Origin of the sequence: Actinomadura opuntiae, assembly GCF_030283205.1 — a bacterium.
GTDB lineage: Bacteria > Actinomycetota > Actinomycetes > Streptosporangiales > Streptosporangiaceae > Spirillospora.
Genome location: NZ_JASNWF010000007.1, coordinates 223,648 through 281,318, shown reverse-complemented (window position 1 = coordinate 281,318; position 57,671 = coordinate 223,648). Strand labels below are relative to the sequence as shown.

45 protein-coding genes and 1 other RNA gene (2 of these 46 only partly in view) are annotated in these 57,671 nt (G+C 74.3%); 22 read left to right on the top strand and 24 right to left on the bottom strand.

The genetic code is table 11. From position 1 onward, the window contains the following. A protein-coding gene (locus QP089_RS17375; RefSeq protein ID WP_285912663.1) for an MFS transporter crosses the window boundary here: on the top strand, positions 1–1,129 show its 3' portion. 86 nt of this gene lie to the left of the window's left edge; 1,129 of the gene's 1,215 nt are visible here — the last part of the coding sequence; its start codon lies beyond the left edge, outside the window; the stop codon is at positions 1,127–1,129. A 9-nt stretch (positions 1,130–1,138) separates the two neighbouring features. Beyond that, entirely contained in the window at positions 1,139–2,449 is a 1,311-nt protein-coding gene (locus QP089_RS17370) for a D-arabinono-1,4-lactone oxidase (RefSeq protein WP_285912662.1), read from the top strand. A 29-nt stretch (positions 2,450–2,478) separates the two neighbouring features. On the opposite strand, the gene QP089_RS17365 is transcribed toward QP089_RS17370, so the two are convergent. Beyond that, on the bottom strand, positions 2,479–3,387 hold the full coding sequence (locus QP089_RS17365) for a hypothetical protein (protein WP_285912661.1): 909 nt from the start codon (positions 3,385–3,387) through the stop codon (positions 2,479–2,481). A 443-nt stretch (positions 3,388–3,830) separates the two neighbouring features. Here QP089_RS17365 and sepH point away from each other — a divergent pair, with 443 nt between their 5' ends. Continuing rightward, the gene (gene sepH / locus QP089_RS17360; RefSeq protein ID WP_285912660.1) at positions 3,831–5,663 is read left to right on the top strand and encodes a septation protein SepH; all 1,833 of its coding nucleotides are present in this window, start codon (positions 3,831–3,833) and stop codon (positions 5,661–5,663) included. Here sepH and QP089_RS17355 read toward each other — a convergent pair. Together QP089_RS17355 and QP089_RS17350 are read right to left on the bottom strand one after the other, a co-directional pair. Continuing rightward, the gene (locus QP089_RS17355; RefSeq protein ID WP_285912659.1) at positions 5,635–7,179 is read right to left on the bottom strand and encodes a PH domain-containing protein; all 1,545 of its coding nucleotides are present in this window, start codon (positions 7,177–7,179) and stop codon (positions 5,635–5,637) included. The two genes, sepH and QP089_RS17355, sit on opposite strands and share 29 nt — an antisense overlap. Beyond that, positions 7,176–7,736, bottom strand: coding sequence for a PH domain-containing protein (locus tag QP089_RS17350; RefSeq protein WP_285912658.1), 561 nt, complete (start codon positions 7,734–7,736; stop codon positions 7,176–7,178). The genes QP089_RS17355 and QP089_RS17350 overlap by 4 nt, the downstream gene beginning before the upstream one ends. A 107-nt stretch (positions 7,737–7,843) precedes the next feature. Between QP089_RS17350 and QP089_RS17345 the strand changes: the two genes are divergently transcribed. Together QP089_RS17345 and QP089_RS17340 are read left to right on the top strand one after the other, a co-directional pair. Next, on the top strand, positions 7,844–8,836 hold the full coding sequence (locus tag QP089_RS17345) for an ATP-binding cassette domain-containing protein (RefSeq protein ID WP_285912657.1): 993 nt from the start codon (positions 7,844–7,846) through the stop codon (positions 8,834–8,836). After that, the gene (locus tag QP089_RS17340) at positions 8,833–9,642 is read left to right on the top strand and encodes an ABC transporter permease (protein WP_285912656.1); all 810 of its coding nucleotides are present in this window, start codon (positions 8,833–8,835) and stop codon (positions 9,640–9,642) included. Before QP089_RS17345 ends, QP089_RS17340 begins: the two co-directional genes overlap by 4 nt. Here QP089_RS17340 and QP089_RS17335 read toward each other — a convergent pair. Further along, entirely contained in the window at positions 9,626–10,957 is a 1,332-nt protein-coding gene (locus QP089_RS17335) for an MFS transporter (RefSeq protein ID WP_285912655.1), read from the bottom strand. The two genes, QP089_RS17340 and QP089_RS17335, sit on opposite strands and share 17 nt — an antisense overlap. 110 nt (positions 10,958–11,067) lie before the next feature. Between QP089_RS17335 and QP089_RS17330 the strand changes: the two genes are divergently transcribed. Continuing rightward, positions 11,068–12,030, top strand: a complete 963-nt coding sequence (locus QP089_RS17330) for an Lrp/AsnC family transcriptional regulator (protein WP_285912654.1) — start codon at positions 11,068–11,070, stop codon at positions 12,028–12,030. Here the strand turns inward: QP089_RS17330 and QP089_RS17325 are convergent, their stop codons facing one another. Together QP089_RS17325 and QP089_RS17320 are read right to left on the bottom strand one after the other, a co-directional pair. Next, the gene (locus QP089_RS17325; RefSeq protein WP_285912653.1) at positions 12,031–15,294 is read right to left on the bottom strand and encodes an AfsR/SARP family transcriptional regulator; all 3,264 of its coding nucleotides are present in this window, start codon (positions 15,292–15,294) and stop codon (positions 12,031–12,033) included. It lies immediately after the preceding gene. A gap of 90 nt (positions 15,295–15,384) precedes the next feature. Next, positions 15,385–16,758: an NAD(P)/FAD-dependent oxidoreductase gene (locus tag QP089_RS17320; protein ID WP_285912652.1), complete on the bottom strand. Its 1,374-nt coding sequence runs from the start codon at positions 16,756–16,758 to the stop codon at positions 15,385–15,387. A 402-nt stretch (positions 16,759–17,160) separates the two neighbouring features. On the opposite strand from QP089_RS17320, the gene QP089_RS17315 reads away from it, so the two are divergent. The 3 genes from QP089_RS17315 (at position 17,161) to QP089_RS17305 (ending at position 22,341) form a co-directional block, all read left to right on the top strand. Continuing rightward, positions 17,161–17,748 carry a YbhB/YbcL family Raf kinase inhibitor-like protein gene (locus tag QP089_RS17315; RefSeq protein WP_285912651.1) on the top strand — a complete coding sequence of 196 codons (588 nt, stop codon included), beginning with the start codon at positions 17,161–17,163 and terminating at the stop codon, positions 17,746–17,748. A gap of 253 nt (positions 17,749–18,001) precedes the next feature. Continuing rightward, on the top strand, positions 18,002–19,951 hold the full coding sequence (locus QP089_RS17310; protein WP_285912650.1) for a hypothetical protein: 1,950 nt from the start codon (positions 18,002–18,004) through the stop codon (positions 19,949–19,951). Positions 19,952–20,106: 155 nt separating this feature from the next. After that, positions 20,107–22,341: a SulP family inorganic anion transporter gene (locus QP089_RS17305; RefSeq protein WP_285912649.1), complete on the top strand. Its 2,235-nt coding sequence runs from the start codon at positions 20,107–20,109 to the stop codon at positions 22,339–22,341. 42 nt (positions 22,342–22,383) lie between these two features. On the opposite strand, the gene QP089_RS17300 is transcribed toward QP089_RS17305, so the two are convergent. Then, a complete protein-coding gene (locus QP089_RS17300; RefSeq protein WP_285912648.1) occupies positions 22,384–22,668 on the bottom strand; it encodes a hypothetical protein in 285 nt (94 codons plus the stop codon). A 311-nt stretch (positions 22,669–22,979) separates the two neighbouring features. Between QP089_RS17300 and QP089_RS17295 the strand changes: the two genes are divergently transcribed. Then, on the top strand, positions 22,980–23,792 hold the full coding sequence (locus tag QP089_RS17295; protein WP_285912647.1) for a hypothetical protein: 813 nt from the start codon (positions 22,980–22,982) through the stop codon (positions 23,790–23,792). Between the two features lie 66 nt (positions 23,793–23,858). Here the strand turns inward: QP089_RS17295 and QP089_RS17290 are convergent, their stop codons facing one another. After that, complete coding sequence (locus QP089_RS17290) at positions 23,859–24,101, bottom strand: GntR family transcriptional regulator (protein ID WP_285912646.1); 243 nt, start codon at positions 24,099–24,101, stop codon at positions 23,859–23,861. Between the two features lie 105 nt (positions 24,102–24,206). On the opposite strand from QP089_RS17290, the gene QP089_RS17285 reads away from it, so the two are divergent. Continuing rightward, on the top strand, positions 24,207–24,497 hold the full coding sequence (locus QP089_RS17285; protein WP_285912645.1) for a hypothetical protein: 291 nt from the start codon (positions 24,207–24,209) through the stop codon (positions 24,495–24,497). Positions 24,498–24,605: 108 nt separating this feature from the next. On the opposite strand, the gene QP089_RS17280 is transcribed toward QP089_RS17285, so the two are convergent. Together QP089_RS17280 and QP089_RS17275 are read right to left on the bottom strand one after the other, a co-directional pair. Continuing rightward, complete coding sequence (locus tag QP089_RS17280; protein ID WP_285912644.1) at positions 24,606–25,001, bottom strand: VOC family protein; 396 nt, start codon at positions 24,999–25,001, stop codon at positions 24,606–24,608. 21 nt (positions 25,002–25,022) lie between these two features. Continuing rightward, the gene (locus QP089_RS17275) at positions 25,023–25,346 is read right to left on the bottom strand and encodes a cupin domain-containing protein (RefSeq protein WP_285912643.1); all 324 of its coding nucleotides are present in this window, start codon (positions 25,344–25,346) and stop codon (positions 25,023–25,025) included. A gap of 71 nt (positions 25,347–25,417) precedes the next feature. Here QP089_RS17275 and QP089_RS17270 point away from each other — a divergent pair, with 71 nt between their 5' ends. Next, positions 25,418–26,359 carry a GlxA family transcriptional regulator gene (locus tag QP089_RS17270; RefSeq protein WP_285912642.1) on the top strand — a complete coding sequence of 314 codons (942 nt, stop codon included), beginning with the start codon at positions 25,418–25,420 and terminating at the stop codon, positions 26,357–26,359. 124 nt (positions 26,360–26,483) lie between these two features. Beyond that, positions 26,484–28,409, top strand: a complete 1,926-nt coding sequence (locus tag QP089_RS17265; protein WP_285912641.1) for a WD40 repeat domain-containing serine/threonine protein kinase — start codon at positions 26,484–26,486, stop codon at positions 28,407–28,409. A 547-nt stretch (positions 28,410–28,956) separates the two neighbouring features. Here the strand turns inward: QP089_RS17265 and QP089_RS49125 are convergent. Continuing rightward, the gene (locus tag QP089_RS49125) at positions 28,957–29,583 is read right to left on the bottom strand and encodes a Pycsar system effector family protein (RefSeq protein WP_512699681.1); all 627 of its coding nucleotides are present in this window, start codon (positions 29,581–29,583) and stop codon (positions 28,957–28,959) included. 57 nt (positions 29,584–29,640) lie between these two features. On the opposite strand from QP089_RS49125, the gene QP089_RS17255 reads away from it, so the two are divergent. Beyond that, entirely contained in the window at positions 29,641–30,210 is a 570-nt protein-coding gene (locus QP089_RS17255) for a toll/interleukin-1 receptor domain-containing protein (protein WP_285912639.1), read from the top strand. Positions 30,211–30,591: 381 nt separating this feature from the next. Then, positions 30,592–31,035: a site-specific integrase gene (locus QP089_RS17250; protein WP_285912638.1), complete on the top strand. Its 444-nt coding sequence runs from the start codon at positions 30,592–30,594 to the stop codon at positions 31,033–31,035. A gap of 44 nt (positions 31,036–31,079) precedes the next feature. Here the strand turns inward: QP089_RS17250 and rnpB are convergent. The 4 genes from rnpB to QP089_RS17230 form a co-directional block, all read right to left on the bottom strand. Beyond that, positions 31,080–31,464: RNase P RNA component class A (gene rnpB / locus QP089_RS17245), an RNA gene on the bottom strand. A 31-nt stretch (positions 31,465–31,495) separates the two neighbouring features. After that, positions 31,496–32,587 carry a bifunctional RNase H/acid phosphatase gene (locus tag QP089_RS17240; protein WP_285912637.1) on the bottom strand — a complete coding sequence of 364 codons (1,092 nt, stop codon included), beginning with the start codon at positions 32,585–32,587 and terminating at the stop codon, positions 31,496–31,498. Continuing rightward, positions 32,584–33,327: a zinc ribbon domain-containing protein gene (locus QP089_RS17235; RefSeq protein ID WP_285912636.1), complete on the bottom strand. Its 744-nt coding sequence runs from the start codon at positions 33,325–33,327 to the stop codon at positions 32,584–32,586. Before QP089_RS17235 ends, QP089_RS17240 begins: the two co-directional genes overlap by 4 nt. Then, positions 33,324–34,145: a Nif3-like dinuclear metal center hexameric protein gene (locus QP089_RS17230; protein WP_285912635.1), complete on the bottom strand. Its 822-nt coding sequence runs from the start codon at positions 34,143–34,145 to the stop codon at positions 33,324–33,326. The genes QP089_RS17235 and QP089_RS17230 overlap by 4 nt, the downstream gene beginning before the upstream one ends. A 110-nt stretch (positions 34,146–34,255) precedes the next feature. Between QP089_RS17230 and QP089_RS17225 the strand changes: the two genes are divergently transcribed. From QP089_RS17225 to QP089_RS17215, 3 genes are read left to right on the top strand one after another with little or no spacing between them, the layout of a single operon-like run. Next, positions 34,256–34,840 carry a pyridoxamine 5'-phosphate oxidase family protein gene (locus QP089_RS17225; RefSeq protein ID WP_285912634.1) on the top strand — a complete coding sequence of 195 codons (585 nt, stop codon included), beginning with the start codon at positions 34,256–34,258 and terminating at the stop codon, positions 34,838–34,840. A gap of 54 nt (positions 34,841–34,894) precedes the next feature. Continuing rightward, complete coding sequence (locus QP089_RS17220) at positions 34,895–35,257, top strand: DUF6191 domain-containing protein (protein ID WP_285912633.1); 363 nt, start codon at positions 34,895–34,897, stop codon at positions 35,255–35,257. 52 nt (positions 35,258–35,309) lie between these two features. Continuing rightward, on the top strand, positions 35,310–35,708 hold the full coding sequence (locus QP089_RS17215; protein ID WP_285912632.1) for a hypothetical protein: 399 nt from the start codon (positions 35,310–35,312) through the stop codon (positions 35,706–35,708). A 16-nt stretch (positions 35,709–35,724) separates the two neighbouring features. Here QP089_RS17215 and QP089_RS17210 read toward each other — a convergent pair whose 3' ends face one another. The 7 genes from QP089_RS17210 to QP089_RS17180 all read right to left on the bottom strand — a co-directional run bounded on the left by QP089_RS17210 (position 35,725) and on the right by QP089_RS17180 (position 52,497). After that, complete coding sequence (locus tag QP089_RS17210) at positions 35,725–36,636, bottom strand: hypothetical protein (protein WP_285912631.1); 912 nt, start codon at positions 36,634–36,636, stop codon at positions 35,725–35,727. Further along, positions 36,633–37,841, bottom strand: a complete 1,209-nt coding sequence (locus tag QP089_RS17205) for a glycosyltransferase (RefSeq protein ID WP_285912630.1) — start codon at positions 37,839–37,841, stop codon at positions 36,633–36,635. The genes QP089_RS17210 and QP089_RS17205 overlap by 4 nt, the downstream gene beginning before the upstream one ends. 11 nt (positions 37,842–37,852) lie before the next feature. Next, entirely contained in the window at positions 37,853–38,677 is an 825-nt protein-coding gene (locus QP089_RS17200) for an alpha/beta fold hydrolase (protein WP_285912629.1), read from the bottom strand. After that, positions 38,670–38,951 carry an acyl carrier protein gene (locus tag QP089_RS17195; protein ID WP_285912628.1) on the bottom strand — a complete coding sequence of 94 codons (282 nt, stop codon included), beginning with the start codon at positions 38,949–38,951 and terminating at the stop codon, positions 38,670–38,672. The genes QP089_RS17200 and QP089_RS17195 overlap by 8 nt, the downstream gene beginning before the upstream one ends. Next, complete coding sequence (locus tag QP089_RS17190; RefSeq protein ID WP_285912627.1) at positions 38,948–43,216, bottom strand: beta-ketoacyl synthase N-terminal-like domain-containing protein; 4,269 nt, start codon at positions 43,214–43,216, stop codon at positions 38,948–38,950. The genes QP089_RS17195 and QP089_RS17190 overlap by 4 nt, the downstream gene beginning before the upstream one ends. Beyond that, positions 43,213–51,240, bottom strand: a complete 8,028-nt coding sequence (locus QP089_RS17185; RefSeq protein ID WP_285912626.1) for a type I polyketide synthase — start codon at positions 51,238–51,240, stop codon at positions 43,213–43,215. The genes QP089_RS17190 and QP089_RS17185 overlap by 4 nt, the downstream gene beginning before the upstream one ends. A gap of 237 nt (positions 51,241–51,477) precedes the next feature. Then, complete coding sequence (locus QP089_RS17180; protein WP_285912625.1) at positions 51,478–52,497, bottom strand: alpha/beta fold hydrolase; 1,020 nt, start codon at positions 52,495–52,497, stop codon at positions 51,478–51,480. 327 nt (positions 52,498–52,824) lie between these two features. Between QP089_RS17180 and QP089_RS17175 the strand changes: the two genes are divergently transcribed. From QP089_RS17175 to QP089_RS17165, 3 genes are read left to right on the top strand one after another with little or no spacing between them, the layout of a single operon-like run. After that, positions 52,825–54,735: a RelA/SpoT family protein gene (locus QP089_RS17175; protein WP_285912624.1), complete on the top strand. Its 1,911-nt coding sequence runs from the start codon at positions 52,825–52,827 to the stop codon at positions 54,733–54,735. Positions 54,736–54,769: 34 nt separating this feature from the next. Further along, a complete protein-coding gene (locus QP089_RS17170) occupies positions 54,770–55,222 on the top strand; it encodes a universal stress protein (protein ID WP_285912623.1) in 453 nt (150 codons plus the stop codon). Between the two features lie 58 nt (positions 55,223–55,280). Beyond that, positions 55,281–56,150, top strand: coding sequence for a hypothetical protein (locus QP089_RS17165; protein ID WP_285912622.1), 870 nt, complete (start codon positions 55,281–55,283; stop codon positions 56,148–56,150). On the opposite strand, the gene QP089_RS17160 is transcribed toward QP089_RS17165, so the two are convergent. Continuing rightward, positions 56,131–56,763 (bottom strand): hypothetical protein, encoded by a 633-nt coding sequence (locus QP089_RS17160; RefSeq protein ID WP_285912621.1) that lies wholly within the window; start codon positions 56,761–56,763, stop codon positions 56,131–56,133. The genes QP089_RS17165 and QP089_RS17160 overlap by 20 nt on opposite strands. Positions 56,764–56,928: 165 nt before the next feature. Here QP089_RS17160 and QP089_RS17155 point away from each other — a divergent pair, with 165 nt between their 5' ends. Next, complete coding sequence (locus tag QP089_RS17155; protein WP_285912620.1) at positions 56,929–57,291, top strand: DUF2203 domain-containing protein; 363 nt, start codon at positions 56,929–56,931, stop codon at positions 57,289–57,291. 55 nt (positions 57,292–57,346) lie between these two features. Here QP089_RS17155 and glnII read toward each other — a convergent pair whose 3' ends face one another. After that, positions 57,347–57,671, bottom strand: partial view of a glutamine synthetase GlnII gene (gene glnII, locus QP089_RS17150; protein WP_285912619.1) — the 3' end only. It continues 689 nt past the right edge of the window; only the last 325 of its 1,014 coding nucleotides appear in the window; its start codon lies beyond the right edge, outside the window; its stop codon occupies positions 57,347–57,349.

Below are 57,671 nucleotides of genomic sequence, written 5' to 3'. Positions count from 1 at the left end.
GTCCATGGTGGGGATCGGCATCGTCCTTCTCGTGTCCGCGGTTACCGGATCGTACGGTATCGCCGGATCCGTGACGGCGACCCTCTCCCTCTCCTACGCGGTCGGCGCCCCGCTCAGCGCCCGGTACGCCGACCGGTACGGGCAGCGCCGCGTTCTGGTGCCGCTGGTGGCGGCCAACACCGCGAGCTTCGCCGTGCTGATCGTCTTCGCGCTCGCCGGGCTGCCGGTGTGGACGCTGTTCCCCGCCGCCGCGGCCGCCGGGCTGACGCAGGTGTCGCTGGGCGCGTGGGTGCGGGCCCGCTGGTCGCACGTGCTGCGCGACTCCCCCGCCCGGCTGCACACCGCGTTCTCGTTCGAGTCGGTCGTGGACGAGGGGATCTTCGTCACCGGGCCGCTGGTCGTGACGGCGCTGGCCACCGGCGTGCACCCGGCGGCGGGCCTGGGCGCCGCCGCGGCCTGCACGCTGGCCGGCTGCCTGGCGCTGGCCGCGCAGCACGGCACCGAACCGCCGCCGCGCCCGCGCGCGCCCGGAATGCGCGGCGGGGTGTTCCGCAACCCCGGCGTCGTGGTGATCACGCCGGTGTTCCTGGCGCTCGGCATGGTGTTCGGCGCGATCGACGTCAGCGGCGTCGCCTTCGCCCAGGACCAGGGGCACAAGGGGCTCGCCGGGCTGCTGCTCGGCTGCTACGCGCTCGGCAGCGGCACCGCGGCGCTCTGGTACGGGGCGCGGCACTGGCGGCGCCCGCTCGCCCGCCGCTTCCTCGCCGGGCTCGGCCTGCTGACGGCCGGGCTCGTCCCGCCCCTCCTGGTCGGGAACCTGTGGCTGATGATGCCCGTGGTGTTCTTCTCCGGGCTGGCGATCTCGCCGACGATCATCCCCGGCTACGGGCTGGTGGAGCGGCTCGTCCCGCCGCACCAGCTGACCGAGGGGCTGGCGCTGGTCTCGACCTCCGTCGGGGTGGGGGTGGCGGCCGGGGCGTCGGTGTCGGGACGGGTCGTGGACGCGTCCGGCGCGCACGCGGCGTTCCTGGTCCCGCTGGGGTCGGCGGTGGCGGCCGCGCTGGTCGGGCTGGCCGGGTCGCGCGCCCTCAGTAAACGTGAACTTTCCTCACAATCGATTGCCGAGTAGAGTCGGCGCATGTCACCCGTGACCCACCAGAAGTGGCAGAACTGGGCGGGAAACCAGCAGGCCGCCCCGCATCGCGTCGCGACCCCCGGCAGCACCGCCGAGGTGGCCGCGGCGGTCCGGTCCGCGGCGTCCGACGGGCTCACCGTCCGGATGACCGGCACCGGCCACTCCTTCACCGGCGCCGCCGTCGCCGAGGGCGTGCTGCTGCGCCCGGACGCGCTCACCGCCGTCCGCTCCGTCGACACCGCCACCGGGCTGGCCACCGTCGAGGCCGGGCTGCCGCTGCACGCGTTCAACCGCGTCCTCGCCGAGCACGGGCTGGCCCTGGCCAACATGGGCGACATCCAGGAGCAGACCGTCGCCGGCGCCCTGCAGACCGCCACGCACGGCACCGGACGCGACGCCGCCGGCCTGGCCTCCCAGGTCGCCGCGCTCGAACTCGTCCTCGCCGACGGGTCCACCGTCACCTGCTCGCGCGACGAGCGGCCCGAGCTGTTCGACGCCGCCCGCGCCGGCCTCGGCGCCCTCGGCGTCGTCACCGCCATCACCTGGAAGACCGTCCCGATCTTCCTCCTGCGCGCGCAGGAGGAGCCGATGAGGTGGGACCAGGTCCTCGCCCGCGTCGACGAGTTCGACGCCGCCAACGAGCACTTCGAGTTCTACTGGTTCCCGCACACCGAGGGCTGCCTCACCAAGCGCAACAACCGCGCCGACGGCCCGGCCGAGCCGCTGCCGAGGTTCAGGCACTGGCTGGACGACGAGTTCCTGTCCAACACCGTCTTCGGCGCCGTCAACCGGCTCACCCACCTCGCCCCGGCCACCACGCCCTTCGTCAACGGCATCTCCGCCAAGGCGCTCGGCGCCCGCACCTACACCGACACCTCCTACAAGGTGTTCACCAGCCCGCGCACCGTCCGCTTCAAGGAGCAGGAGTACGCGATCCCGCGCGAGGAACTCGTCCCCGCGCTGCGCGAACTGCGCTCCCTGTTCGCCCGCAAGGACTGGCGGATCAGCTTCCCCATCGAGGTGCGGCTGCTCCCCGAGGAGGACGCCTGGCTGTCGATGGCCCACGGCCGCCGCAGCGCGTTCATCGCCGTCCACGTCTACTACAAGGACCGGCACCAGGAGTACTTCCGCGGCGTCGAGGACCTCCTGACCGCCCTCGACGGCCGCCCGCACTGGGGCAAGCTCCACACCCGCGACGCCACCTACCTGGAGAAGGTCTACCCCCGCTTCGGCGACTTCCAGAAGCTGCGCGACGACCTCGACCCCGACCGCCGCTTCGCCAACCCCTACACCCGCCAGGTCTTCGGAGATTGATGCACCGCTGACCGTTCTGCCGTGCGCGGTCAGGGGGTGGTGCGGGCGTTGGGGTCGGCGTCGTTCTGGTCGTTCTGCCGGCCACCGCCGGTCCCGCCGTCCGAGGACTTCGTCGGCTGCGGGTTGGTCGGCGCGGTCGGCGTGCCGGGCGCCGAGGACGTCGGCGCGGTCGGCGCGGTGGACTGGCCGGTCGGCGCGGTCGGCGGCGCCGTGGTGGGCGTGCCGGTCGACGACGTCCCGCCGGACGGGCTGGTGCTCGGCGTGGCGCTGGGCCCGGTGGAGTGCCCGGTCGGGGACGGCGACTTCGGCGTCTCGTCCGAGCCGCCGCCGTCGCCGGTCAGCGCCTTGCTGATGGTGGTGCCGTTGCCCGTGTGCTTGCCGATGGGCGCGCCGGTGGTCGCCTCGTAGAGGGTGATGCCGCCGATCACGATCGCGAAGATCGCCGCGGACGACACCACGAGCTTCACCCAGTGCTGCTTGACCCAGTCGACGGTGGCGTCCAGCGCGGAGCGGCGGACGACCTCCCGCACGGCGTCCGGGCCGGCCGCCGCGGCGAGCGTGTCCGCGACCGTCTCGGCCGGGGTGCGGTCCAGGCGGGTGGCGTTCGGGTCCCCGCCGCCGGGCATGCGCAGGTCGAGCCGCGTCGCGTTCGGATCGCCGCCGGGCCACACCACGGTCCGCGTCGGGTCGGCGCTCATCGCCTCGACCGCGGCCCGCTCCGCCACGTCCCGCCGGTTCACCGCCGTCTGGAGATGCGTCAGGTCCTTGATCTGGCTGCGGCCCTGATCGAGGTAGTGCTTGACGACGGCCGAACCGGCCGTCGACATCACGCTCATCAGTGCCGCGCCGATGATCGTCCCGTAGACCCCCAGGTAGGACGCCCCGACGGCGGCGGCCAGCGTCGCCACCCCACTGGCGATCAGCTGCGTCGTGCTCACATCCGGCAGCTTGCGCTGCATCGACCCTTTCACCCCTGTTCCCTAGCCCGGATCCCCCGGCAACGAAACTATTCGGAAGATCCGAGTGTTCCTGCCACGGACGTGACGCTCCTAACCCCGCAGGAGTGGAGCGCTGCGCCGGGCGTCAGGCAGAGTGTGGAAAAGGATGCACAAGAATCCGGCAGGGCGGCCACGCTCGTGCCTCCGCACCGGCAAGCTAGGTCAGGTGCCCTCTTCGGCCTCGTGAAGAGGGCTTCGAGAGCGGCGATGTTCGGACATGCCGGGTACGGTGCTGGCAGCAGGTGTGTCCGGAAGAGAGACTCGGGAACCCGGGGGAAGGGCACGCATGCGCCCTCGGCGGGCAACGGGCGACCGGCCGGTGAGACCGCGGCCGGACCGGCCGGCGCCCTCCGTGCCGTCAGGACAGGGCAGGAAGGACACGCATGCAGGAGCTGCGCCTCGTCGCGGTCAGCGAGGACGGTACGTACCTCGTCCTGGCCACCGCGGGCCGAGGCACCCGGTTCACCCTGCCCGTCGACGACCGGCTCCGCGCCGCGATCCGTGGGCACTTCTCCCGCCTCGGCCAGTTCGAGATCGAAGTGGAGAGTCCCTTGCGTCCCAAGGAGATCCAGGCCCGCATCCGGTCCGGCGAGACGGCGGAGGAGATCGCCGAGTCGGCGGGGATCCCCGTCGAACGGATCCGCTGGTTCGAGGGTCCGGTCCTCCAGGAACGCGAGTACATGGCGCAGCAGGCGCAGCGCGTCGCGGTCCGCCGGCCCGGCGAGACCACCCTCGGCCCGCCGCTCGGCGAGACCGTCGAGGAGCGGCTCGGCCGCGGCGGCGTCGACCTCGAGGAGGTCGAGTGGGACTCCTGGAAGTGCGAGGACTCCACCTGGCGCGTCCGGCTGTCGTTCTTCGACAACGGCCGCCCGCACGCCGCCGAGTGGTCGTTCGACCCGCGCCGCCGGCACGTCTCGCCGCTCGACGAGATCGCCGCGCGGCTCACCGCCGTCGAGTGGGACGACGAGGCGCTGTCGGACACCGTCACCCCGCTCGTCCCGCGCCGTCCCGCGATGAAGGTCGTGCCGAGCGAGCGCGAGGTGTCCGCGCGCGGCCTGCCCGCCGAGCCGGAGCAGCCCGCCGCGCCCGGCCCGCTGCGGCCGGCCGAGCCGCCGCAGTACATCGTCGAGCGGGGCCGCATGGTCGACCCGCGTCCCGCGTTCCGCGACCTGCCGAACGAGGGCGCTCCGCTTCGTGAGGCGTCCCGTCCGCTGTCCTCGGACGGCCCCCGCCTGCGTGAGGCCCCCGCCCGTCCGGCCGACCCACGGCCGCGCGAGGACGACGAGGCCCGCGCGCCGCGGCCCCGCCAGGAGCCGGCCCAGCGTCCCGCCGACCCGGAGCCGCGCGAAGACGCCGAGCCCCGCGCTGACGCGCGTGCGCAGGACGACCGTCCGCAGGGCGCGGGCGAGGAGGTGCAGCCGCACGAGAGCTTGGCGGCGGAGAGCCGTGCGCCTGAGGAGGCGGCGGCCGAAGACGTGCGTCCCGCGGAGGACGCGGCCGACGGTAAGGACGAGGAGCCTCAGGAAGCGGCTCCGGCCGAAGAGGACACCCCGCGTCCTGCCGTGAGCGAGGACGAGCAGCAGGACGTCGAGGAGAGCCCGAGCGCCGACACACCCGACGACGAGCCCTCTCGGGAAGAGCCTCAGCACGCCGCCGAGGACGAGCGCCCGGTCGACGAGGCTCAGCAGGAAGAGGACGCACAGGCGTCCGGCGAAGAAGCCGCCGAGAGCGAGTCGCAGCAGCCCGAGGCCGCCGAGGAGCCGGCGGCCGAGGCGGCTCCGTCCCGCGACGAGCCGGACGAGAGCGCCCGCACCGACGCCCCGGCGGCGGAGCAGCCCGAAGAGCCTCCCGCCGACCAGGCGGACGACGAGGCTCCCGAGGACGACCGGGAGAGCGAGACGCGTCGACCGGACGCGGCGGCCGCGGCGGCCGCGCAGGCGCCGGAGGAGAAGGCCGCGCGGCCTGACCCGGCTCCGGCCCCGCAGCATCCGGCGCGGCGGGAGCCGCCGCGCCCGCCGGCGAAGAAGAAGCCGGCCCGGCCCACCATGCCCGCCGCCGCTCAGGACAAGCCGGTCACCGCTCCCCCGGCCCCGGCCGCCCCGGCGGCGGAGACGCCGGAGCGGCGTCCCGCGCGGCCCCGGCGCAAGTCCAAGGGCAAGCGCGCCTCCGTGCCGTCCTGGGACGAGATCATGTTCGGCGCCCGCCGCCCCGAGTAGGACCCGGCCGGCGCCTCGGCCGGCGCCGCGCGGTAGGCGGCGCCGGCTGTTCGATGAACGGGGCGAGCCATTCCGGGGTGATGGCGGCGGCGAAGGCCACGGCGTCCGGCTCGGCCATGTCCGTCGCGGAGTAGCCGCCGTCGCCCGCGCCGGTCGCGACGAACAGGGTGGCGAGGCCGAGGCGGCGCTGGAACAGGGTGCGGCGGACGCGCCAGCCGATGACGGCGCCGTGCTCGACGACGACCTGCCGGCGGCGCAGCGACCCGGAGCGGACGGTCAGGCGCTCCCCGTCGGTGCCGTGCCCGAGCTGGCGGTAGCGGTCGAGGCCGAGCGGGACGGCGAGCACGGCCAGCACGGCGCAGGCGTAGGCCACCCACGGCTGGCCTGCCAGGACGGCGAGCGCGGCGACCCCGGCGGGCGGCGCCACGGCGCGGGCCACGCGGCGGCCGCGCGCCGCGCGGGGATGGGCGACCAGCGGGCCGGGGACCGGGCCGAGGACCCGCGACGCGAGGTCCTCGGCGGCGGACCGCGGCGCGGCGGGCAGCAGCCGGCCGCGGTGCGCGGCGTCGCCGAGGCCGGTGATGAGGGCGCCGAGGCGGACGATGCCGGCGCGCCGCTCGAGCGGGTTGTCCGACAGCTCGACGCCGCGCAGCCGGCGCCGTTCCAGTGACACGGCGCGGCGGGTGAGCAGGCCGCGTTCGACGAGGATCGACCCGTCCCGCTGGTGCACGGTGAAGTCCCAGTTGAACAGCGCGAAGACGATCACCGACATGACCGGCATGGCCAGCACCAGCAGGGCGAGCAGCACCAGGGCGAGGACGGGGCCCGTCCCGGCGACGTCGTGCCCGACGCTCTCGACGCGCTGCCGGGTGATGAGGCCGAGGTCGTCGCCGACGTTGTAGAGGGTGCCGAGCACGCTGCCCGCCAGGGCGAACGGGGTGAGCACGTAGGCGCCGCTGAGCGGGGCGTACAGGTACCAGCGGGGCGGCAGGCGGGCCAGGACGCGGCGGGGCGGGAGCCGCTCGGCGGCCGGCCGGGCGAGCAGCACCCGGCGCAGCCGGTCGGCCTCCCGGCTGGACACGGCGTTGAGGGTGCCCTCGCCGCCCTCGGCGCCGGCGTCGATGTGCACGACCGCGAGGCCGAGCAGCCGGTGCGGCAGGGACGTGCTGACGTCGACGCCGCGGATCCGGTCGCGCGGGATGCTCTTGACGGACCGTCCGAGCAGGGCGCGGCGCAGTTCGATCCGGTCGTCGTGCAGGACGTAGCTGAAGGTGGCCCAGCCGGTGACGTGGAAGACCAGCCCGAACGCCAGCCCGGCGAGGGTGAAGTAGAACGCGATGGACATGCCGCCGACCAGCAGCCCGGTGGCACCAGCGGCGAGCAGGGCGGTCAGCTCCCGGACGGCGCCGACGACGAAGGTGAGCGGGTGCAGGCGCCGGCGGTGCGGCGCGGCGGCGGCGGGGTGCGGCGGGGGCCCGGCGGCGGCGGACCCCCCGGTCCCGGGGCGGACGCTCACGTCGCGTCGTCGCGCAGGTCGTGCGCGCGGTGCGCGAGCTGCTCGGCCAGCCGGGTCGCCACGTCCGCGGGCAGGCCGGACACCTCGGACGAGCCGGTGTGCGAGGCGGTGTTGACCTTGATGGTGGCCAGGCCGAGCAGCCGTTCGATCCAGCCCTGCTCGGTGTCGACGGTCTGGATCCGGCTGACCGGCACCAGCAGCCATTCGCGGCTGAACCAGCCGGTGCTGGTGTAGACGACGTCGGCGCTGACCTCCCAGCGGTGCACCCGGTACCGCCAGACCGGGGCGGCGGTGACCATGAGGAGCCCGGCCGTCCCGACGATGTAGGGCAGCCAGCCGACGCGGCCGGCCAGCCAGCCGGGCATGCCGCTCCAGCCGGCGTCGCCGAGCCAGGCGGCGACGCCGAGCGCGAGCCCGAACGCCAGGCCCCACAGCAGGAGGTACTCGATGGCCCAGTGCGCGATGGCGCGCGGCGAGACCCGGTGCGCGGGCGGCCGCAGGCGCGGCGGGTGCGACCCCCCGCCGTCCTCGCGGTGACCGCGCCGCACCGACGTCACACCGCGAGTTTAGAACGTCCGGAGAAAACAGCGCGGTACCAGCGTTCTGTCAGTAGCGGCTGGCAGAGTGAGCCGGACGTGCGGCAGACCGAGTCCTAGGAGATCACATGTCCCACGCGATCCAGGCCGAGGGCCTGGTGAAGCGGTTCGGTGAGACCAGGGCGCTGGCCGGCGTCTCGCTCACCGCCGAGCCCGGCACGGTGCTGGGCATGCTCGGCCCGAACGGCGCCGGGAAGACGACGGCGACGCGGATCCTGGCCACGCTGATCGAGCCGACGGAGGGCAGCGCCCGGGTCGGCGGGTTCGACGTGGTGCGCGACGCGCACAAGGTCCGGCAGCTGATCGGCCTGACCGGCCAGTACGCCGGGGTCGACGAGATGCTCACCGGCACCGAGAACCTGGTCCTGATCGGGCGGCTGCTCGGGATGCCGCGGCGGGCGTCGCGGGCGCGGGCGGCCGAGCTGCTGGAGCGGTTCCAGCTCACCGAGGCCGCCGAGCGCGCCGCCAAGACCTACTCGGGCGGGATGCGCCGCCGGCTCGACCTGGCGGCGAGCCTGGTCGGCCGGCCGCAGATCCTGTTCCTGGACGAGCCGACCACGGGCCTCGACCCGCGCAGCCGCAACGGCCTGTGGGACATCGTCCGCGGGCTGACCGGCGACGGCGTCACCGTGCTGCTGACCACGCAGTACCTGGAGGAGGCCGACCAGCTGGCCGACGACATCGTGGTGATCGACCGCGGCCAGGTGATCGCGCACGGCACGTCCGACATGCTGAAGGCGCAGGTCGGCGGGCAGGTGCTGGAGCTGCGGCCGATCCGGCAGGGCGACGGCGGCGCCGCCGCGCGGATCGTCGCCGACCTCACCGGGACCGAGCCGGAGATCCGGGACGGGCTGGTGTCCGCGCCGATCACCGATCCGGCGCTGATGCCCGCGGTCGTCCGGCGGCTCGACGACGCCGGGGTGGCGGTCGGCGAGCTGTCGCTGCGCAAGTCCAGCCTGGACGAGGTGTTCTTCGCCCTCACCGGCCACCACACCGACGACATCGACGCGGAGGCCGGCGAACTGGAGCAGGCCGCCGACAAGGAAGGGGCGTCGGCATGACGACCGCCACCCTCGCGCCGCAGGACCTGGCCAAGCGGGTGTCGCCGGGCGTCGCCGTCCGCAACACGCTGACGCTGGCCTGGCGCAACCTGGTCCAGATCAAGCACAACCCGATGGAGCTGCTGGACCTGTCCATCCAGCCCATCATGTTCGTGCTGCTGTTCGCGTACGTGTTCGGGCCGGCGATGGCCGGCAGCGTGCACGCCTACCTGCCGATCGTCATCCCCGGGATCATCGCGCAGAACGCGCTGTTCGCCGGGATGAGCACCGGTTTCGGGCTGAACACCGACATCACCAAGGGGGTGTTCGACCGGTTCCGCAGCCTGCCGATCTCGCGGTCGGCGCCGCTCGCGGGCCGCATCATCGCCGACACCGTCAAGCAGGCGTGGTCGATGCTGATCCTGCTGGGGGTCGGGTTCGCGATCGGGTTCCGCGTGCACACCGGCGTCCTGTCGGTGCTCCTGGCGTTCCTGCTGCTCCTGACGTTCGCGCTGCTGTTCTCCTGGACGTCGGTGTACATCGCGATGAAGGTGAACGAGCCGGAGAAGGTGCAGATCTTCGGGTTCGTGGTGATCTTCCCGCTGAGCTTCCTGAGCACGGCGTTCATCCCGACGACCAAGGGCATCCCCGGCTGGCTGGCGTTCTGCATGGACAACAGCCCGGTGACGCAGCTGGTGGCGTCCATGCGGGGGCTGCTGGTCGGCGGCCCGGTCCTGGAGCACGCGTGGGTCGCGCTCGCCTGGGGCGTCGGCATCTCGCTCGTCTTCGCCCCGCTCTCCCTGCGCGCCTTCAAGAAGCGCGCTTGAGGGCGGTGAAGGCGAGGGCGGCGGCTGCCAGACCGGTGATGGCGGCGGCGAGGTAGACGTGGTCGAGGCCCTTGGCGGTGTCGTGAGGGGCGTTCTGGAACAGGACGCCCAGGGCGGCGACGCCGAGGGTCTGGCCGAGCTGGCGGAAGGTGGTCATCGCGCCGGCGGCCGTCCCGCGCCGCTGCGGCGGCGCGGCCGTCATGACGGCGGTGCCCATCGCGGGGATCATCAGGCCGACGCCCGCGCCGGTCACGACCAGCCCGAGTGTGATCGACGACGCGCCGGAGCCGGCGTCCAGGTGCGCCTGCAGCGCGCAGCCGATGCCGCTGAGCAGCAGCCCGCCGCCGACGGCGGTGCGCGGCGGGACGCGGCGCCCGCTCAGCATGGAGACCGCGAAGGTCGTCAGGGCCATCGGCATCAGCGCGAGGCCGGCGCGGACGGGGCCGAGGCCGACCGACGACTGGAGCCAGATCGAGGTGTAGATCAGGCAGGCGAACGCGGCCGACGAGGCGAGCACGCAGACCATGACGGCGGCGAACGCGGGCTCGCGGAACAGCCGCAGGTCGAGCAGCGGATCGCGGCGGCGCAGTTCGAGGGCGATGAACCCCGCGAGCGCGGCGAGCGCGGCGGCCAGCCCGGCGAGCACCGGGGCCGCGTCCCAGCCGTCGGTGCCGGCCCGGGTCAGCGCGGCGGTGAGGGCGCCCGCGCAGATCGCGAACAGTGCCATGCCGGGCGGGTCGAGCCTGACGGATCGTCCGGCCCGTTCGCCGCGTCCGATCGCCTTCACGGTGAGCGCGATGGTGGCCAGGGCGACCGGCAGGTTCACCAGGAAGATCGCGCGCCAGCCGAGCCAGGCGGTCAGGGCGCCGCCGAGCATCGGCCCGGCCGCGCCGCCGAGGCCGCTGACGGCGCCCCACACGCCCATCGCCGTCCCCATCGCGGGCCCCTGGTAGACGGCGCCGATCAGGGAGAACGCGGTGACGGCCATGGCGGCGCCGCCGATCCCCTGGACGGCGCGGGCGGCGATGAGGGCGGGCGCGTCCGGGGCGAGCGCGCAGCCCGCCGACGCCGCCGCGAAGATCGCAAGCCCGGCGAGGTAGGCGGCGCGGTGGCCGTAGCGGTCGGCGAGCGATCCGGCCGGGAGCATCAGCACGGCGAGGACGAGGGTGTAGACGTTGGCGACCCATTGCAGGCCGGGCAGGGTGGTGTGCAGGCCGCCGGCGACGCTGGGCAGCGCCACCGCGACGATCGTGGTGTCGACGATGAACATGAACGAGCCCAGGCAGACCGCCACGAGCGGTGACCATCGGCGCATCGGGGACTCTCCTTTCTCTGGAAGGCCCCCACAGCGTCGGCGCCGCGCACGCATACCCGCCAAGCACGGCCGTGATTCCGCCGGAATCCGTCAACTAGTAGGGTGCAGCGATGGATGACGTCACGCTGGACGAGGTCGATCACGGGCTCGTGCACGCGCTGCGGATCGACGGGCGGGCCCCGTTCAGCCGCATCGGCGAGGTGCTCGGCGTCTCGGAGAACACCGTCGCGCGCCGGTACCGGCGGCTCCGCTCGTCCGGCGTGCTGCGGGTGGTGGGCGCGGTGAACGGGCGCAGGCTCGGGTACACCTCGTGGACGATCCGGCTGCGCTGCACGCCGGACGCCGCCGGTGCCATCGCCGGGGCGCTCGCGGCGCGCGACGACACCTCGTTCGTCTACCTGCTGTCCGGCGGCACCGAGATCTCGTGCAACGCGCAGACGCGGTCGGCCGACGAGCGGGACGCGCTGCTGCTGGAGAAGCTGCCGCGCACCCGGCGCGTGATCGGCGTGTCGGCGCACCTGCTGCTCCGCAGCTTCGCGCTGCCCGCCACGTGGCTCGGCCCCGCGGTGCTGTCGCCCGAGCAGGCCGACCGGCTCCGGCCGCGTCCGGTACCCGGCGGGACGCAGCCGGTCGAGGTCGGCGCGGCCGACCGGGCCCTGCTCGCCGCCCTCGCACTGGACGGCCGCGCCGGTTACACCGACCTCGCCAGGGCGACGGGCTGGTCGGACTCCACGGTCAAGCGGCGCGCCGAGGCCCTGCGCGGCGCGGGCGTCCTGCAGTACCAGGTCGACATCGAACCGGCGCGGCTCGGCTTCCACGCCGAGGCGCGGCTGTGGATGTCGGTGCGCCCGTCCGCGCTGCAGGACGTCGCGACCGCGATGGCCGCGCATCCGGAGGTGTCGTTCGTCGCGCTGACCACCGGGCCGACGAACCTCGTCGCCGTCGTGAACTGCCGCGACACCGAGGACCTCGCGCGCTACCTCACCGAACGCGTCGCCGCCCTGGACGGCATCGTCACGATGGAGACCGCGCCGGTGATCCGGACCGTGAAACGGGCCGGCCCGCCGCTGTGATCACGAGGCGGCGCTCCCGGCCCCGGGCGGCCGCGTCATCGTCGACGCGGGCGGGTGTTCCAGGCCGAACTCGGCGACGACGTCGTCCAGGGTGCGGGCCAGCCCGCGCTCGTGGGCCGCGGTGAAGGCCGCCTCGCCGAGGTCGGCGCGGACGGCGGCCTCGATGGCCAGCACGTCCGGCTGCGACAGGTCGCGGGCGCCGCGCAGCCCGTCGGCGGTACCGAGCAGCACGGCCGCGCGTTCCGGGTCGCCGAGCAGGCGCGACCGCTCCGCCAGGCCCGCCAGCACGTACGCCAGGATCGGGTAGTCGCGGGCCTGCGCGGCGCCGCGCACCGCCTCGTCCAGCCGCGCGGACGCCTCGTCCATCGCGCCCATCGCCATGTCGAGCTGGGCGCGCGAGCACAGCACCATCGCGCGGAACTGCGGCGGGCCGGGGATGCCCCGGGTCAGCTCGTCGGCGCGCGACAGCCGGCGCAGCGCCTTCGCCGTGTCGCCGGAGCGGCGGGCGAACTCGCCGAGCTGGTAGTGCACCGCGGCCACCTCCTCCGGCCGCCGGGCCGCCTCGACGCCCTCGGCCGCCGCGAGCAGCAGCGCCTCCCCGCGGGCGCGCTCGCCGATCAGGTCCAGCGCGTTGGCCAGCTTCATGTGGACGTGGACCAGCGCCGCCGTCCCGCCGCCCAGCTCGGCGTTCAGCCGCAGCGACTCCTCGTAGAGCGCCGCGGAGCGGCGGTGGTCGCCGTCCCGGCCGGCGATCTCGGCCTGCGCGGCCAGCGTGAACGACAGCCCCCACCGGTCCCCCGCCTCGCGGAACGCGGCCAGCGCCCGGTCGCAGTCGTCCTGCACGCGGCCCGTCCAGCCGAAATTGTGGGCGACCTGGCCGCGGATGAAGTACGCCAGGCCGCGCACCCACGGGTCGGGGTCGTCCAGCAGCCCGTCGACGCCGACCGCCGTCGTGTCGTCCCAGCCCACCGTGTACATCTCGAAGCTGGTGAGCATCAGGCGCAGCGCCGGGTGCACGGCGGCGGGGTCGCGGCCGGCGCACAGGTCACGGGCGCGGGTCAGCCAGCCGAGCACGCGGTCGCCGTCGAGCTGGTTGTCCAGGGACGCCATGGCCCCGAGCGCGAGGGCGAGCGCGGTCGTCTCGTCGTCCGGGACGTCCGGGAGCGCGAGGATCTCCTCCAGGTGGTCGGCGCCGTCGCGCAGCTCGCCCTGCAGGAACCAGTACCAGCCGAGCGCCGCGCAGAACCGCAGGGCCGTCGCCGCGTCCCCGGCGGAGATCGTCCAGCGCAGTGCGGCGGAGATGTTGTCGTGCTCTGCGGTGAGCCGGTGCAGCCAGTCCAGCTGCTCGGACCGGTACAGGTGCGGTTCCGCCTCCTCGGCCACGGCGACGAAGCAGTCGGCGTGCGCCTGCCGGACGGCCCGCTCCTCGCCCGCCTCGGCCAGCCGCTCGGTCCCGTACGCGCGGATCGTCTCCAGCATCCGGTAGCGCGGCCCGCCGTCCGCGCCGGTCACCGTCACCAGGGACTTGTCGACCAGCGCGGTCAGGACGTCCAGGACGTCGGCGCGATCGAGGCCCGGCCCGGCGCACACCCGCTCCGCGGTCTCCAGCGTCGCGCCGCCGGGGAAGACGGCCAGCCGGCGGCACAGCATGCGTTCGGGGTCCTCCAGCAGGTCCCAGCTCCACTCCACGACGGCCCGCAGCGTCCGGTGCCGGGGCAGGGCGGTGCGGCTGCCCGCGCTGAGCAGCCGGAACCGGTCGTCCAGGCGGGTCGCGACCTGCTCGGGCGTCATCGCCCGCATCCGGGCTGCGGCCAGCTCGATCGCCAGCGGCATGCCGTCCAGCGCCCGGCAGATCCGGACGATCCAGGCGACGTTGGCGCCGGTCACCGCGAATCCGGGCGAGACGGCGGCGGCGCGGTCGGCCAGCAGCCGGACGGCGGGCCGGGCCAGCGCCTTCTCCGGGGCGGCCGACGGCGGCGGCGCCTCCAGCGGCCCGACGGTCCAGAGCGTCTCGCCGGTGATGCCGAGCGGTTCGCGGCTGGTCGCCAGGATCCGGACGCCGGGGCACGCGGCCAGCACCCGGTCGGCCAGCCGGGCGGCGGCGTCCAGCAGGTGCTCGCAGTTGTCCAGGACGAGCAGCAGCCGCTTGCCCGCCAGCGCGGTGACGAGCCGGTCCAGGGGGTCGGCGGCGGGCGGGGCGGCGCGTCGGCCGGGCATCGGCAGGGCCGCCTCGCGCAGCCCGAGCGCGGCGAGGACGGCGGCGGGCACCTCTCCCGGATCGGTGACCGGCGCCAACTCGGCCGCCCACACTCCGTCCGGCGCGGCGCCGGAGGCGTCGAGGCGGCGTGCGGCCTCCACCGACAGGCGGGTCTTGCCGGCGCCGCCCGGGCCGGTGAGGGTGACCAGGCGGGCGTCCGCCAGCAGCGCGCCGACCCGGTCCAGGTCGGCGTCGCGCCCGATGAAGCTGGTCAGCGGCGCGCTCAGGTTGCCTTTCGAGGGACGCGGCGAAGCGGGGACGGCGTCCGGACGGGCGGAGGCCAAGGCCGGGTCGCGGCGCAGCACCGCGAGGTGGACGGCCGCCAGCTCGGGCGACGGGTCGACGCCGAGCCCGTCGGCGAGGGCGCGCTTGGCCTCCTCGTACCGGGTGAGCGCCTCGGCGTGATGGCCGGCGGCGTACAGAGCGCGCATCAGCAGGGCCGTGGCGGGTTCGCGGAGCGGGTCCTCGGCGGCGAGGGCGCGCAGTTCGGGGATCACCTCGGCGTGCCGGCCGAGCGCGAGGTCGGCGTCGATGCGCTCCTCCAGCGCGGCGCGGCGCAGCGCGTCCAGCCGCGCGGCGGGCGCGTCCGCGAACCGCAGCCCGGCGGCGTCGGCGAGGGCGGGCCCGCGCCACAGCGCGAGCGCCTCGCGCAGGGCCGCCGACCGGTCGGCGGGGTCGGAGGCGCGCCGCGCGGCGGCGACCCGCGCCTCGAAGTCGTGGGCGTCGACGCACGCGCGCGGCAGGACGAGCCGGTAGGCGCCCGACCGCGACTCGACCGCGTCCCGGCCGATGGCGGCGCGCAGCCGCGATACCAGGGACTGCAGCGCGTTCGGCGCGCCGCGCGGCACGCCGTCCTCCCAGAGCGCGTCGATGATCCGCTCGGCGGGCAGGAGCGCGCCGGGGTCGAGGGCGAGCAGGGTCAGCAGGGCCCGAAGCCGCGCTCCCCCGACCTCGACGGGGCCGCCGTCCGCGCGCGCCTCCAGGGGCCCCAGGATCCCGATCCGCACACCGGCGATTGTCCCCCACCGCCGGACATGCCGGCGCCCCGGCGGTCACGGGGACCGCCGGGGCGCCGGCTGCCGGGCGAGGGGCGCGGGTCAGGCCGCGGGCTCGCTCGACCTGGCCTTCGGCTTGGCGTCGTCCAGGGCCGCGAGCTCGAAGTCGGCGCGCGGCTGCTCGACGCTGGCCAGCGAGACGGTCTCGCGCTTGAGGAACAGCGCGAGCGTCCAGTCGGCGATGACCCGGATCTTGCGGTTGAAGGTCGGGACCATCGCGCCGTGGTAGCTGCGGTGGAAGATCCACGCGGGCCAGCCCTTGAGCTTGAAGCCCATCGGGTTCGCCACGCCCTTGTGCAGGCCGAGCCCGGCGACGGCGCCGAGGTTGCCGTGCACGTACGGCTTGAGCGACTTGCCGCGCAGCGACCGGACGATGTTGTCGGCCAGCACCTTGGACTGCCGGACCGCGTGCTGGGCGTTCGGCGGGCAGAACATGCCGTCCTGGGTGAGGTCGGGGATCGCGGCGTTGTCGCCGGCGGTGAACGCCCGCACCAGGCCCTCGATGGTGAGGTACTCGGTGCCCTTGACCCGGCCCCGCTCGTCCACCGGCAGGTCGCCGTGCCGGACCACCGGGGACGGCTTGACGCCCGCGTTCCACACCAGCGTGCCGGCCTGGAAGCTGCTGCCGTCCGACAGCTCGATCTGGCCGTCCACGGCGGACTGCAGGAAGGTCTTCATCTTCACGTCGATGCCGCGGCCGCGCAGCTGCTCGGCGGTCCACTTGCCCATGTCGGGGCCGACCTCGGGCAGGATGCGGTCGGCGGCCTCGACGAGGACGAACCGCAGGTCCTGCGGGGTGACCTTGCGCATGTACCTGGTGGCGTCGCGGCTCATGTCCTCGAGCTCGGCGACCGCCTCGACGCCGGCGAACCCGCCGCCGACGAACACGAACGTCAGCGCCTTGCGGCGCAGGTCCACGTCGTCGGTCGACTCGGCGATCTCCAGCTGCTCCAGCACGTGGTTGCGCAGGTGGATCGCCTCGCCGACGGTCTTGAGGCTGATGCCGTTCTCGGCCAGGCCCGGGATGGGCAGCAGCCGCGGCACCGCGCCGGCGGCCATGACCAGGTAGTCGTAGGAGATCCGCTCCGGCGGGCCGGCCAGCGGCTGCACGATCGCCCAGCCCTCGCCGTGGTTGAGCTCGGTGACCCGCGCCTTGCGGACGGTGCAGCGGGGCAGCACCCGGCGGAGCGGGACGACGACGTGCCGGGGGGAGATGTTCCCGGCGGCGGCCTCGGGGAGGAACGGCTGGTACGTCATGTACGAGTTCGGGTCAACGACGGTGACCTTGACCTCGCCCCGCTTGAGCTCCTTCTTGAGCTTCTTCTGCAGGCGCAGGGCGGTGTACATGCCCACATAGCCGCCACCCACGATGAGGATGTGGGGAGCGCCAGGGGTCTCCTCGGCGGTCCTGGCCATTGCGGCCTCCTATGTCACGGTCGGCTTGTGAAGACATTCACAAACTAGCCGATGAAGTCACGCTGACACCAACCCGGAACCAGGAAAGAACCCGAAAACTTCCCGTAACGGCAAAGTGGAGCGTTACCGGGCATGTGAAACTCGCCACTCCTTCCCAAATTTTCGGATGGAACGGGGCAAAGCACGCATGACGCAACTCACACCGGCGTCCCGCGGGCGCCGACCCGTCCCCGACCTGGGAACGCCACCCGCGCGGGGGGTGGAAAGGCCCGTTCCACACCCGGGGAGCCCCTAAGGTTGGGGCGGACGAGGAAGGGGGCGCCACCGGCGCGGAGCGCGCGGGGCCCGGATGACGGCAGTCCGGCGGCGCGCGGCGTACGATCTCGCCCGGGAGCGTAACGAATGAAGAGCAGAGACCGGCGTCCGATCCCGGCCGCGGCGGGCGTCCTCGCGCTCACCATGGCGCTGGGCGGCTGCGGGCTGATCGGCCAGCCCCAGAACAAGAGCGCCGAGCTGTCGGAGTGGTTCACCGTGACCAGCCCCGTCTTCCGCGATGGGCGCGACTTGCCCACGCGGTACGGCTGCGGGACGTACCCTGGCGGAGAGGGCAAGACCCCGCCGCTGCATTGGTCGGGGGCGCCCGCCGGGACCAGGTCGTTCGCGATCGTGATGGACGACCCGGACGCCCCGGAGGGCGCCTACGTGCACTGGGTGATCGCGGGGATCGACGGCACGACCAACGAGCTCGTCGAGGGCGCCGAGATCCAGGGCGCCGTCGAGGGGCTCACCACCGGCAAGAAGGCGGGATACGCGCCCCCGTGCCCGCCCAAGGGAGAACGGCATCGGTACCGGTTCACCATCTACGCGCTGGACAGTCCGGCGCCGTTCCGCCAGGGCGCCAAGCTCCGCGACTCGCTGGGCGCCATCGCCGAGCACACGGTGGGCCGCGGCCGGATCACCGGGAACTTCGGCGGCAAGCAGGCGCGTTGACCGTGGGGCCTCAGGGCACGGGGTCGGCGCGAACCCCCTTCGGGGGCTGAGCTGACAGGGGTGTGCGGGTGGCCCGGACGGGCCGGCCGGTACGCGTCGGGTGAGGGTAAATGTTCGCGAAGGGTGTGACAACGGTCATAGCGGTCGGACAGAATCGGACCTACTCCGAGGATGACCGACCGCCGGCGACGAACGGGCCCGACCCGCGGACCGCGCCGGCGACTCTCGCCGGGCCAAGGCATTGGGTGGTGGCATGACTTCTTACATCGTGGTCTTCGGCCTCATTGTGGTCGTGGTCCTGGTGGTCGTCCTCGTGGCGCTCGGGCTGCGGGCCAGCCGGGCGGGGCGCGACGACGACGACTGGATGGACGACGAGCCGCAGCAGCAGCAGCCGCGCGGCCGCCGCGGCGCACCGCCGCCGCCCGACGACATGGGCGGGCACGACGACGGCTACGGCCCCGGCTACGACCAGGGCTACGGCAGCGCCGCCCCCGACCCCGGCTACGACCGGCGCGTCGCGGGCGGGCCGCTCGCCGCGCCCGCCGGCGCCTCCCCTCCGTCCCCGCCGCCGCCCGCTCCCGGCGGCCCGGCGTCGGACGAGATGGAGGACGACGACTACTGGGCCACCATCACCTTCGACAAGCCCAAGTTCCCCTGGCAGCACGCCCAGGAGGCGGGCGGTCCCGACCCGTCGGCCGACCCGCTGAACGCCCAGCACGCCCCCCAGCAGGCCGCCGCGCAGTCGACCCAGCACATCCAGCCGCCCGAGCAGCAGTCCCCGGTCGAGCACCCCGGCCTCACCCAGCCGGTCTCGCTGGGCGCCGACGGCACGGTCCTCAACGGGCTGGGCGGCCCGGCCGGCACCGGCCCGCAGCAGGCTCCCGCGCCGGGCGGCGGCTACCAGGGCGGCGGCGCGCCGTACGGGTCCGAGCCCTACGCCGCCGACCCCGCCTCCACGTCGCTCGACCCGATCCCGGCCGACCTCGGCGGGCTCGGCGGTCCGTCCGGCACCGGCCCGCAGTCGCCCTACGGCGTTCCCGGCTCGCCCGACCAGCAGGTCTACGGCGGGCAGGAGCCGGCCTACGGCGCGGCCGACCAGTACGACCCGTCCTACGGCGGCGGGCAGGACCAGTTCGGCGGGCACGGCGAGCAGCCGCACTACGGCGGGCAGGACCAGTCCGGCTACGGCGACCAGCCGCAGTACGGCGTCCCCGAGCAGCCGCAGTACGGCTCGCACGAGCCGTCCTACGGCGGCGACTTCGGGTCCGACCCGCTGGGCTCGCGCCCCGCGGGCGGCGGCCGGCCGGACGGCTTCGACCTGCCGCTCGGCGCCTCCGCCCCGGCCCCGCCGCCGGCGCAGCCGCCCGCGTCCGACCCGCTGGGCCTGCCGCTCGGCCGCACCGACGAGCCCGCGCGCGGGTTCGGCGAGTCCACCGGCGGCCTGCCCGGCGCGTCCGAGGCGATGCCGCCCGCCCCGGCCGCTCCCCCGGCGCACGGCGCCCCCGGCGGGCCCGGCTCCGGCGGCTCGGGGTCCGACACCGACAACCACAAGCTGCCGACCGTGGACGAGCTGCTCCAGCGCATCCAGACCGACCGGCAGCGCTCCGCGGGCTCGGCGCCCGACTCCGGCGGCTCGTACGGCGGGCTGAACGACCCGCTGGGCGACCCGCTCGGCACCGGCTCGTTCGGCTCCGGATCGGGCGGCACCACCGGTTCCGGCGGCACCGGCTCGGGCACGGGCCCGTGGCCCCCGCCGAGCTCCGGCGGCCCGTCCGGCTCGGGCGCGCCGGGCGGCGGATACGACAGCGGATATGACAGCGGGTACGGCTCGTCCGGTGCGGGTGCCGGTTCCGGCACCGGCGGGTACGGGCAGGGCTCGCACACCGACGGGTACCCGACGGCGCCCGCGTACGGCGACGCGTCCCGCTACGACGACCCGCTCGGCGGGTCCCGCGAGCCGTACGGCTCCGGCGGTCAGGGCTCCGGTGGGCAGGGCGCCGGCGCCTACGGCGACTTCAGCGGCAGCAGCTACAACGGCGACCCGCTCGCCGCGCCGCACGACCCCGGCGCCGCCCAGGCGTACGGCTCGGGCTACCCCGGGTCGCCGCAGCAGGGCGACTACCAGCAGGGCGGGCGGCCGAGCGACACCAACCCGTACGGCACCCGGCAGCAGCCGGACGACTGGGAGAACTACCGCCGCTGACGCGGCGGCGCTCCGACGCGCCACCAGGCGAGGGCCACCGGATCTCCGGTGGCCCTCGCCTTTTCCGGCGCCTGCGCGGGGCCGCGTCCGGGGCGGGAACCGGAGAATCTGGTTGTATACGTTGAGTGACTTCAAAGCCACTCAACGTATCCGCATTGCGGCGGGACGTGCTCGCGTCCTTCGTCGTGTTCCTGGTCGCGATCCCGCTGTCGCTGGGCATCGCGGTCGCCTCGGGCGCACCGGTCGCCGCCGGGCTGATCGCCGCCGTCGCCGGCGGCGTCGTCGCCGGGCTCGTCGGCGGGTCGCCCATGCAGGTCAGCGGGCCCGCCGCCGGGCTGACGGTGCTGGTCGCCGAGCTCGTCCAGGCCTACGGCTGGCGGGCCACCTGCACGATCACCCTGCTCGCCGGGCTGGTGCAGGTCGCGCTCGGGCTGAGCCGGGTGGCGCGCGTCGTGCTGGCCGTGTCTCCGGCCGTCGTGCACGGCATGCTCGCCGGCGTCGGCGCGGTGATCGTGCTCAGCCAGGTGCACGTCGTGCTGGGCGGCGGCCCGCAGGAGTCCGCCGTGGCCAACCTGCGGGAGCTGCCCGCGCAGCTGATGCACCCGGCGCCGCACTCCGCCCTCGTCGCCGCGCTGACCGTGCTGGTGCTGCTCGGCTGGTCCCGGCTGCCGCGCGGCGGCCGGTTGCGCATGGTCCCCGCCCCGCTGCCCGCGATCGCCGGCGCCACCGCGGCCGCGTGGGCGTTCGGCTGGAACGCCGACCGGGTGGACCTGCCGGAGACCCTGCTGCACGGCTGGGGCGCCCCCGAGCTGCCGGACGGGTCGCCGCACGGGGTGGCGGGCGCCGTCGTCTCGCTCGCCGTGGTGGCCGCCGTCGCGTCGCTGCTGTGCAGCGTGGCGGTCGACCGCGTCCGCCCCGCCGGGGTCGCCCCCACCGACCTCGACCGCGAGCTGGCCGCCCAGGGCGCGGCGAACGCGGTGTCCGGGCTGCTCGGCGGCCTGCCGGTCGCCGGTGTGATCGTCCGCAGCACGGCCAACCTGGAGGCCGGCGCCCGGACCCGGCTGTCCACGGTGCTGCACGGGGTGTGGGTGCTGGTGCTCGCGGTGTCCTGCGGGCCCGTCATCGAGCGGGTGCCGCTGTCGGCGCTGTCGGCGCTGCTGGTGGTGCTCGGCGTCCGGCTGGTGGACCCGGCGCGGATCCGCGACCTGCGCCACCACCGCGAGGCGCCCGCCTACTTCGCCACGTTCGCCGGCGTCGTCCTCCTCGGCCTCGGCGAGGGCGTGCTGCTGGGCATCGCGGTGACGGCGGTGCTGGCGCTGCGGCGGCTGACCCGGCTGGCCGTCCGCACCGAGCGGCTCGTCCCGCTGCCGGGCGACGGGCCCGCTCCGCAGCGCTGGCACGTGGTCGTGGAGGGGACACTGACCTTCCTCGGGGTGCCGAAGGTGACGCGCGCGCTGCGGGCCGTCCCGGCCGGGGCGGGCGTCGACCTCGACCTGAACGTCGACTTCATGGACCATGCCGCCTTCGACGCCGTCCACCAGTGGCGGCTGGCGCACGAGCGCCAGGGAGGCAGGGTCGACATCGACGAGGTTCACGAGGGTTGGTATGAAAGGGGGGTGACAGGTGATTTGTCTTCGCCGCGTAAGTCGTCCCCTCCAGCGCGCTGGTGGGCTCCCTGGGCGAATCGGCAGCGACGCTCCGCGGGCGCCGCCGAGCCGCCGTCCCCGACCTCCGTCCTGCTCGACGGCGTCCGCGAGTACCACGACAGCACCGCCGGGCTCGTCCGGCCGATCATGGCCGAGCTGGCGATGGAGCAGAAGCCGGAGCTGCTGTTCATCACCTGCGTCGACTCGCGCGTCGTGCCCAACATCATCACCGCCAGCGGTCCCGGCGACCTGTTCATCAACCGCAACGTCGGCAACTTCGTCCCGCCGCACGGCTCGGCCGTCCCGGACGACTCGGTGATGGCGACGGTGGAGTACGCGACCAACGTGCTGGGCATCCGCACGATCGCGGTCTGCGGGCACTCCAACTGCGGCGCGATGGCCGCGGTCATGGCGGGCGGCGAGGAGGTCGCGCACCTGGAGGGGCTGTCGCGCTGGCTCGGGCTCGGCGCGCCGACCCTGGAGCGGTTCCGCGCCGAGGGCGACCACGGCGACGACCCGCTGGCCCGGCTCAGCCAGGTCAACGTGATGCAGCAGCTCGACAACCTGCTCACCTACCCCTGGCTCCGGGAGCGCGCCGACGCCGGCGAGCTGGAGCTCGTCGGGCTCTACTTCGACCTCAAGTCCGCGACCGTCAAGGTCCTCGACCGTGCCGCCGGGACGTTCGCCACGATCCCCAACCACGTTCCGGCCTCGGCCTACCGGGGCACCGGCGACCGCCCCTGACACCGGAGGGTCTCCGGGGCACGGCCCCGGAGACCCCCTCTCTCACCGTCCGACGAGCTGCTCGCCGCGCGCCCGGCCGTCCTCCTCCGGACGGTCCCCGCCGAGCACCGGGCCGGCCCCCCGCGGCCTCGGGTCGCGCAGGTCGCCTTCCTGCCGGTAGTCGCGGACGTAGACTCCGGTCACCTTTCGCGCGGCGCGCGCGCCGCGGCCCGTCGGAGGCGTGAACAGCGTGTCGCGCCGGCTGGCCCGCGCGAAGTTCCAGAGGTAGACCAGGGCGGCCAGCGCCCCGGCGAGCACGAGGGCCACGAACACGATGATGATGGACATCAACGCTCCTCTCCACGGGGCAGCCACCGTGCCCCGCCGCCACCGCCGACCGGCGATCAGCTCTACCTGTGACGTTAGGCGCGTCCTTTGCTGCTCTTTGTGTCGTGTGACCCGTAGCCGCCGAGATCCACGCCACTCCCCCCGGCTGCGAGGTTCACTGCACGTCTCACCCGCGCCGCCGCCGAGGGCGCCTCGCCTGCCCGGGCGGGGCCTGCGGGGGCCGATCGACCTCCGGCGAAACCGGCGTTGACCTGGGCTTTCGGCAACACCCGACCGGTTTCGGCCGGAGTGCCGCGGGGAGCCCGGCAATTATGAACAAAACCACCATTTCGACCACAGCGGGCGCCTTCGTCCTCGCGGCCGGCGCCCTGCTCCCCGTCTCCGCCGCCCACGCGACCACGGTCCCGAGGCCCGGCGCCCCGGCCACCACGGACCCGGGCGGCGGCAACCCCGGCGAGCCGGGCGGCGAGACTCCGGGCGGCGGCGGCACCGACGGCCCGGACACGGGAGCCCCTGACAGCGGCAACCCGACCGACGGCGGCAGCCCCACCGACAGCGGCAGCCCCACGATGCCCGGCAGCGAGAGCCCGACCACCCCGGGCGGCACGCCGCCGGCACCGGGCGGCGGCGCGCCCGCCAACCCCAAGGCCACGACCGTCACCGTCACGGAGAAGGAGTACTCGCTGAAGCTCTCCCAGACCACCTTCAAGCCGGGCCCGTACATCTTCATCGCCAAGAACACCGGCAGCATGGAGCACGCCCTGGCCATCTCCGGTCCGGGCATCACCAATGCGAAGGTGACCCCGGGGATCTCGCCCGGCCAGCAGACCAAGCTGAACCTCAGCCTGCAGCCGGGCACCTACCAGCTCTGGTGCCCGATCGACGACCACCGCTCGCTCGGCATGGAGACCAAGATCACCGTGCCCGGCTCCGGCGGCGTCGTCCCGCCCGGCGGCCCCGCGCCGTCCGGCAGCCCGACCCAGAGCCCGACCGGCGGCTCCAGCGTCAGCCCGCCCGAGTCGCCGACGACCAGCCCGCCCGAGAGCCCGACCGCTCCGCCCGAAAGCCCGACCGGAGCGCCCACGGGCACCCCGACCGGCAGCGGCGCCCCCGGCGGCTACTGACGCCGGACGTCCGCCCGCGGCGTGTTGCCCTTATCGGTCCCCGCATAAGGGCAACACCCGCTCCCCCTATTCGTCCTCGGCCGGCTTCACGAACGTCCCGCGCTGCGGAACCGTGTAGACGAGCCCCTGCTCCCGCAGATACGCGACCGCGCGCCGCGCCGTCTCGCGGGCCACTCCGTACTCCTGCACGAGGTCGGACTCCGACGGGATGCGCCGACGCGGCTGCAGATCGCCGGACTCGATGCGCTCGGCGATGATCGCGGCTATCTGCCGGTAGACGGGTGTGTCGCCATCATGATCGATCGTCACACCCTCGACGCTAGATGAGCCCCTACGAAGCGCTTCATAGAGGTACGTATGCAGACGTCTAGACTAGCCTAGACAAGAGTAGACGAGTGACGGTACCGTCACGCCATGCACACTCCCCTGGCACGGGCGCAGGCCGGGCTCGGCGCGCTGCTGCACCGTCTCGACCTGTACGACCTGGACGTCCGGCTGAAGATCGACGGCCTCCTGGTGTCCAACCCGTTCGCGGACGGCTGCTGCGACGAGAACCCGGAACCGTCCGACACCATTACCTGCCGTCCCCGTCCGGACGACGAGGGCCGCTTCTGGTTCGCCCACTCCTGGGGCGAATGGATCGCCGAGGTCGACCACGTGGCCGACGCGGCCCTCCTCATCGCCACCAGGCTCCGCGCCCGTTGACGGGATCGCCCCCTAGGGTGTCGCCATGACCGCGGACGCGACGCAGCGGCAGGGCATGTTCTGAGACGTCCAGGCCGGACGCGTCCCTCCCCTGACGTCCGTGCGCGGTCATCCGGCGGGGCCGAGGAGGTCCCAGCGGTTTCCGGCGATATCGCGGAACACGGCGACCCGCCCGTAGGGCTCGGCGCGAGGTTCGGTGACGAACTCGACCCCGGCCGCCGTCATGCGCTCGTAGGCGGCGTCGAAGTCGTCCACGCGCAGGAAGAACCCCACGCGTCCGGCCGATTGGGCGCCGATGGCGGCGGTCTGCCGTTCGCCGTCCGCGCGGGCGAGCAGGATGCCGGTCTCGGCGCCCGGCGGCCGGACGACGACCCACCGTTTGGGACGGCCGTCGTTGGTGCGGGAGGGCGAGTCCTCGACGAGGTCGAACCCGAGCGCCTCGGTGAAGTACCGGATAGCCCGGTCGTAGTCGTCCACGATGATGGTGATCAGGTCGAGTCGCACCCTCGCGAGCCTAGGGCGCGGCTATCCCTCCGGGTAGAAGAGGAACAGCGTGCAGCCCGTGGTCGTCTGCGGGACGTGCGACGAGCCCGCGGGCGCGTGGATGAACGAGCCCGCCGGGTAGTCGCGCTCGCCGTCGTTGAAGACGCCGGAGACCACGAAGACCTCCTCGGGCCCCGGATCGTGGACGTCGACGCCCTCCCAGCGGGTGTTCGCGTCCATTTCCAGCACGTAGGCCGCCGCGCCGCCGTCGCCGCGCCACAGCGGCCGCAGCCGGATGCCCGGGAACACCTCGCGGACCGGGGCGTCCTTGACGGAAGACCACTCATATCCCAGATCTGTCGTCATGGCACCACCCTGGCGGCCGCACCGCCGCTCCGCCGAGTGTCTGGAAAGACATCGTGCGGTACTTTCACGCCATGCATCGTGTGGTCGCGCTCGTCCGCCCGCCGCAGTCGACCTTCGAGCTCGGCTGCGCGGCGCAGGTGTTCGGGGTCGAGCGGCGCGGGCTCCCGACCAGGTACGCCTTCTCCGTGTGCACCGAGCGCCCCGGTCCGGTCGCCACCCTCGCGGGCTACGACATGCTCGTCACCGAAGGCCTGGCGGCACTCGACGAGGCGCACACCGTGATCGTCCCCGGCTGGCTGCCCACCGAGGAACCGCCCTCCCCCGCCGTCGTCCAAGCCCTGCGCCGCGCGCACTCCCGTGGAACCCGCCTGGTCAGCATCTGCTCGGGTGCCTTCGCGCTCGCGCACGCGGGCCTCCTCGACGACCGCCGGGCGACGACGCACTGGGCGCAGGCCGACGAGTTCGCCGAGCGCTTCCCGCACGTCCACCTGGACCCGGACGTGCTCTACGTGGACCACGGCGACGTCGCCACGAGCGCGGGCGCCGGAGCCGGCTTCGACCTCTGCCTGCACCTCGTCCGCAAAGACCAGGGCGCCCGCTACGCCGCCCACATTGCCCGCACCATGGTCATGCCGCCCCACCGCGAGGGCGGCCAACTGCAGTACACGCCACTCCGCCCCGCCCACATCGACGACACCCTCGCCCCGCTCCTCGAATGGGTCACCGCCCACCTCGACGAACCCCTGACGCTCGAGACCATGGCCTCCCACGCGGGCGTCTCCTCCCGGACCCTCACCCGCCGCTTCACCGACCAGCTCGGCATCAGCCCGGGCCAGTGGCTCCTGTCCCAGCGGATCGCCGCGGCCCAGGACCTCCTGGAGACCTCCGACCTCCCCCTGGACGCCATCGCCCGCCGCGTGGGCCTCTCGTCCGCCACCAACCTCCGCCGCCGCTTCCTCAATGCCCTGTCCACCACCCCGGGCGCCTACCGCCGCACCTTCCGCCCGTCCTGAAAGCTCAATTCGACGGCGGCGTCGGGCACGTGCCGTGATTCCCGGCCGCGTTGCCGGGGCCGGGGCCGCCTGAGAGAATCACTCAGGCGTACAGCGGTGTCTGTCAGACAGGGAGCGTTGCCGAATGGACCCTCTGCAGCACGGCGATCCGCGGCGGGTCGGGTCGTACCGGCTGCTCGGGCGGCTCGGCGGCGGCGGGATGGGGCAGGTGTTCACCGGCCGCTCGCCCGGCGGCCGGCTGGTCGCGGTCAAGATCGTCCGCCCGGAGCTGGCGGGCGCCCCGGACTTTCGCCGCCGCTTCGCCCAGGAGGTCGCCGCGGCCCGCAGGGTCGGCGGCTTCTACACCGCCCAGGTGGTCGACGCCGACCCGGACGCCGACCCGCCGTGGCTGGTCACGGCCTACGTCCCCGGCCCGTCGCTGCACCAGGCCGTCAGCGCGCACGGCCCGCTGCCCGTGGACGCGCTGAGCGTGCTCGGGGCGGGGCTGGCGGAGGGGCTGGCCGCGATCCACGGCGCGGGCCTGGTGCACCGCGACCTCAAGCCGGGCAACATCATCCTCTCGGCCGACGGCCCCCGGGTCATCGACTTCGGCATCGCCCGCGCCGTGGACGCCGCCCACACGACGACGGCCGTGCTCGGAACTCCCGGGTTCATGTCGCCCGAGCAGGCGCGCGGCCTCCACGTGGGGCCGCCCAGCGACGTGTTCGCGCTGGGCTCGGTGCTCACGTACGCCGCGACCGGGAGGAGCCCCTTCAACACGGGCCCGGTGGACGCGATCGTCTACCGGATCGTCCACGACGAGCCGGACCTCACCGGCCTGCCCGCCGACCTCGCCGACCTGGTCGCCGCCTGCCTGGCGAAGGATCCGGAGCTGCGGCCCGGCCTCGCCGAGATCCTGGACCGGCTGGCCGCCCCGCCGGAAACCGCGCAAACCTGGCTCCCGGCCCCCGTGACGGAGATGATCACCGCGTTCGATCTCCGGCCCCCGGAGCCCACCGGGGACAGGGGGCGTCCGAACCGCCGGACGTTCCTCCTTGCCGGGCTCGGCGTCGTCGCCGCCGGAGCCGTCCCGGCCGCCTGGCTGCTGCGCCCGTCGGACGCCTCCGAGCCGCCGGTGACGCTCCCGCACAAGCACGGGAAAGTGCGGTCCGTCGCGTTCAGCCCGGACGGCGCCCTGCTCGCCGGCGTCGGCAACGACGGCACGGTGAGCCTGTGGAACGTGGCCTCCAGGACGCCCGCGCGGGTCTTCACGCACCGGGTCGTCAACCCGTTCGGCAAGCCGCAGTCGGAGGAGTTCGCGACCACCCTGTCCACGGTCTTCAGCCCGGACGGCCGCACCTTGGTGACCGGCAACGGCGACGGGACCGTCAGCCTCCGCAACATCACGACCGGAGCCCTCACCGAACTGCCCTACATCGACCCCGCCGTATGGATCAGGTCTCTCAGCGCCGTGGCGATCGACCCGAAGGGCCGGACGGTGGCGAGCACGTTCGACTCCCCGACCGTCAGGCTGTGGGACGCGGCGGGCGGAAAACACCGTGCGAACCTTTCCACCGGCAAGGAGTACTGGGTCTCGGCACTGGCGTTCAGCCCGTCCGGTGATGTTCTGGCGACCGCCAGCGGCAACGCCGCTTCCGGCAACACCAATACCGACGGACTACTGCAAGTGTGGGACACGTCCACACGCACCAGAATCGCCACCCTCGCCCAGACGAACTCCGACGAGCATTCCCTGGCCTACGGTCCCGGCGGCAGGACACTGGCGAACCTCTGCACAGATGGGACGCTCACACTCTGGGACGTCGCGTCCCGCACCCCCGCAACCGCCCTCACCGGACCAGGCTCCGGCGCGACCTGCATCGCAACCGGCGGAAAAAACCTCCTGGCAGCCGGAACCAAGACCGGCACCGTCACGCTGTGGGACCTCTCCACCCGCAAGAAGATCTCCGCACTCCACACCGACGACGAGATCACCTGCGTCGCCCTCAGCCCCGACGGAAGAACCATCGCAGCCGGAGGCACCCACCTAACCCTCTGGCCAAACCCCTAACAACCACCACCGCCAACCCAGAAGCGGACCGCCGCCAGAGGCCCGGCATGCCGCTCCTGGTCAGGGGGAGGGCGGACGAGTCGGCCTGTAAGCCGGGTTCTCCGCAGGTACCTGGCGTCACCTGCGCAGACACAGCCAACCCCGCGACCACCAGGTGCTTCCGCACTCGTTGGCTCTCATCGTTTCGCGCATGATCACATGCTCATGTGCCCGGAATGTGCCCGGCTCCAAGATGTTCACCTGAGTGCTCAGCACAGCGCTTGACCGGCCACTGCCGGTATATGGCACCCGGTGCGAGGACGCTGGCCGATCCGCCGTCAAGAGGTTGTTGACGTCAGCACGCACCGGCACGCCCGTCCAGGCGATAGCGTCCGGCGCGCCCCAGGCCGAGCTTGGACTCGAACCAGCGGCCCCACGATCTCGATCAATCCCGCACGGTCTCCCGCCCAGCTCATAATGTCCGCACATGCCCGGACTCGTCCTTGCCGGTTCACCCCAGGTGGCTCCCCACCTGGCTCCAAGCCAGGTTCTTTACGGATGGTTGGTTTTACCAGAACCTATAGGCGATAGCAGTCGCAGTAAGCAGAAAGAAAAAGGGCAAAGAGAGGCGAAAGAATTGAATTCCCGTTCTGAGATACTTGTGCCTTCTTCCGTGTTGCAGTATTGCTGTCCAGAGTTCAGCGCTAGCGTAGGCCAGGATATTCGATTTACTGGAAGCTTCGATCTTCTCCGTGAACTCTCGGTTGCTAGATACTTCTTTGAGAGTATCGCCCCAGTTGAAGAGAAATCTACTTGGTATTCTCTGCGGCACGATATTTCGAGTCGTTTTCCAGCTTGCAATCGCCGCAACGCAATTCCAGATTGAGGCAAGGATGAGGGTTAATGTTATGACGAGAACACAAAAGAATACTATCGCTGGTGGTGACGTATCGCTATGTTTCGTACCGCTCTGACTCTGTGCGAAGAAGTTCAGCAGAAGCGTTGTTCCCGCAAGAAGAAGTGTATTCGTGCTCACCAAAAGAGACGCACGCGAGGCGGTTGAGGTGCGCAGGCGGTCATAGCGGTCTATATTCCATTGAATAAGTTGGATCCGACCTTGTAGATCAAATTCTTTATGGTTGTCATTTCTAGTGCCCTCTTCTGGAGAGGGAGATTGACTGGACCGACGAAACATAGAACACACTCCAGGAAGTCAATGATTCCATCAGCTTGCTGAGCTATACTTGTTCTCATGGCCGCCATCTTCATCAACTACCGTAGCGGTGATGACGCATACGCTGCCGCCCTCTTGGATATTTTGTTGTCAAATAGTTATGGGGCAAATGAAGTCTTCCGCGCAAGTCGCTCAATAGAGCCTGGTGATGACTATGCCAAGGCTATTATTTCAGCAATAGAAGAATGTGATGTTTTCCTTGCAATTATTGGGGCTCGCTGGCATGAGACAATCGCAAAATCAACATATAAGCAAGATGAACGGCCAGGTGATTGGGTCGTGCATGAGATATCCTGCGCCCTGAAGGCAGGCGTGAAAGTCGTTCCAGTTCTACTCGCCGGAGCGCAGCGGCCGAATGAAAGTCATCTTCCTGACTCAATAAAGGAAGTAGCACAGTATCAATATCTTAGATTTGATTATCGCAACATAGAGAATGACTTCCTCAATATCATCGCAAAACTTGCCGGAGTCATTGAACGGGGTACACGAGATCAGACAGTTGATTCCGGTTCATTGCGACTAAATATAGGAGCTATATTGGGGATATTTCAAGATCTTAGTGAGCGCATAAACAAGCTCGAGAAATGATATCGCTTATGCGTATCTAATTAGCTGCTTCGGCGCTCAATGGACGGTTCCGGACTTGTGTGGGGGCGGGGCCTCGTAGCCTGGTGCGGCGGACGGGCGGCACTTGCCTACCCGCGATGGCCCGTCGCGAGGCCCCGCGCGGGGTCCCCGGTCCCCGCGCAAGTCGGGAAACGGCCAGCGGCACCTGGCGTGGCCAGCGCAACCCGTGATGCAGGGTGCCTCTCTTCGAGCGGCCCCGTGCCTTCTGCGCTATTCCTGCCGACCGGCGTCGGCCTGGTCCCGTAGCCGGCGCACTAGCAGAGGCGAAGGGCCAGGCGTCGAGTCGGCGGCGCGAGCGGCCCAGTTCTCGGGCCGCCTTGATCGTGTCGACTTCCCCACGGAATGATCATCGTTGATCAACAGGTCGTAGTGGTTGATCGGCGGCCTGTCCTGGCCGCGCCCAAGACTGCGGCATCCGTGCGTGACGTACCCATGCCTGACTTCGTCCTCGATGCGGTGATCAAGCAAGCGGATCTGCTGGAGCTCGAACCCGGCGATGTTCTGTGCCGGACGGCGCGAGGCACCTTGCTGCGGCGGGACTACTTCAACAAGAGGACCTGGAAGCCCGCCATCGCAGCGGCCGGGTTGCCGGACGACACTACGTTTCATGATCTACGGGATACCTCCGCCAGCACGGCGCTTGCTGAGAGTGTGCCGATCTCGGAGGTGTCGCGGTGGCTTGCGCGTAAGGCAATCGCCACGACTGTGCATCTCGTGCTGGGGGCCAGCGGCCGGGCGCGTAGTGCATTGGGTCGGGCGTTCAAGGCGGTGCTCGATGTGCCCTGAGCGATCTTGGATCTTCTAGCGCCCCTGGTCGGGGGGCTAGAAGACGGACGAGTCGGCCTGTAAGCCGGGTTCTGTGCCCGCCCCGGAGGGGCGGGTGACGGCCATCCATCTCGGACCGCCGTTGCCGGCGGCCTCCAGCGGTCTACCCGCAGGCTCGGGCGGGCCGCCCTCGGGCACCTGCGCGGGGCCGAAGCCCCTTCTTGACCTTGCTCCGGGTGGGGTTTACCGAGCCGCCCACGTCACCGTGGGCGCTGGTGAGCTCTTACCTCACCGTTTCACCCTTACCACCGGCGGACCGGTGGCGGTCTGCTTTCTGTGGCACTGTCCCGCGGGTCACCCCGGGTCGGCGTTACCGACCACCCTGCCCTGTGGAGCCCGGACTTTCCTCGACGGGGACCAGGTCCCCGACGCGGCCGTCCGGCCGGCTCGTCCGCCGTAGTCAAGAACTGTAGCGGGTCCCTCAGTGTTCCAGGTGATGGGCGTCGTTGAAGGTGCGCAGGCTGGCGGGGCCGTCGGCGTACCAGTCGATCGTGGTGAGGGACGCGACGTCCAGGTGCATCCGGTACAGCGACTTCATCGGGGCGCCGAGGGCGTCCTTGACCAGCAGCTTGATCGGCGTGACGTGCGAGACGACCAGGACCGTCTGCTGCCGGTTGCGGACCTTCAGCTTGTCCAGGGCGGTGCGGACGCGCCGGGACACCTGCGCGAAGCTCTCGCCGCCGGGCGGCGCGGCCTCCGGGTCGGCGAGCCACGCCTTCATCTCGGCGGGCCAGCCCTTGCCGGCCTCGGCGAAGGTGAGGCCCTCCCAGTCGCCGAAGGCGGTCTCGCGGAAGCCGTCCTCGACCCGGACGTCCAGGCCGGTGACGGCGGCGATCTCGGCGGCGGTGTCGCGGCAGCGCGACAGCGGCGAGCTGACGATCGCGTCGAGGCCGCGGTCCTTGAGGGCGAGGGCGGCGGCGCGGGCCTGGGCGAGGCCGGCGTCGGTGAGGGGGACGTCGCTCGTCCCGGCGAAGCGCTTCTCGACGGACAGGGGCGTCTCGCCGTGGCGGAGCAGGACCGTCCGCGTGGGGGTGGACGAGACGGGCGGCGGGCCCGGCGCCTCCTCCCGCGGGGGCTCCTCGACCGTGCGGGACCACTCCTCGCCACGGGCGGCGGCGTCCATCGCCTCGTTGGCGAGACGGTCGGCGTGCGCGTTGCGGTTGCGCGGGATCCAGCCGTAGGAGACCGAGCCGAGGCCCTCGGCGACCTCCCGGGCGCGCAGGGCCAGCGGGATCATGTCCGGGTGCTTGATCTTCCAGCGGCCGGACATCTGCTCCACGACGAGCTTGGAGTCCATCCGCACCTCGACCCGCGCGGACGGGTCGATCCCCGCCGCGGCCGTCAGCCCGGCGATCAGGCCCCGGTACTCGGCGACGTTGTTGGTGGCCATGCCGATCGACTCGGCGACCTCCGCCAGCACCTCGCCGGTCAGCGCGTCGCGGACGAGGGCGCCGTACCCCGCCGGGCCCGGGTTGCCCCGGGACCCGCCGTCCGCTTCGACGATCAGTTTCACAGGCCCGACTCGGGGGTGCGGACGAGGATGCGCCGGCACTCCTCGCAGCGGATCACCTCGTCCTCGGCGGCGGCCCGGATCCGGTTCAGGTCGACGGTGTTGAGCGCCAGGTGGCAGCCCTGGCAGGCGCCGCGGAACAGCTTGGCCGCGCCGACGCCGCCGAACTGGCCGCGCAGCTTCTCGTAGAGGCCGAGCAGGTCGTCGGGGACGTCCTTGGCGACGGCGGTGCGGGCGGTGCCGGTCGTGCCGCTCTCCTCGTCGATCTCCTTGAGCGCGGCGTCGCGGCGCGCGACGAGGGCGGCGAGCTCCTCCTGCGCGGCGGTCTGGTCGGCGCGCAGCGCGGCGACGCGGCCGTCGGCCACCTCGATCCGCTCCATGATCTCCAGCACGACCTCCTCGAGGTCGGACTGGCGGCGCTGCAGCGACTCGATCTCGGCCTGCAGCCCGCTGAGGTCCTTGGCGGAGGTGACCTGGCCGGAGTCGAGCCGCTTCTGGTCGCGCTCGGCGCGGCTGCGGACCTGGTCGACGTCCTGCTCGGCCTTCTTCTGCTCCCGCGCCAGGTCGCCCGTCTCGGTCTCGGCCGCCACGATCGCGTCGCGCAGCTCGGTGAGCCGGGCCTCCAGCCGCTCGATCTCGGCGAGCTCGGGCAGCGTGCGGCGGCGGTGCGCGAGCCGGTCCAGCGAGCTGTCCAGGTCCTGCAGGTCGATCAGGCGAAGCTGGGCTTGCGGTGCGGCTTTCACTGTTCTCCTTCTGCGTGCAGGCTCCACGCGTCGGTGACGAGCGTGGACACCCGTGTCTCCAACGTGCCCGCTTCGGGTGCGGCGGCGGCCAGGCGCCGTGCGGCGTCGGCCAGCCAGGGCCATTCGGTCGCCCAGTGCGCGGCGTCCACCAGCGCCGGGCCGCCGTGCTCGGCGAACTCCGAGGCGGGATGGTGCCGCAGGTCGGCGGTGAGGTAGGCGTCGACGCCCGCGGCGCGGACGGTGTCGAGGAGGGAGTCGCCGGCGCCGCCGCAGACCGCGACGGTGCGGACGGCGCGGTCCGGGTCGCCCGCGGCCCGCAGCCCCTGCGCGGTGGACGGCAGCCCCGCCGCGGCCCGCCGGGTGAACTCCCGCAGCGTGACCGGCGCGTCCAGCTCCCCGATGCGGCCGAGGCCGCGGCGCGGATCGTCGGCGGCGGGGACGATCGGGCGCAGCTCCCCGGTGAGCCCGACGGCCCGCGCCAGCGCGTCCGAGACCCCCGGATCGGCGACGTCGGCGTTGGTGTGCGCGGTGTGCAGCGCGACGCCGCCCGCGATCATCCGGTGGATCAGCCGGCCCTTCGGCGTGGTCGCGGCGACCGAGTGCACCCCGCGCAGCAGCAGCGGATGGTGGCACACCACCAGGTCGGCGCCCCACTCCAGCGCCTCGTCGATCACCGCGGCGACCGGGTCGACCGCCAGCAGCACCCGCCCGACCTCCTGGCCGGGGTCGCCGCAGACCAGGCCGACCGCGTCCCAGGCCTCCGCCCACGACGGCGGATAGAGCTCGTCGAGAGCCGTGATGACATGGGATAGGCGCACGTCCCGCAGGCTACCGCGCCGAGCCGCTCCCAACGAGCCACCGAGCGTCACCGGCACGCTCCGCGGTCTGAAACGATGGGCCGGGGAACGTCCGCAGAAGGGAGAGCGCCATGTCGGCTTCCGGGTTCGCCTCGGCACCGGAGTCCGCGTCCGGATTCGCCCTGGCATCGGAGCCCCGCCCCGGGTTCGTCCCGGCGCCGGAGCCTGCCGCAGACCGTCCGCACATGCCCGGCTACGGGATCAGGGGGGCCGCCGAGGGAAGCGGCCTGCTGCCGTGGTCGTGGGCCGTGGAGCGGCTCCGCGCCGCCCGCAACTTCTGGCTGTGCACCGTCCGGCCCGACGGCAGACCGCACGCGATGCCGGTGTGGGGCGCCTGGTCCGGCGAGGCGCTGATGTTCAGCAGCAGCGTCCCGTCCCGCAAGATGGTGAACCTGCGGGCCAACCCGCAGGTCGTGGTCGCGACCGAGGAGGCCGAGAACCCGGTGGTGCTGGAGGGGCGCGCGGAGGTCGTCACCGAGCCGCGCGACCTGCAGCGCTTCATCGACCTGGTCAACTCCAAGTACGCGACCCGCTATCGTGTCGACTTCCTGGACCCGGAGGTGAACGCGACCGTCGCGGTGCGGCCACAGAAGGCGTTCGGGCTGCGTCAGGGGGACTTCACCGGTTCTCCCACCCGGTGGTCGTTCGAGGGCTGATCAGGCCGGACGTCCGCCGGGATCAATCTGGAGGCTCATCGCGTTGGAGTCTGTGTGAAGTCACCGTTTCGCCGCCGCAAGCGCGTCAAGGGGCGCCCGATGGGCAACCGTCCCGAGCAGACCGGTCACGAGCCCGTCGACTGGCCCACCGAGGGCACCGGCCGGTCGACGCTGATGGGCGCCATCCGCGGCGACGGCGAGACCGGCGCCGGCTTCGGCGGCGGCATGTTCGAGGACCTCGCCTCGGCGTTCGAGGGCTCCAAGAAGGTCAAGCAGGAGGAGCAGCAGCGGCAGAAGGTGCTGCGCCAGGACGACCACGAGCAGGCCGGGGACGGCTCCGCCCGCGACGACCTGGACTCCGGCAAGATCCGGATCCGCCGCAACGGGCCGATCACCCCGCCGCCCGCCACCGAGTGATATGTCCGGTTTGGGTCGAACATAGGTTCGAATTCCGGGTTATCGTGGAGCCGTGAGCACCTACGTCCCGCCCGGCTGGCCCTCGCAGGTGCACCCACCGGGCACCGACCGCTTCGAGGACACCGCTCTGAGCTGGCTGCTGGAGCTCGTCCCGCCCGAGTACCGCCGCTACGGCGTCCTGCGCCGCTACCCGATCGCGCTCGCGCGGATGGCGCGGCACCACGTCAACGCGTCCGTCGACGCCGCCCGCGAGGGCTTCCGCACGGCCCGCGTCGACCTCGCCGCCCTCGTCCCGCCGCACGGCGTGGAGGCCGTCCTCGAGGCGTACCGCCGCGAGGGCGGCCGCCTCGTCTCCCTGCTCCAGGCGATCGAACTGGTCGAGACCGCCCTGCGCGCCCAGGCCGAACCCGACGACCCCGCCCACCGCCGCCCCTTCACCCCCAAGCTCTGAACCCCCCGCCCGGGCACTAGAAGTGCGCGGGGTCGGGGGTCGTGGCGGGGGCGGGGAGGGCGGTCAGGAGGCGGGGTGGGCGGGGCAGGACGGGGGTCAGGGTCGTGGTGAGGGCCGTGCGGATGTGCGGGACGGACGCGGCGGGGGCCAGGGCGACGACGCAAGCGCCGATCTTGCGGCCGCCGAGGGCGCCGGCGTCGAGGGCGGTGCGCAGGGCGAGGTCGGGCAGCGGGTCGCCGGACGCGTGGGCGTCGGTGAGCAGGGGGCCCAGGGCGGACGGGCCGGACGCGCGAATGGCGGCGGCGGCCCGGGCGGCGGCACCGGCCGGGGTCGGCAGCGGGGACGAATGGCGGGCGGCGAGGTCGACGACGAGGACGCGGAGGCCGCGAGCGGCCAGGTCGAAGGGGACGTGCTCGGTGGTGTCGGGCGTGGTCAGCAGGGCGTGCGCTTCGCGGGCCTGCAGCGACGTCCGGTAGGCGGGGTGCCCGGTGAGGGGGTGCGGGCCGGCGGGCGGGCCGTGCAGGGCACGCAGGGCCAGGAAGGCGGCGGCGGCGGTCTCGGCGCCGGTCAGCAGCCCGGTCTCGGCCGGGAGCTCGCGGTTGATCACCAGGCGGGTCCCCGGGGCGGGGTCGGCGTGGGCGTTCAGGACGGCGACGGCCTCCCGGGCCCAGGGCGGGACGGGCCCGGAGGCGGAGGCGACGCCGTCGGTCTGGTGGTTCACCGAGTACAGCGAGGCGGTGCCGTCCAGGCCGGCGGCGACCGTGACGCCCCAGGGCAGCGCGATGGTGAGGCCGTCCAGGAGCGGCAGGGCGATGGGCGCGCGATGGATCGCCTCCGGCGGGCGGCCGTGGACGCGTTCGAAGTCGTAGGCCGTCATGCGGACGTCGAGGGACGTGGCGATGCCGCTCAGGCCCAGCGCCGCGGTCATGCCAGTTTCTCCACGCGGTCGGCGGCCTCGGCGGCGCCGCCGGCGGCGGCGAAGGAGTCGCGGACGGCCTCGGCGGCGGCGCGGTGGGCGTCCCCGGTGAGGACGGTCGTGAGCGCGTCGCGGAGCTCGGCGGCGCGGACCCGGCCGAACCGGACCTGCACGCCGGCGCCGGCGGCCGTGACCTGCCGGGCGATGACCGGCTGGTCGTCCCGGATCGGCGCGACGACCAGCGGCAGGCCCTGCGCGAGGCTCTCGCAGACGGTGTTGTGCCCGCCGTGGCAGACGACCGCCGACATCTTCTGCAGCAGCCTGAGCTGCGGGACGTGCGGGCGCACGAGGACGTTGCCCGGCGGGTCGGCGACCATGCCGGGCGGCGCGACGAACACCGCCTGGACGTCCAGGTCGCGGACGGCCTCGGCCGCGACGCGGTAGAACCGCTCGCCCGCCGGCCCGTTGAGCGTGCCGAGCGTCACCAGCACGGCGGGCCGCCCGTCCAGCCACTCCCACGGGAACGCGGCACCCGCCGGCCGGTCGAGCGCGGGGCCGACGAACGCGAAGTGGTCGGGGAAGACCGAGGTGTCCCCGACGAGCGCGCCGGTGGAGAAGACCAGCACGAGGTGGTCGGAGAACCGCAGGTCGAGCAGGTCCTCGATGCCGTGGTCGAGCTGGAAGCCGCCGATCTGCTCGCGCACCCACTCCTCGACCAGCGGCATCCCGGCGAGGGGCCGGGTGAACTCCGAGGACGTGGTCGCCGACGTCGCCCACGGGATCTCGCGGCGCCGGGCGGCGACCGGCGCGGCCAGCACGATCTGGTCGCCGACCACCACGTCCGGGCGGAACCGGTCGAGGGCGGTCTCGACGCCGGGCAGCATCGCGTGGCCGAGCGGGACGATGAAGTCCTCCCACAGGGACTTCAGCGCGGCGGTGCCGCGCAGCCGCAGCCACTCCTCGCGCGCGTCGGCGAGCCGCGCGGCGAACGCGTCGTCCTCCGCGGAGAAGATCCGCGAGCCGGCGCGCAGCAGCGGTTCGAGGGTGGCGCGGTGCCCGGTCCAGGCGACGGTGTGGCCGCGCCGGACGAGCTCGGCGGCGACCGCGACGGTCGGGTTGACGTGCCCGGCGAGCGGCGGGACGGCGAACAGGAACCGCCGCCGGGGCGTCTCGGCGCGCGGGATGCCGGGGGCGCCGAGCAGGGACGGGACCTGCATGCGGCGGCCCTTCACCGGGCACCTCCGCCGACGGCCGCGGGGACGCGGGTCCCCGTGTGGTGGGCCAGCCAGGGCAAGACGACCTCCAGGATCTCGGCCGTCCCCTCCCGCAGCGCGGTGTGGCCGTGGCCGGCCATGACGTGCAGGGTGCAGTCGGGGACGGAGTGCAGCAGCAGCCGGCCGGCGCCGGCGACGTCGGAGTGCTGCCCGTACACGGCGAGCACGGGGCAGCGGACGGCGGCCAGGTCGGCGGGGCGGACGGGGTCGAGGGCGGCGACGTCCGCGAGCAGGGTGGTCCGGTTGACCAGGGCCTCGGCGGTGGCCAGCTGCCGGCCGGCCCGGCGCCGGCCGGTGGCGAGCAGCTGGTCGGCGAGCCGCTCGTACTCCAGGATCAGCGACCAGCGCGCCAGCGTGTTGAGCAGCCCCTCGGACCATCCGGGGGCCTCGCCGGGCCCGTGGCCCTCGATCAGCACGAGCCCCGCGACCCGGTCGGGCCGCGCGAGCGCGGCGTTCAGCGCGATGACGCCGCCGAAGCTGTGCGCGACCAGGTGGACGCGGTGGTGGCCGAGCGCGTCGAGGATCGCGAACAGGTCGGCGACGGCGTCGGCGGCGCCGTAGCCGGACGGGGTCCGCTCGGAGCGGCCGTGCCCGCGCAGGTCGTACAGGACGGTGCGGGCGCCGGCGCCGGCGACCGGCATGGCGAGCGTGGTGTAGAAGCTCGACAGGTTGTCCATCACGAGCCCGTGGACGAACACCACCACGGGCGCGTCCGCGTCGCCGCCGGGCCCCGCGGCCTGCACGTGGAAGCGGACCCCGCGGACGGTGAGGTCAGGCATGCGCGGACTCCGTGGCGGCGATGTGGTCCACCAGGTCGCCGACCGTCAGGTTCATGATCTCGTCGATGTCCATGCCGGCGATGAACGCGGCGAGGTCGACCTCGTCGCCGTAGTGGTCGCGCAGCTTGTCGGCGAGCGCGACGAACTCGATGCTCTCCAGCCCGAGGTCGTCGTTGAAGGTCGTGTCGCGGTCGACCTCCACGTCGAGCAGGAAGTCCTCCCCCACGACCTCGGCCAGCATCCGGACGACCTGCGTCAGGGCGTCGTCGCTCATGTTCGGCTCTCCTCCATGTCGGTGCCGCCCGCCGTGACCGTCCAGGCCACGACGTGTCCGTCCAGTTCGCGTGTCTCGACCGCGGTGACCGTCCCGCCGCCGGCGACCAGCAGCCGCTCGGCGTCGGCCGCGGTGACGGCGGGTTCGGGGCGGTCCGTCCCGGCGGGGAGCGCCTGCAGGACGGCCTGCCGGGCGGCGCGGACGCGGGCGTCCTCGCCGCCGGGGGTCAGGCCGATGCCGGCGGGCTCGCCCGCACGGCGGACCAGGGCGACGCCCAGTTCGGCGTCGCAGGCGATGGACACGGTCAGCTCCTCGCCGAACGGCCCGGTCACCTCCGGGTGGTGCGCCGCGCCCTCGGAACCGCCCGGTCCGTCGCGGACGGTCAGCTCGACGGGGAACAGGGGCCCGTGGCCGTTGCGCCACAGCCAGTCGCGGACCGCGTCCTTCGCGGCGACGCGTCCGAGCAGCCAGGGGCCCTGCGCGAACGAGGGCAGCCGCTCGTACTCGGCGCGTTCGGCAGCGCACAGGTACTGCCGCATCACCAGGTCGCGGGACGCGGCGCCGTCCCAGTGCCGGCGCGCCAGGCACCATCCGCCGTCCTGCGGTTCGCCCATCCCGGAGACCTCGGGGGTGAACCTCATCCGCCACACGGCCTCGTCGGTGAAGAAGCGGTGCGCGGTCCATCCGTCGACGCGCGCCCACAGGGTGCCGTCTTCGCGGACCATCTCGGCGGAGCAGCGCAGGGTGGTGTCCGTAAGCGACTCTGCCCAGACAGTGGTTTCGAGCCGCTCCCCTACGGACGGCGGCGGCCCGTACAAGGAGACGCGTTCGATCCCTACGGGAAAGACGATCTGGTCCTTCTCCCCGTACACCTGGATCCAGTGGCCGCACAGCTGCCCGGCGCTGTCGATGAGCGCGCCCGGCGTGGGCAGGGACGTCAGTACGCCGCGTACGCCGTCCTCCGCCAGCGAGGTCACCGCGGAGACGCCGCGGAAGAGCGGGCCGTGGAACATCCAGCGTTCCTCGTAGAGGCGCTCCGCCGTGACGACGGGCGGGCCTTCCGCGGCCAGCGGGGTGCGGTCCGGCGGGGGCGGCGGCAGGTGCCGGTCGGCGAGCAGGACGGTCCCGTCGGCGTGGCCGGGGATTACGACCTTGACCCTGCGCGGGCCGCTCCGGTCGTCGACGAGGTGGGCGCGGATGTCGGCGGTGGTCGGCGGCGCCGCCACCACCCACCGGACCGCGCGGACGTTCTCGAAGCCCACCGCGACCGTGTCGGGCAGCAGCTCGCGCGCGGTCGCCGCCATCACCTCCAGCAGCGTCGCCAGCGGGACGATCGGGAACCGGTCCGACATGTCGGGCCAGCCCGCGGGCTGCGGGACGACGCAGTGGTCGGCGAGGTAGGGCATCGCCTCCAGCGAGAACATCCGGGACAGCACCAGCTCGTCGGCGGCGCGGCTCGCGGCGGGCGACGACGCGGCCGCCGGGCCGCCGCCGAGCGCCTCCAGGACCGTCTGCGCGCCGCTCGCCGCGTCGTTGAGCAGCGCCTCCAGCTCGGCCAGCACCGGATCGTCGGCGGGCAGCGACGGCACCGGACCGGCACCGGGCCGGATCGGCGGCACCGCGCCGTCCAGCCGGACCAGCGGCGTGCCGAGGTCCAGGCGCATGCCCGCCGCCGACGGCGGCGCCGGGGACGCCCCGTACCCCTCCGCCCACAGCGCCGCGACGACCCGCCGCAGCTGCGCCATGCCGTCGCGCTTCGGGACGTTCACCGCCATCGCCAGATGCTCGCGGCCGCCGAGCCGGTCGCCGACGAACCCGGTGAGGCTCCCCGGGCCGACCTGCACGAACGCCCGCACGTGCGCCGTCCCGTACAGCTGCTCGATCAGCTCGCTGAACCGCACCGGCTCCAGCAGATGCCGCACGACCAGCTCCCGCACCGCGTCCTCCCCGGACGGGAACGGCGCGGCGGTCGTCCCCGACCACACCGGGAAGCGCGGCTCGTGGACCGCGAGCACCTCGAACGAGCGCCGCACCTGCTTCTCGTACGCCTCCGCCAGCGGCGTGTGGAACCCCGTCCGGAACGGCAGCTCCCGGCCGAGGACGCCCTCTTCCGCCAGCCGCCCCAGCACCTCGCGGACGTCCTCCGCCGGGCCGCAGATCACCGACTGGTGCGGGCAGTTGTCATGGCTGACGAACACTCCGGGCCGCCCGGCGATCGCCTCCTGCGCCCGGTCGGCTCCGCAGCCGAGCGCCCCGTACACCGCGTCCGGGGCCTCCAGACCGTCCGGGTCGAGCGCGCGGACGAACGCCTCCGCGGCCTCCGGGTCGTGGACGCCCGCGACGATCATCGCCGTCCACTCGCCGAGGCTGTGCCCGGCCGCGACGTCCGGTTCGACGCCCAGCTCCGCGAGCGCGGCGGCGAGCAGCCGGCCGACCGCCATCACGTCCGCGGCGTGCCCGAACAGGTCGGCGCGGCCGCTCGGCTCCGGCTTCGGCAGCCCGAAGTGCTCGGCGACGTCGTCCACGCGCGGCTCGAACGCCGCCTCGAAGCCCGGGAACAGGAACGCCAGCCGGCCGCCCTCCGCGAGCAGCGGACGCGGCGTGAACCACACGTCGCTGCGGCCCCGCCACGGCGTCCCCCGCTGCACGACCGCGCGCGCCAGGTCGAGCCTGCGCGCGGTCGGCCCCACGATGGCCAGGCGGCACGGAAGGTCCGGCGGGTCCTCCCCCGTCCGTGCGAGCAGCTCCTCGTCGGGCGCCGCCAGCAGCGCCGCCAGCTCGTCGGCCGTCCGGGCGGCCAGCCTGAGCACGCCCTCCTCCGAACGCGGCGCGTCCAGCCTGCGGCGCCTGCGCGCCCGCGCCGCCGGCGGCTCCTCCAGCACCAGATGCGCGTTCGCGCCGCCGAACCCGAACGCGTTCACCACCGCCCGGCGCGGGCCGTCCGGCGGCCGCTCCCACTCGGCGGCCTCCCGGACGATCCGCAGCCGCCCGCCGTCCAGCGCCGGATGCGGATCGTCCACGTGCAGCGTCGGGGGCAGCACCCCGTCGCGCAGCGCGCACGCCGCCTTGATCAGCCCCGCCATCCCGGCCGCCGGCATCGCGTGCCCGATCATCGACTTCACCGTGCCGAGCCCGACCGGCGCGCCGTCCGTCCCGAACACCCGGCGCAGCGTCGCCAGCTCCGCCTCGTCCCCCGCCGGCGTCCCCGTCCCGTGCGCCTCCACCAGGCCCAGCGCGCCCGGCGCCCGCGGATCCAGCCCCGCGTCCCGCCACGCCCGCTCCACCGCCAGGACCTGCCCGTCCACCAGCGGGCTCATGATCCCGGCCGCCCGCCCGTCGCTGGACGACCCCGCCCCCACGATCACCGCGTGGATCCGGTCGCCGGCCCGCACCGCGTCCCGCAGCCGCTTCAGCAGCACCATCCCGGTGCCCTCCGCCAGCAGCGTCCCGTCCGCCGACCGGTCGAACGGACGGATCGTCTCGCTCGGGCTCAGCGCCCGCAGCTGGCTGAACACCCCCCACAGCGTCGCGTGGTGCGCGTGGTGGACGGCCCCCGCCAGCATCGCGTCGGCCTGCCCGCCGCGCAGCGCCCGCACCGCGTGCTCCACCGCCAGCAGCGACGACGCGCACGCCGCGTCCAGCGTGTACGCCGGCCCGCGCAGATCGAACCGTTCGGCGATCCGCGCCGCCGCGAAACTCGGCAGCAGCCCCGCCGACGCGTCCGGGCCGGCCGGACCGAGCCGGTCGCAGAACGCCCGCCGGACCTCCTCCAGCCGGTCCGCGCCGAGCTCGGGCACCAGCTCCGCCAGCACCCCCGCCACCTGGTGCGACGTCCGCACCCGCTGGTCGAACCGCGCCACCCCCGGCGTGATGTGGCCGCCGCGGCCCACCACCACCCCGATCCGGCCGCGGTCCGGCAGCCGCTCGTCACCGCCCGCGTCCGCGATCGCCTCCGCCGCCGTCCGCAGCGCCAGCAGCTGGTCCGGCTCCATCCCCGGCACCGACGCTGGCGTGATCCCGAACCGGGCCGGGTCGAACGTCGCCAGCTCGTCCACGAACCCGCCGCGCCGGCAGTAGAACCGGTCGCACTCCGGCGCCCGGCCGTAGGCGTCCGGGTCGTAGTACAGCGCCGGATCCCAGCGGCCCGGCGGCACCTCGGAGATCGCGTCGATCCCCGCCAGCACGTTGCGCCACAGCTCCGCCGCCGACCCGGCGCCGGGGAACACCGCCCCCGCGCCCACGATCGCGATCGGCTCCTGCGTCACCGGACCGTCCCGGTGAACACGACCTGCGTCTCGTCCCCGTGCGCGATCTCCCGCATCAGCGCCGCCACCCCCGCGTCCGGATCGATGAGCCCGACGCCGCGCCGCGCGTACTCGCGGGCCAGCTCCGGCGACACCATCCCGCCGCCCGCCCACGGGCCCCAGTCCGCCACCAGCACCCGGCCGCGCAGCCGCGTCCGCCACACGTGCGCCAGCGTGTCGCACGCATCGTTGGCCGCCGCGTAGTCCGCCTGGCCCCGGTTGCCGTGCACGCCCGCGACGCTGCCGAACACGACGAAGAACCCGACGTCGGCCCGCACCGCCGACGCCAGCGCCGACGCCCCGTCCACCTTCGTCCGGTACACCCGCTCGAACGACTGGGGCTCCTTGTCGCGGACGAGCCGGTCCTCCACGATCCCCGCGCCGTGGACCACCCCGTCCAGCCGGCCGTGCCGCACGTAGATCCGCTCGACGACGTCGCGCACCACGCGCGGCTCCCGCACGTCGCCCGCGTGGTAGCGGACCGACGCGGCGTGCTCCTTCAACGCGTCCAGGTTCGCGCGGATCTCCCGCTCCGCCAGGATCCGCCGCACCGTCGCCTCGATCTCCGCGGGCTTCCTCCCGCCCTGCGCGACCAGCGCCCGCCGCAGCCCCGCCTCGTCGGGGACGTCCGGGAACGACGGCGGGCCCACCGGCTCCAGCGTCCGCCCCATCACCTCGACGTGGCAGCCCGTCGTGCGCGCCAGCTCCAGCGCCACCCGCGCGGTGACGCCCCGCGCGCCCCCGGTCAGCAGGACGACCCCGTCCCGCTCCAGCGGCACCCGCGCCTCGCCCCGCAGCTCCGCCGGCACCAGCCGCATCGTGCGCCGCAGATCCCCCTCGTGCCCGACCGCCACCGGGCCGCGGGCGTCCAGCAGCTCCGCCATGATCCGCAGCGCGATGGCCCGCGGCGTGTCCTTGGTGTCCACGTCGACCGCCCTGACCAGCGTCTCCGGATACTCCTGCGCGACCGTCGCGGCCAGGCCCCGCAGCCCCGCGCCCGGCCCCGGATCCCCGATCCCGCCGCCGTCGAACGCCCTGCCGAACGTCCCGCCGGCCCCGCTCGCCAGGACCAGCCACCGCAGCCCGCGCACCAGCGCCTCCCGGATCCCGGCGTAGGCGTCCGGCAGCACCGCCGTCGCCCCCGGCCGCAGCGCCGCCAGATGCACCAGCCCGTCGCACTCCCCGTCCACGTCCATCGGCGTCCGCACCCGCGCCCCGTACCGCTCCAGCAGGTCGGCCAGCTCCAGCGCGACACCGCACCCGTCGTCCACCACCACGAACGTCCGCCCGTCGAACGCCGTCCCGGCGTCCGCCGGGACCGGCAGCGCCTCCAGGTCCGCCGTCCGCACCACCTGCCGGACGACACGCCGGGCCCGCTCCCCCGACGGCCGGACCCGCCCGGCCAGCACCCTGCGCGCCCCCGTCGTCCCCGGCGTCCCCGCCAGCGCGGACGCCACCCGCTCCGCGGGCGTCCCACCGCGCCGCGGGAACACGACGTCCGCCTCACCCCCACCGAGCGCCGCGGCCCCGTCCCCCGAAAGCCGCACCACCTCCACAAACGCCCCCCGGCCCTCCCCGAACCCGCGACCCCCTGAAGACGCACTCACCCCACGAGACCCCGACTCAGCAGAGCCACCCCCTTGCCCATCCACCACCACACCCGAACCACTGCCATCACCTGACGGCCCCTCCTGGCCGGCCAGCTCAGCGGGCGCGTCGTCCCCGACCGCCGCCGAACCACCGTCGTCACACGCCGCCCCGTCCGCGGCCACCGGCCCTGCAGACGCGTCGGCGCCAACCGCGATCCCCGAGCCACCGCCACCATGTGACGGCCCCTCCTCAACGACCGGCTCCACGCACGCGTCGCCACCGACCGTCGCCGAACCACTGCCATCATCCGACGACTCCAACTCGACGGCCGGTCCCGCAGGCGCGCCGGCACCATCCATGCCGACCGCCGCCGAGCCACCGTCATGACCTGACGGCCCCTCCTCGACGTCCGGCTCAGCGCACGCAGCTCCGCCGACCGCCGCCCCGGAGCCAGCGCCGTCGTGCGGCGCCTCCTCCTCGGTGGGCGTTGCCTCGGGTGCGTCAGGCCGTTCGTCGTGGGAGGTCAGGGGCGTCGGTGCCTCTTTCGAGGGCATCTCGGTGCCGTTGCTCGCGGGCCGCTCGGAGAAGCTCACGCGGGCCGGTTCCTCTGGGGTATCGACGTCTGGTTCTGCGGTCGTCTTCGGCGAGGCCGCGTCACCGGACGCGTCGCTCCTGAGCTCCGCCAGCGTGCCCGGGACTTGGGTGGGCGCCGGTCCCTCGGCGGGCCTTGTGGACGGTGCCGCATCGTGCGGCGTCTCCGCGACCGGGCGGCCCTTGCCGTCGGTCTCGCGGCCCAAGTCTTCGGCCGGTCGCCGCGTGGTGGCGGACGCGTCGGCCCGCACCTCGTCGCTCTGCCTCGCGGCGTCAACGGGCGCGGACGGCGTTCCCGTGGTCTTGTCTTCCGCTGGTTCGCCGCCGGATCGCATCGCGTGCGCCCGGACGGGCTCATCATGGCGGTGACCGGGCGTGGAGCGGGTCGCGTCGTGATCGGCTTCGCCGCTGGTCGGACGGGCGTCGCGGCGCTTGTCCGGTGCGGGCCTTCCGGAGAGGGCGGGGGTGCCCACGTGGGCCGACGGCCCGGGACGCGACGGGGCCTGCGGCGGGACGGTGGGGCGCTGCGGTCCCTGGTAGAGGCCGGGCAGTTCGGCGGACGGCAGGCGGGTGCGCAGCCAGTCGACGATCCCGCCGATGGTGGTGATGCGGGTGAGCTGCTCGATGACGGCGTCGTCGGACGCGGTGAGGCCGAGGCGCTCGGTGACCTCGCCGATGATGACGGTGCGCTTGATCGAGTCGATGGACAGGTCCGCCTCGAGGTCGAGGTCGCCGTCCAGCATGGATTCGGGGTAGCCGGTGCGGGCGCTGATCACCGACAGGACGGTGGCGCGGACGTCGCGCGGCGGTTCGGCGGCGGGCGGCAGGGCGGGCAGCGTCTCGCCCGGCAGGACGGGACGCGGCGCCGGCACGGGCGCCGGGGTGGTCGGCGCGGCCGGAGCGGCGGGGTCGGCGCCGAGGTGGCGGAGGATGACCTCGCGCTGCGCGGCGATCAGTTCGCGGCCGGCCCGCAGGTACTCCAGGACGGCACCGTCGGAGGGGCGGCCGAACGCGGCGACGCGTTCGGCGGGACGGAGCGCACCCGCCGGGTAGCCGCCGTCGGCGGTGCGGACGAGGTGTCCGTTGACGATCCAGCCGGGTGCGGCGGACGGCGCGCCGTCCAGGACGCGCGCGTCGCGCCCGGCGAACAGCGGCAGCGGGTCGACGGCGACGCCGACGGCGGCGAGTTCGGCGAGGGCGTGCAGGAAGCGCTCGACGGAGTCGCCGCCGGGGGCGTCGCAGGCGACGGCGGTGTGCGGCCGGTCGCCGAGGATGCGGCCGACGAGTCCGGTGAGGACGCGTCCCGGTCCGGCCTCGACGAAGGTGCGGGCGCCGGCGTCGTACATCGCCTCGATCTGCTCGACGAACCGGACGGGCGCGGCGATCTGCCCGGCGAGGGTGGCGGCGAGGTCGGCGGGGTCGCTGTCGTAGGGCGCGGCGGTGGTGTTGGACCAGACGGGGAAGGCGGGCGAGCGCAGGTCGCGGCCGGTGAGGGCGGTGCGCAGGGTGCCGGACGCGGCGGCGACGAGCGGGCTGTGGAACGCGCAGGCGACCGGGATCCGCTCGGCGGCGAGGCCGCGGTCGGCCAGGGCGGCGAGCGCGCGGTCGAGTCCGCCGCCGGTGCCGGACACGACGACCTGGTCGGGTGCGTTGTGGTTGGCGATGACGATCTCCGAGACGCCGGAGATGGCCTCCCTGACCTGCCGCAGCGTCCCGCTGACGGCGGCCATGGCGCCGGGGTCGGCGCCCGCGGCGGCGAGGATGGCCTCGGCGCGGGCGGCGCTGAGCTCGATCATGTCGGTGTCGTCGAAGACGCCGGCGGCGCACAGCGCGACGAGTTCGCCGTAGCTGTGCCCGGCGGCGAGGTCGGGGTGGACGCCGACGGCGGTGAGCAGCCGGTGGACGGCCAGGTCCGCGATGCCGAGGGCGGGCTGGGCGACGCGGGTGTCGGTGAGCGTCTCGCGCTGGCGGCGGGCGTCGCCGGGCCCGAACGCGGCGGGCGGGAACATCGCGGGCGCGTAGCGTCCGCCGGCCAGGCGCAGCAGCCGCTGCAGGCGGGGGAAGGCGACGAACAGGCCGGCGAGCATGCCGGGCCGCTGGCTGCCCTGGCCGGGGAACAGGAACGCGACCTGCCCGGGGTCGGCGGACCTGCGGACGTGCACGCCGGGCGCCGCCCGGAACTCGGCCGCGGCGGCGAGCTTGCCGCGCAGGTCGTCCGGGCCGGTGGCGACGACGGCGACCTGGACGCGGCCCTCGGCGGACGCGCAGGTGCGGGCGAGGTCGCGCAGCCGGGCGGACGGGACGTCCAGCAGCCGGCGGAGCCGGGCGATCTCGGCGCGGGCGGCGGTGCGGTCGGCGCCGCGGATGAGGAACAGCTCGGCGGGCCATTCGGCGAGGCCGGACACCGGTTCGGGGCCGCCGTCGTAGCCGGCGAGGACGGCGTGGAAGTTGGCGCCGCCGAACCCGAAGCCGCTGACGCCGGCGTAGCGGTCGCCGGGCCGTGCGGCCCAGGGCCGGGCGGCGGCGCCGAACGCGAACGGCCCGTCCTGCTTCCATTCGGCGTTCGGGCTGGTGAGGTGCAGGGTGCCGGGCAGGACGCCGGTGTGCAGCGCGTACGCGGTCTTGATGAGCCCGGCCAGCCCGGCGGCGCACTTGGTGTGCCCGATCTGCGACTTGACGGAGCCGAGGGTGACCGAGCCGGGCGCGGCGGCGGAGAACGCGGCGGTGAGGGTGGCGAGCTCGGTGCGGTCGCCGACCTCGGTGCCGGTGCCGTGCGCCTCGACGAGCCCGACGTCGGACGGGCGGACGCCGGCGCGCTCGTAGGCGCGGTCGAGGGCGAGCCGCTGCCCTTCGGCGCGCGGCGCGGTGAGGCCGAGGGAGCGGCCGTCGCTCGATCCGGCGACGGACTTGACGACGGCGTAGACGCGGTCGCCGTCGCGTTCGGCGTCGGCGAGCCGCTTGAGCACGACGCAGGCGACGCCCTCGCCGAGCGCGATGCCATCGGCGGCGGCGTCGAACGGGGCGCAGCGGCCGGACGGCGACAGCGCGCGGACGGCGGAGAACATCAGGTAGTCGTAGATGCCGTTGTGCACGTCGGCGCCGCCGCACAGCACCATGTCGCTGCCGCCGGTCGCGAGTTCCTTGCAGGCGGCGTCGAGGGCGGCGAGGGACGCGGCGCAGGCGGCGTCGACGGTGTAGTTGGCGCCGCCGAGGTCGAGCCGGTTGGCGATGCGCCCGGCGATGACGTTGGTGAGGACGCCGGGGAAGGAGTCCTCGGTGGGGGCGGGGAGCTGCTCGTCCAGGCCGGGCGGGACCTCGCCGAGGTAGGACGGCAGGGTGGCGCGCAGCCCGTAGGCGGTGGCGAGCTCGTTGCCGCCTTCGGCGCCGAAGAACACCGAGGTGCGGGACCGGTCGAACGGCCGGTCGGCGTAGCCGGCGTCCTTCAGCGCGCGGGACGCGACGTCGAGCGCGAGGAGCTGGATCGGTTCGATGCTGCCGAGCGCGTTGGGCGGGATGCCGTAGGCGAGCGCGTCGAACGGGACGTCCGGCAGGAACCCGCCCCATTTCGACGGGGTCTTGCCCGGGTCGGACGGGTCGTAGTGGACGGCCGGGTCCCAGCGTCCGGCGGGCACCTCGGTGACCGAGTCGACGCCGCCGACGATGTTGGCCCAGTAGGCGTCGGCGTCGCGGGCGCCGGGGAACACGCAGCCGATGCCGATGATCGCGATGTCGGCGGGGCGGGCGGCGGGCGCGGCGGACCGGTCGCCGGCGATGCCGAGTTCGGCGGCGCGCGCGGCCAGCAGCTCGCCGGCGCCGGTGGTGACCTGTTCGTGCAGGTCGGTGACGGTGGTAGTGGACGAGCGCAGCGCCGCGACGTCCCCGATCATGTAGAGCCCCTCGGCGCGCTGCTCGTCGGGGCCGACGGGGGTGGTGCGGCGCAGGCCCTTGCTGGCGATGCGCAGCCGGCCGAGGTTGAGGCGCTCGAGCTGCCGCCACATGTCCTGGCGGGGCGTCCCGGCGGCCTCCAGCTCGCGGCGGGTCTCGGCGAACTGCTCGACGTAGGGGGTGCGGGCGCAGCGGGTCGCGTGGCCGGGCGAGGTCTCCAGCAGCGCCGTCGCCTCGCACTCCAGGGCGGCCTTCTGGAAGCCGGGCAGGATCGCGCCCGCCGCGACGGCCTCGGCGGTGAACAGGTAGGCGGTGCCCATCAGGACGCGCACGTCGGCGCCGCGCTCGGCGAGCGGGCCGGCCAGCGCGGCGACCATCGCGGCGGACCGCGCGTCGTGGATCCCGCCGGCGAACATCACCGACAGGTCGGCGGGGTCGCCGCCGAACGCCATGAGCCGCTCGACCTGCGCCTCCCACAGCGGGAAGCTCGCGCGCGGGCCGACGTGCCCGCCGCACTCGCGCCCCTCGAACACGAACTTGCGGGCGCCCTCGGCGAGGAAGCGGTCCAGCAGGTCCGGCGCCGGGACGTGCAGGTACGCGCTGATCCCGGCGTCCTCCAGCGACGCGGCCTGCGCCGGGCGCCCGCCGGAGACGATCGCGTACGGGGGCGCGGCCTCGCGGACGGCGGCGAGCTGCGCCTCCCGGACCTCGGGCGGCGCGAACCCCAGCAGGCCGACGCCCCAGGCCCGGCCGGCGAGCCGGTCGGCGGTCTCGCGCAGCAGCGTCCGCACCCGTTCGCCGTCCATCAGCGCGAGCGCCAGGAACGGCAGCGCCCCTTCCTGCGCGACCGCCGCGGCGAATGCCGAACGGTCGCTGACCTGCGTCATCGGGCCCTGCACGACCGGGTACTCGGGGCCATCGGGGGTCTGCCGCGGCTCCAGCGGCGCGGCCTGCACCGCGGCCCGCAGATGCTCGCCGATCCCCTCGCGGACCGCCTGGACGACGCCGCCCGCGGTGCGGTGCCGGGCGGCCAGCGCGGCGGCGAGCGGGGCGTCCTGCCCGGCCGGCAGCAGCCGCGCCCGCAGCCCGGTCGCGCCGAGCCGGGCGTTGACCTCCGCCGGCGTCAGGTCGGCGAGCGCGATGTCGGGCAGGTCGGGGCGCGTGTAGACGCGGTGGCCGTGCACGACGCGGGTCTCCGAGCCGTCCATCGCGGTGAGCGCGGCGGCCACGTCGGCGGGCAGGTCCATCTCCCGGACGAGCGCGAGCTGCACGTCCAGCACCACGCCCGCCGCTCCCCCGGCGACCGCCGCGGCGGCGGTGTGCGGGCCGATGCCGCCGGCCGCGAGGACCGGGACGTCCACCCGCTCGTCGGCGAGCAGCCGCTGCAGCAGCACGAACGCGGTCAGGTCGCCGACCCGGCCGCCCGCCTCGCAGCCCCGGGCGATGAGCGCGGTCCCGCGGGTGCCGGCGAAGCCGCCGGCGACCAGCAGCACCGCAGCGGCCTCGTCGGCGTCGACGACCTCGACCAGCAGCCGTCGCCCGCGCGCGAACCCGGCGATGTCGAGCGAGTCGTCCGAGCGCAGCGCCGGCGCGTCGAAAACCACGGTGTCCACGGCGTCCGGCAGCTCCTGCGGGCGCACCCGGCAGCCCGCCGGGACGCGCACCCCGAACCGGCCCGCCCACCAGCGGCGCACGTCGGCGAGCGCGGCCAGCGCCGGCTCCCGGTCGGTGCCGAGGTCCAGCACGCCGTGCCCGCCGGCGCGCGCGACCGCCACCGCGAGCTGGGGCGCGGGGCGGCCGAACGGGGTGACCCCGACGATCTCGGGCCGCGGCCGCCGCCCGGGCGCCCGCCGCTCCGGCCCGTCCTCGACGGCCCGCACCTCGCCCCTGTCCGCCGCCATGCCCCTGTCCGCGGCCATGCACTGCCCCCCGACGCGTCCCGCGCGGCCCGACCCGGTGACCGCGCGGCTGGTGACCCTCGCTCCCGACAACGGTGCGCAACACTACGGTCCGCGACCGGCGGAACACGGAGACGACACACCCGGGGGACGCGGCGATGGCGGCACCGCAAAGGACTTTGGAGGCTTCCTTGGCCTGCGGAAGACCCACCGGCCGGCGACCGGCCGGTCACGTCGCCGTCGCTCCGAGCCCCCGGGTCAGACCGTGGCCGCCGGGGCGCGGCGCTGGCCGCGGATGCCGTGCCGGACGGTGCCCTCGTCCAGCCAGCGGTCCAGGTGCGCCCAGGTGGTCGTCCGCGCGGACCGTCCGGTCAGCACGTCGAGGTGCCCGCCGGACACGACCTCGAAGCGCACCTTCGGCGCCCCCGGCAGGAGCCGGATCAGCGGCAGGACGGAGCGGACCGGCGCGGCGCCGTCGCCGCGTCCCGCGATGGCCAGAACCGGCACCCGGATCCGCCGCAGCTCCACCCGCCGGCCGTCGACGTCCAGGCCGCCGGAGGCCAGCGCGTTGTTCCGGAAAAGGGCGCGGTGAATGTGCCGCGCGGTGCGGCCGGGAAATTCGGCCATCGCCGCGGTGAATTGATCGACCGCCTCGATCTGGGCGAGGAGATCGGCATTGTCGAGATGGGTCAGCGTCCGATACGGGCGAAGGAGCCGTTCCTCGATTCCGGCGGGGAGGCGCGGCGCCGGCAGCCGGACGGGCCGCCGCGCCGCGCGGGCGTCGACCGGTGCGGCGACGGCGGCGACCGAGGCGATCGGCAGGCCCGGGTCGTCGGCGGCGGCCAGCAGCGACACGACCCCGCCGAGGCACCAGCCGACGAGCTGGACGGGCTGCCCGCCCGCGTCGCGGCTGACCGCCCGGATCGCCGCCGGAAGCACGTCGCGGACCCATTCCCGCAGGTCGATGGGGTCGAGGGGGTCGAGGCCGTCGTCGAGCAGGTAGCCGGTCCGGCCGGCGCGCACCACGTGCTCGGCGAGGCTGCACCCGCGGCGCAGGTCGTAGCAGCGGGCCGGGACGGCCGGCGGCGGCACGAACAGCACCGGCGGCCCCGCGGGCACCACCCCCTCCGGCGGGCGGTACCGCCGAACCCGGCGGCCCGCCCCACCCCCGTCCACCGGATCGGCCGGCATCGGGCGCAGATCGGCGATGTGGCCGTGTCGTGCGAGCCGGACGGCATTGGCCGCGGCGGTTCGCGCACCTCGCGGGGAAAGGATCATTTCGCCATTATCCATCCGCATTGGCAGAGCGCGGCGTGAGCACATTGACCAAAGGCGGCCCATCGCCCTTGCAAGCATTAGTACACTGGTCAGCGCACCCGGAGAATATCCGGCTCGTGAAGCCGGTGTTAATTCGCCTTGACAGCGCGTCCCGGCGGGTCCGTAATGGGCCTGCGGGCCGGACCGGCGATGGCGCGCTCCAGCGGCCGCCGGCGGCACCGGCCCGGCGCGGGCGCCCCGGTCTCGCGCCGCCGCCGCGACATCGCGCATAATGTCGGTCACAGCCAGTAGCAGCGGCGCTACAGGGGCAGGCGGCAGGTGGGCGCGATGACGACCCTCGATCCGGCGAACTCCACAGGCGCGAACGCCACGGGCGCGGCCGCCACGGGCACGGCCGTCCCCGCGGGCGCGCGGGCGGGCGAGGCCGTGCTTCCCGACGGCCGCGTCCGCGTCCCGCCGCGCGGGCGGCTCGGGTTCCCGCCGCGCGGCCGTCCCCGGGCGCCGCAGGAAGAGCAGGTCCCCGGCACGCCGGCGCGGGCGCCGCGCGGCCCGGTCCTGCTGCCGCTTCGCCGTCCCCGCTCCGCCGCCGATCCCGTGCTGCCCGCCGTCGCGCCGCTGCTCGCGGTGCACCGGGCCGCGTGCCCGGGCGGCGACGAGGCGGAGCTGCTGCGCGGGTACGAGGTCGCCGAGCGGCTGCACCGCGGCCAGCTGCGCAAGTCGGGCGCGCCCTACATCACCCATCCGCTGGCCGTCGCGATGATCCTCGCCGGGATGGGCATGGACACCACCACCCTCGTCGCCGCGCTCCTGCACGACACCGTCGAGGACACCCACTACACCGTCGGCGAGGTGCGCGCCGACTTCGGCGAGGAGGTCGCGGTCCTGGTCGACGGCGTGACGAAGCTGGACGGCAGCCGGTGGGGCGACCGCGCCGAGGCCGAGACGTTCCGCAAGATCGTCCTCGCCGCGGCGGCCGACCTGCGGGTGCTGGTCATCAAGCTGTCCGACCGGCTGCACAACCTGCGCACGCTGCGCTACCGGCCGGCGCACAAGCGCGCCCCGTACGCCAAGGCGTCGCAGGAGCTGCTCGTCCCGTTCGCCGAGCGGCTCGGCATCCACGTGCTGAAGCGCGAGATGGACGACCTGGCGTTCGCCGCCCGCTCCCCCGACGCGCACGCCGCGACCGAGCGCGCCGTCCGGGCGGCGCTGCGGCGGGCCGGCGCGGCGTTCGCGCCCGCAATCGCCCGGATCCGCGCCGCGCTCGCCGAGCACGGCGTTCGCGCGCAGGTGCGGATCCGGCCGTCGCACCTGTACGCGGTGCACGTGTCGTCCGGCGGCGACCTGGCCGGGCTGCGGCCCTGCGAGGCGGCCCGGCTCCTGCTGGTGGTGGACGGCTCGGAACGCGACTGCTACATCGCGCTGGGCGCGGTGCACGCCGCGCTGCACCCGGTCCCCGGGCAGGTCCGCGACTACATCGCGGTGCCGAAGGACAACATGTACCGGTCGCTGCACACCCGGGTCATCAGCCCGGACGGCGACCCGTTCGAGGTGATCGTGCGCAGCGAGGCGATGCACCCGGTCGCCGAGTACGGCATCGTCGCGCACATCCGTCGGGCCCGCGACGACGACGCCGCGACCGCCGACGCGGTGGCCGGCCGCCGCGACCTGGCGTGGCTGAGCCGGCTGCTGGCCTGGCAGTCCAACGCGCCGTCCGCCGACTTCCTGGACGGCCTGCGCGCCGACCTCGCCGCCGGGCACGTCGCCGCGTTCACCCCGGACGGCCGCGCCGTGCCGCTGCCGGAGGGCGCGACCGCGCTCGACTTCGCCTACGCGCTGGACCCCGGCACCGGCGACCGCTGCATCGGCGCCGTCGTCAACGGGCGGCTCGCGCCGATGTCGGTGCAGGTCCGCAGCGGCAACGTGGTGGAGGTGCTCACCGACCCGGCCGGCTCCCCGTCCGAGGACTGGCTCGACTTCGCGGTGACGGTCCCGGCGCGCATGCACATCCGGCGCTGCCTGGCGCTGCGGCGCGCGGAGGAGGCCGCGGACGCCGGCCGCCGCACCCTCGTGCGCGCGCTGGCGCAGCGGCGGCTCGACCTGCTCGCCGCGGAGGCGCGCGGCGACTCGCTGGCCGTCGCCCGCGACCTCGGCTACGGCGAGATCGAGCAGATGTACGGGGCGCTGGCGGCCGGCGCGCTCGGCCTGGACGACCTGGTGGCCCGCTTCACCCGGCTCTGACATTCCCGACTACCCTGGTCGGCGTGATGATCGCATGACGGGCGAGGGACCGTTCGAGTACGGCGTGGACGGGCCGAAGGTGATCGTGGCCGGCGTCGACGGGTCGGAGACCTCGCTGCACGCGGGCGCGTACGCGTGGGGCCTGGCGCGCCGCGGCGGGGCCCGGCTGATCCTCGTGCACGTGGCGCCGATAGCGGCGCTGTCCACGCTCACCGCCGGCGGCGCCGCGGTCATGCGGGAGGCGGGCGAGGCCGTCGCCGAGGAGCTGCGCCGCGAGCTGGAGCGCGCCGCCGCGCGGGACGAGGTCCGGTACGAGTTCGTCACCGAGCAGGGCGACCCGTTCACGGTGATCTCCCGCGTCGCCGACGAGAACCGCGCGGACGCGGTGATCGTCGGCGCGTCCGCGCAGGCCGGGCACCGGCTGATCGGGTCCGTCGCGGTCCGGCTAGTGCGCACGGGCCGCTGGCCGGTGACCGTCGTCCCGTGACCCGCCCGCGATCGGCGGTGCGGTCAGGTTGGACGCCGGCGGCAAGGGAAGTGGTCCGGTGAACCGTGCGGAGGACGAGGCGGGGGCGGCGATGTCGGAGCCTTACCTGACGGAGGTCGGCTGGGCGGGGTCCGCGCTCCGCGTCGCCGGCGCGATCAGGCGCGACGGCGACCTGCCGCTGATCCCGGAGATGGAGCTGGTGCTGCGCGAGCACGACGGCGGCGGGCTGCTGCGGCTCCCCGCGTCCGTCACGGCGGAGGACGGGCTGGTCACCTTCGAGGCGCTGGTGGACGTCGCGTCCGTCGGAGGCGGCGAGCCGCTGCCCGGCGGCCTCTGGGACGTCGGGCTCGCCATCGGCGCGCCGCCCGGGGGGCGGGTCGTCGACCTCGGATCCGAACGCGCGCCCGGCCTCGACACCGCGCCGCAGCGGCGGTTCCTGCCCGGCGCCGTGACCGTCGCCGCCTACTTCGGCGGGCGCGGCACGCTGTCCATCGACGTCGGCGGGCGCTCCCACGTCGCCGGCACGACCGCCGCTGACGCGGTCGCCTGGGACGAGCGGCGCGCCGAGGTCGTCGTCACCGGGCACATCGACCGCGGCTGGATCAGCATGCCGATCTCCGGGACGCTGATCCTCACCGAGCGGCGCACCCGCAAGACCTTCGAGGTCATCGCGGCGCTGGAGGAGGCGGACGACCGGCTCGGCTACCGGGCCGTGCTGCCGGTCACCCGCGCGTACGTCGACGACCCGCTGCCGCGCGGCGACTGGGACGTCTCGCTCTGCCTCGGCTTCTCCGGCATGCACCGCGAGCTGTGCGTCCTCGCCCCGGACGAGCCGGTCGACGTGCAGGTGTGGCGGCGGCTCCGGCACGTGCGCGTGGCGTCCTCGTCCGCGCCGGACCCGCTGACCATCACGGTCGGCCGCGCCTGAACGCCCGGTCGGGCCAGAACGGCCGCGACCCCGCGGCCACCACCCCCGCCAGCAGCACGACGACCGCCGTCCCGCCGATCAGGTTGACGCACGCGGTCGCGACCGCCGCGTCGAACGGCCCGTGCAGCAGCAGCGGCAGGATCGTCAGCAACACCACCGCCGTCCCGCCGATCCACGCGAACGCCCGGACCGGGCGCGCCGCCGTGGCCAGCAGCAGGTGCATCAGCGCGGTCGCCTGGATCGTCCCGGCCATCGCGACGAGCGCGTAGCTCGTCGCCGCCGGGCCCGCCGGGGTGCGGCCTCCCGCGAACACCGGCACGTCCAGCCCGAACAGGCCGCGCAGCCCCATCACCGCCGCGAACGCGGTGCCCGCCGCGGCCAGCGACGCCGCCGTCCCCGCCCACCACAGCGGGCGCAGCGGCAGCGCCGACCCCGCCGAGATCTCCTCGTGCAGGGCGACGAACTCCTGGTACCTCCGCGCCGGAGCCTCACCCCGGCGCCGCCGCGCCGTGGAGGGACACCGGAACGACCGCTCGTACGGCCGTGGCGCAGGACGGCCGGCGTGCCTGCCGGGCAGGCCGCCGGGGTACCGCCCGAATGGCGTATCGGGCATGTTCCCTCCCCCCGGTGCGAACGATGTAGGTGCTACCCGGCCGCGATAGGGGGAACTCTCCCAAGCACAACAATTTGCAGATGTTTGGCCCCGTCACCGGTCATAGCGCCGTTCATCGCGTAAGTGAAAGTCGCGGGGGGCGCGCGGACCGATAGCGTCGGCACGGTGGAACGACAATTCACCGTCGCGCAGGCGCGCGCGCTGGTCCCCGAGGTCCGCGAGCGCGCCGCCGAGATCGTCCGGCTCCGCGCCGACCTCGCCGAACTGGCCCTCGACCTGCGCACCGCCGGGGAGTCGGCGTTCGGCGGGATGGCCGAGGCCAAGTCCTACGAGGCCCGCATCGACGAGCACGTCGGCTGGTTCACCGACCAGGGCATCGAGATCAAGGGCATCGCCCCGTTCCTGATCGACTTCCCCGCGACGCTGGACGGGCGGTCGGTGCGGCTGTGCTGGCTGGAGGGCGACACCGAGCTGGCCTGGTTCCACCGCACCGAACTCGGCTTCGCCGGCCGCCGCCCCCTGCCCTGAGAAACGCGAAGGACCCCGGGGGTCGCCCCCCCCGGGGTCCTGCCACGTTCGTTCGTCAGACCTGGCCGGCCTTCTCCAGCGCCGCGCAGCAGGTGCCGGTGATGAGCCGGGCCACCACGTACGGGTCGACGTTGGCGTTCGGGCGGCGGTCCTCGATGTAGCCCTTCTTCTCCACCTCGACCTGCCACGGGATCCGCACGGACGCGCCGCGGTTCGACACGCCGTAGCTGAACTCGCTCCACGGCGCCGTCTCGTGCATCCCGGTCAGGCGGCGCTCGATGTCGGCGCCGTAGCCCTGGACGTGCTCCTGCGCCCGCTCGGCGAGCGCCTCGCACGCGGTGATGATGGCGTCGTAGTTCTCGCGCATCGCCTTGGTCGAG

Coding starts and splice junctions, on each gene's coding strand:
- QP089_RS17370 (WP_285912662.1), top strand. CDS start 1,139: ATGTCACCCGTGACCCACCAGAAGTGGCAGAACTGGGCGGGAAACCAG.
- sepH (WP_285912660.1), top strand. CDS start 3,831: ATGCAGGAGCTGCGCCTCGTCGCGGTCAGCGAGGACGGTACGTACCTC.
- QP089_RS17345 (WP_285912657.1), top strand. CDS start 7,844: ATGTCCCACGCGATCCAGGCCGAGGGCCTGGTGAAGCGGTTCGGTGAG.
- QP089_RS17340 (WP_285912656.1), top strand. CDS start 8,833: ATGACGACCGCCACCCTCGCGCCGCAGGACCTGGCCAAGCGGGTGTCG.
- QP089_RS17335 (WP_285912655.1), bottom strand. CDS start 10,957: ATGCGCCGATGGTCACCGCTCGTGGCGGTCTGCCTGGGCTCGTTCATG.
- QP089_RS17330 (WP_285912654.1), top strand. CDS start 11,068: ATGGATGACGTCACGCTGGACGAGGTCGATCACGGGCTCGTGCACGCG.
- QP089_RS17320 (WP_285912652.1), bottom strand. CDS start 16,758: ATGGCCAGGACCGCCGAGGAGACCCCTGGCGCTCCCCACATCCTCATC.
- QP089_RS17315 (WP_285912651.1), top strand. CDS start 17,161: ATGAAGAGCAGAGACCGGCGTCCGATCCCGGCCGCGGCGGGCGTCCTC.
- QP089_RS17310 (WP_285912650.1), top strand. CDS start 18,002: ATGACTTCTTACATCGTGGTCTTCGGCCTCATTGTGGTCGTGGTCCTG.
- QP089_RS17300 (WP_285912648.1), bottom strand. CDS start 22,668: ATGTCCATCATCATCGTGTTCGTGGCCCTCGTGCTCGCCGGGGCGCTG.
- QP089_RS17295 (WP_285912647.1), top strand. CDS start 22,980: ATGAACAAAACCACCATTTCGACCACAGCGGGCGCCTTCGTCCTCGCG.
- QP089_RS17285 (WP_285912645.1), top strand. CDS start 24,207: ATGCACACTCCCCTGGCACGGGCGCAGGCCGGGCTCGGCGCGCTGCTG.
- QP089_RS17275 (WP_285912643.1), bottom strand. CDS start 25,346: ATGACGACAGATCTGGGATATGAGTGGTCTTCCGTCAAGGACGCCCCG.
- QP089_RS17270 (WP_285912642.1), top strand. CDS start 25,418: ATGCATCGTGTGGTCGCGCTCGTCCGCCCGCCGCAGTCGACCTTCGAG.
- QP089_RS17265 (WP_285912641.1), top strand. CDS start 26,484: ATGGACCCTCTGCAGCACGGCGATCCGCGGCGGGTCGGGTCGTACCGG.
- QP089_RS49125 (WP_512699681.1), bottom strand. CDS start 29,583: ATGTTTCGTCGGTCCAGTCAATCTCCCTCTCCAGAAGAGGGCACTAGA.
- QP089_RS17255 (WP_285912639.1), top strand. CDS start 29,641: ATGGCCGCCATCTTCATCAACTACCGTAGCGGTGATGACGCATACGCT.
- QP089_RS17250 (WP_285912638.1), top strand. CDS start 30,592: ATGATCATCGTTGATCAACAGGTCGTAGTGGTTGATCGGCGGCCTGTC.
- QP089_RS17225 (WP_285912634.1), top strand. CDS start 34,256: ATGTCGGCTTCCGGGTTCGCCTCGGCACCGGAGTCCGCGTCCGGATTC.
- QP089_RS17210 (WP_285912631.1), bottom strand. CDS start 36,636: ATGACCGCGGCGCTGGGCCTGAGCGGCATCGCCACGTCCCTCGACGTC.
- QP089_RS17205 (WP_285912630.1), bottom strand. CDS start 37,841: ATGCAGGTCCCGTCCCTGCTCGGCGCCCCCGGCATCCCGCGCGCCGAG.
- QP089_RS17200 (WP_285912629.1), bottom strand. CDS start 38,677: ATGCCTGACCTCACCGTCCGCGGGGTCCGCTTCCACGTGCAGGCCGCG.
- QP089_RS17195 (WP_285912628.1), bottom strand. CDS start 38,951: ATGAGCGACGACGCCCTGACGCAGGTCGTCCGGATGCTGGCCGAGGTC.
- QP089_RS17185 (WP_285912626.1), bottom strand. CDS start 51,240: ATGGCCGCGGACAGGGGCATGGCGGCGGACAGGGGCGAGGTGCGGGCC.
- QP089_RS17180 (WP_285912625.1), bottom strand. CDS start 52,497: ATGATCCTTTCCCCGCGAGGTGCGCGAACCGCCGCGGCCAATGCCGTC.
- QP089_RS17175 (WP_285912624.1), top strand. CDS start 52,825: ATGACGACCCTCGATCCGGCGAACTCCACAGGCGCGAACGCCACGGGC.
- QP089_RS17170 (WP_285912623.1), top strand. CDS start 54,770: ATGACGGGCGAGGGACCGTTCGAGTACGGCGTGGACGGGCCGAAGGTG.
- QP089_RS17160 (WP_285912621.1), bottom strand. CDS start 56,763: ATGCCCGATACGCCATTCGGGCGGTACCCCGGCGGCCTGCCCGGCAGG.